The 57,671-nt window shown below is 47.1% G+C and carries 62 protein-coding genes (2 of these 62 cut by a window edge); all 62 read right to left on the reverse strand.

Annotation, left to right across the window (positions count from 1 at the left end):
• Positions 1-322: the 5' portion of a chemotaxis protein CheW gene (locus GCA01S_RS02765; RefSeq protein WP_017437065.1), read on the reverse strand. 116 nt of this gene lie to the left of the window's left edge; 322 of the gene's 438 nt are visible here — the first part of the coding sequence; the start codon lies at positions 320-322; its stop codon lies off the left edge, out of view.
• 28 nt (positions 323-350) lie between these two features.
• A complete protein-coding gene (locus tag GCA01S_RS02770) occupies positions 351-2,372 on the reverse strand; it encodes a chemotaxis protein CheA (RefSeq protein ID WP_017437066.1) in 2,022 nt (673 codons plus the stop codon).
• Positions 2,373-2,385: 13 nt separating this feature from the next.
• Positions 2,386-3,447 (reverse strand): protein-glutamate methylesterase/protein-glutamine glutaminase, encoded by a 1,062-nt coding sequence (locus tag GCA01S_RS02775; RefSeq protein WP_017437067.1) that lies wholly within the window; start codon positions 3,445-3,447, stop codon positions 2,386-2,388.
• A gap of 8 nt (positions 3,448-3,455) precedes the next feature.
• Positions 3,456-4,328 (reverse strand): MinD/ParA family protein, encoded by an 873-nt coding sequence (locus GCA01S_RS02780; RefSeq protein WP_017437068.1) that lies wholly within the window; start codon positions 4,326-4,328, stop codon positions 3,456-3,458.
• Entirely contained in the window at positions 4,325-5,455 is a 1,131-nt protein-coding gene (gene flhF, locus GCA01S_RS02785; protein WP_017437069.1) for a flagellar biosynthesis protein FlhF, read from the reverse strand. Before flhF ends, GCA01S_RS02780 begins: the two co-directional genes overlap by 4 nt.
• Entirely contained in the window at positions 5,452-7,491 is a 2,040-nt protein-coding gene (gene flhA, locus GCA01S_RS02790; protein WP_017437070.1) for a flagellar biosynthesis protein FlhA, read from the reverse strand. The genes flhF and flhA overlap by 4 nt, the downstream gene beginning before the upstream one ends.
• Positions 7,492-7,510: 19 nt before the next feature.
• Positions 7,511-8,593 carry a flagellar biosynthesis protein FlhB gene (gene flhB / locus GCA01S_RS20025; protein WP_017437071.1) on the reverse strand — a complete coding sequence of 361 codons (1,083 nt, stop codon included), beginning with the start codon at positions 8,591-8,593 and terminating at the stop codon, positions 7,511-7,513.
• On the reverse strand, positions 8,594-9,367 hold the full coding sequence (fliR, locus tag GCA01S_RS20030) for a flagellar biosynthetic protein FliR (protein ID WP_042407094.1): 774 nt from the start codon (positions 9,365-9,367) through the stop codon (positions 8,594-8,596). It lies immediately after the preceding gene.
• 6 nt (positions 9,368-9,373) lie between these two features.
• A complete protein-coding gene (gene fliQ, locus GCA01S_RS02805; protein ID WP_017437073.1) occupies positions 9,374-9,643 on the reverse strand; it encodes a flagellar biosynthesis protein FliQ in 270 nt (89 codons plus the stop codon).
• Between the two features lie 14 nt (positions 9,644-9,657).
• Positions 9,658-10,326 carry a flagellar type III secretion system pore protein FliP gene (gene fliP, locus GCA01S_RS02810; protein ID WP_017437074.1) on the reverse strand — a complete coding sequence of 223 codons (669 nt, stop codon included), beginning with the start codon at positions 10,324-10,326 and terminating at the stop codon, positions 9,658-9,660.
• Entirely contained in the window at positions 10,319-10,987 is a 669-nt protein-coding gene (gene fliZ / locus GCA01S_RS02815) for a flagella biosynthesis regulatory protein FliZ (protein WP_017437075.1), read from the reverse strand. Before fliZ ends, fliP begins: the two co-directional genes overlap by 8 nt.
• A 19-nt stretch (positions 10,988-11,006) precedes the next feature.
• Positions 11,007-11,366 (reverse strand): response regulator, encoded by a 360-nt coding sequence (locus GCA01S_RS02820; RefSeq protein WP_017437076.1) that lies wholly within the window; start codon positions 11,364-11,366, stop codon positions 11,007-11,009.
• Positions 11,367-11,388: 22 nt separating this feature from the next.
• Entirely contained in the window at positions 11,389-12,606 is a 1,218-nt protein-coding gene (gene fliY / locus GCA01S_RS02825) for a flagellar motor switch phosphatase FliY (RefSeq protein WP_026078622.1), read from the reverse strand.
• The gene (gene fliM, locus GCA01S_RS02830) at positions 12,596-13,600 is read right to left on the reverse strand and encodes a flagellar motor switch protein FliM (protein ID WP_017437078.1); all 1,005 of its coding nucleotides are present in this window, start codon (positions 13,598-13,600) and stop codon (positions 12,596-12,598) included. The genes fliY and fliM overlap by 11 nt, the downstream gene beginning before the upstream one ends.
• Before the next feature lie 28 nt (positions 13,601-13,628).
• Positions 13,629-14,057, reverse strand: a complete 429-nt coding sequence (fliL, locus tag GCA01S_RS02835) for a flagellar basal body-associated protein FliL (protein ID WP_017437079.1) — start codon at positions 14,055-14,057, stop codon at positions 13,629-13,631.
• Positions 14,044-14,271, reverse strand: a complete 228-nt coding sequence (locus GCA01S_RS02840) for a flagellar FlbD family protein (RefSeq protein WP_017437080.1) — start codon at positions 14,269-14,271, stop codon at positions 14,044-14,046. The genes fliL and GCA01S_RS02840 overlap by 14 nt, the downstream gene beginning before the upstream one ends.
• Positions 14,272-14,317: 46 nt before the next feature.
• A complete protein-coding gene (flgG, locus tag GCA01S_RS02845; protein WP_042407097.1) occupies positions 14,318-15,178 on the reverse strand; it encodes a flagellar basal body rod protein FlgG in 861 nt (286 codons plus the stop codon).
• 20 nt (positions 15,179-15,198) lie between these two features.
• Positions 15,199-15,624 carry a flagellar hook assembly protein FlgD gene (flgD, locus tag GCA01S_RS02850; protein WP_017437082.1) on the reverse strand — a complete coding sequence of 142 codons (426 nt, stop codon included), beginning with the start codon at positions 15,622-15,624 and terminating at the stop codon, positions 15,199-15,201.
• 12 nt (positions 15,625-15,636) lie between these two features.
• The gene (locus GCA01S_RS02855; RefSeq protein ID WP_052510011.1) at positions 15,637-16,830 is read right to left on the reverse strand and encodes a flagellar hook-length control protein FliK; all 1,194 of its coding nucleotides are present in this window, start codon (positions 16,828-16,830) and stop codon (positions 15,637-15,639) included.
• A complete protein-coding gene (locus tag GCA01S_RS02860) occupies positions 16,827-17,444 on the reverse strand; it encodes a MotE family protein (protein ID WP_042407100.1) in 618 nt (205 codons plus the stop codon). The genes GCA01S_RS02855 and GCA01S_RS02860 overlap by 4 nt, the downstream gene beginning before the upstream one ends.
• A gap of 4 nt (positions 17,445-17,448) precedes the next feature.
• Positions 17,449-17,892 carry a flagellar export protein FliJ gene (gene fliJ / locus GCA01S_RS02865; RefSeq protein WP_017437085.1) on the reverse strand — a complete coding sequence of 148 codons (444 nt, stop codon included), beginning with the start codon at positions 17,890-17,892 and terminating at the stop codon, positions 17,449-17,451.
• A gap of 5 nt (positions 17,893-17,897) precedes the next feature.
• Positions 17,898-19,214 carry a flagellar protein export ATPase FliI gene (gene fliI, locus GCA01S_RS02870; RefSeq protein ID WP_042407102.1) on the reverse strand — a complete coding sequence of 439 codons (1,317 nt, stop codon included), beginning with the start codon at positions 19,212-19,214 and terminating at the stop codon, positions 17,898-17,900.
• On the reverse strand, positions 19,192-19,974 hold the full coding sequence (gene fliH / locus GCA01S_RS02875; protein ID WP_026078624.1) for a flagellar assembly protein FliH: 783 nt from the start codon (positions 19,972-19,974) through the stop codon (positions 19,192-19,194). The genes fliI and fliH overlap by 23 nt, the downstream gene beginning before the upstream one ends.
• The gene (gene fliG / locus GCA01S_RS02880; RefSeq protein ID WP_042407105.1) at positions 19,958-20,977 is read right to left on the reverse strand and encodes a flagellar motor switch protein FliG; all 1,020 of its coding nucleotides are present in this window, start codon (positions 20,975-20,977) and stop codon (positions 19,958-19,960) included. Before fliG ends, fliH begins: the two co-directional genes overlap by 17 nt.
• A 12-nt stretch (positions 20,978-20,989) precedes the next feature.
• Positions 20,990-22,573, reverse strand: coding sequence for a flagellar basal-body MS-ring/collar protein FliF (gene fliF / locus GCA01S_RS02885; RefSeq protein ID WP_017437089.1), 1,584 nt, complete (start codon positions 22,571-22,573; stop codon positions 20,990-20,992).
• 32 nt (positions 22,574-22,605) lie between these two features.
• On the reverse strand, positions 22,606-22,902 hold the full coding sequence (gene fliE, locus GCA01S_RS02890; RefSeq protein ID WP_017437090.1) for a flagellar hook-basal body complex protein FliE: 297 nt from the start codon (positions 22,900-22,902) through the stop codon (positions 22,606-22,608).
• A gap of 14 nt (positions 22,903-22,916) precedes the next feature.
• The gene (gene flgC, locus GCA01S_RS02895) at positions 22,917-23,375 is read right to left on the reverse strand and encodes a flagellar basal body rod protein FlgC (protein WP_017437091.1); all 459 of its coding nucleotides are present in this window, start codon (positions 23,373-23,375) and stop codon (positions 22,917-22,919) included.
• 3 nt (positions 23,376-23,378) lie between these two features.
• Entirely contained in the window at positions 23,379-23,771 is a 393-nt protein-coding gene (gene flgB / locus GCA01S_RS02900) for a flagellar basal body rod protein FlgB (protein WP_042407108.1), read from the reverse strand.
• Positions 23,772-23,974: 203 nt separating this feature from the next.
• A complete protein-coding gene (codY, locus tag GCA01S_RS02905) occupies positions 23,975-24,754 on the reverse strand; it encodes a GTP-sensing pleiotropic transcriptional regulator CodY (RefSeq protein WP_017437093.1) in 780 nt (259 codons plus the stop codon).
• A gap of 36 nt (positions 24,755-24,790) precedes the next feature.
• The gene (gene hslU / locus GCA01S_RS02910) at positions 24,791-26,188 is read right to left on the reverse strand and encodes an HslU--HslV peptidase ATPase subunit (RefSeq protein ID WP_017437094.1); all 1,398 of its coding nucleotides are present in this window, start codon (positions 26,186-26,188) and stop codon (positions 24,791-24,793) included.
• A 19-nt stretch (positions 26,189-26,207) separates the two neighbouring features.
• On the reverse strand, positions 26,208-26,750 hold the full coding sequence (gene hslV, locus GCA01S_RS02915) for an ATP-dependent protease subunit HslV (protein ID WP_017437095.1): 543 nt from the start codon (positions 26,748-26,750) through the stop codon (positions 26,208-26,210).
• A 28-nt stretch (positions 26,751-26,778) separates the two neighbouring features.
• Positions 26,779-27,681 carry a tyrosine recombinase XerC gene (gene xerC / locus GCA01S_RS02920; RefSeq protein WP_017437096.1) on the reverse strand — a complete coding sequence of 301 codons (903 nt, stop codon included), beginning with the start codon at positions 27,679-27,681 and terminating at the stop codon, positions 26,779-26,781.
• 39 nt (positions 27,682-27,720) lie between these two features.
• The gene (gene trmFO, locus GCA01S_RS02925; protein WP_017437097.1) at positions 27,721-29,040 is read right to left on the reverse strand and encodes an FADH(2)-oxidizing methylenetetrahydrofolate--tRNA-(uracil(54)-C(5))-methyltransferase TrmFO; all 1,320 of its coding nucleotides are present in this window, start codon (positions 29,038-29,040) and stop codon (positions 27,721-27,723) included.
• 21 nt (positions 29,041-29,061) lie between these two features.
• The gene (topA, locus tag GCA01S_RS02930) at positions 29,062-31,137 is read right to left on the reverse strand and encodes a type I DNA topoisomerase (protein ID WP_042407113.1); all 2,076 of its coding nucleotides are present in this window, start codon (positions 31,135-31,137) and stop codon (positions 29,062-29,064) included.
• 102 nt (positions 31,138-31,239) lie between these two features.
• Positions 31,240-32,121 (reverse strand): DNA-processing protein DprA, encoded by an 882-nt coding sequence (dprA, locus tag GCA01S_RS02935; RefSeq protein ID WP_042407116.1) that lies wholly within the window; start codon positions 32,119-32,121, stop codon positions 31,240-31,242.
• 76 nt (positions 32,122-32,197) lie between these two features.
• The gene (gene sucD / locus GCA01S_RS02940; RefSeq protein WP_017437100.1) at positions 32,198-33,100 is read right to left on the reverse strand and encodes a succinate--CoA ligase subunit alpha; all 903 of its coding nucleotides are present in this window, start codon (positions 33,098-33,100) and stop codon (positions 32,198-32,200) included.
• 17 nt (positions 33,101-33,117) lie between these two features.
• Positions 33,118-34,278: an ADP-forming succinate--CoA ligase subunit beta gene (gene sucC, locus GCA01S_RS02945; RefSeq protein WP_017437101.1), complete on the reverse strand. Its 1,161-nt coding sequence runs from the start codon at positions 34,276-34,278 to the stop codon at positions 33,118-33,120.
• A gap of 141 nt (positions 34,279-34,419) precedes the next feature.
• Positions 34,420-34,692, reverse strand: a complete 273-nt coding sequence (locus GCA01S_RS02950; protein ID WP_017437102.1) for an EscU/YscU/HrcU family type III secretion system export apparatus switch protein — start codon at positions 34,690-34,692, stop codon at positions 34,420-34,422.
• The gene (locus GCA01S_RS02955) at positions 34,689-36,278 is read right to left on the reverse strand and encodes a hypothetical protein (protein ID WP_174407469.1); all 1,590 of its coding nucleotides are present in this window, start codon (positions 36,276-36,278) and stop codon (positions 34,689-34,691) included. Before GCA01S_RS02955 ends, GCA01S_RS02950 begins: the two co-directional genes overlap by 4 nt.
• A gap of 19 nt (positions 36,279-36,297) precedes the next feature.
• The gene (locus GCA01S_RS02960; protein ID WP_017437104.1) at positions 36,298-37,080 is read right to left on the reverse strand and encodes a ribonuclease HII; all 783 of its coding nucleotides are present in this window, start codon (positions 37,078-37,080) and stop codon (positions 36,298-36,300) included.
• 80 nt (positions 37,081-37,160) lie between these two features.
• Complete coding sequence (ylqF, locus tag GCA01S_RS02965; protein ID WP_017437105.1) at positions 37,161-38,012, reverse strand: ribosome biogenesis GTPase YlqF; 852 nt, start codon at positions 38,010-38,012, stop codon at positions 37,161-37,163.
• Between the two features lie 21 nt (positions 38,013-38,033).
• Complete coding sequence (lepB, locus tag GCA01S_RS02970) at positions 38,034-38,585, reverse strand: signal peptidase I (protein WP_017437106.1); 552 nt, start codon at positions 38,583-38,585, stop codon at positions 38,034-38,036.
• A gap of 124 nt (positions 38,586-38,709) precedes the next feature.
• Positions 38,710-39,057, reverse strand: a complete 348-nt coding sequence (gene rplS, locus GCA01S_RS02975; RefSeq protein ID WP_017437107.1) for a 50S ribosomal protein L19 — start codon at positions 39,055-39,057, stop codon at positions 38,710-38,712.
• Between the two features lie 137 nt (positions 39,058-39,194).
• Positions 39,195-39,929, reverse strand: a complete 735-nt coding sequence (gene trmD, locus GCA01S_RS02980; protein ID WP_026078627.1) for a tRNA (guanosine(37)-N1)-methyltransferase TrmD — start codon at positions 39,927-39,929, stop codon at positions 39,195-39,197.
• Positions 39,929-40,447 (reverse strand): ribosome maturation factor RimM, encoded by a 519-nt coding sequence (rimM, locus tag GCA01S_RS02985; RefSeq protein WP_017437109.1) that lies wholly within the window; start codon positions 40,445-40,447, stop codon positions 39,929-39,931. The genes trmD and rimM overlap by 1 nt, the downstream gene beginning before the upstream one ends.
• Before the next feature lie 15 nt (positions 40,448-40,462).
• On the reverse strand, positions 40,463-40,849 hold the full coding sequence (locus GCA01S_RS02990; protein ID WP_017437110.1) for a YlqD family protein: 387 nt from the start codon (positions 40,847-40,849) through the stop codon (positions 40,463-40,465).
• 49 nt (positions 40,850-40,898) lie between these two features.
• Positions 40,899-41,135 (reverse strand): KH domain-containing protein, encoded by a 237-nt coding sequence (locus GCA01S_RS02995; RefSeq protein WP_017437111.1) that lies wholly within the window; start codon positions 41,133-41,135, stop codon positions 40,899-40,901.
• 14 nt (positions 41,136-41,149) lie between these two features.
• Positions 41,150-41,422, reverse strand: coding sequence for a 30S ribosomal protein S16 (gene rpsP, locus GCA01S_RS03000; protein ID WP_017437112.1), 273 nt, complete (start codon positions 41,420-41,422; stop codon positions 41,150-41,152).
• Positions 41,423-41,517: 95 nt separating this feature from the next.
• The gene (gene ffh / locus GCA01S_RS03005; RefSeq protein WP_042407121.1) at positions 41,518-42,858 is read right to left on the reverse strand and encodes a signal recognition particle protein; all 1,341 of its coding nucleotides are present in this window, start codon (positions 42,856-42,858) and stop codon (positions 41,518-41,520) included.
• 14 nt (positions 42,859-42,872) lie between these two features.
• A complete protein-coding gene (locus tag GCA01S_RS03010; RefSeq protein ID WP_017437114.1) occupies positions 42,873-43,205 on the reverse strand; it encodes a putative DNA-binding protein in 333 nt (110 codons plus the stop codon).
• A 167-nt stretch (positions 43,206-43,372) separates the two neighbouring features.
• Positions 43,373-44,374, reverse strand: coding sequence for a signal recognition particle-docking protein FtsY (gene ftsY / locus GCA01S_RS03015; RefSeq protein ID WP_017437115.1), 1,002 nt, complete (start codon positions 44,372-44,374; stop codon positions 43,373-43,375).
• 20 nt (positions 44,375-44,394) lie between these two features.
• Positions 44,395-47,958 carry a chromosome segregation protein SMC gene (smc, locus tag GCA01S_RS03020; protein WP_017437116.1) on the reverse strand — a complete coding sequence of 1,188 codons (3,564 nt, stop codon included), beginning with the start codon at positions 47,956-47,958 and terminating at the stop codon, positions 44,395-44,397.
• 81 nt (positions 47,959-48,039) lie between these two features.
• Positions 48,040-48,780 (reverse strand): ribonuclease III, encoded by a 741-nt coding sequence (rnc, locus tag GCA01S_RS03025; protein WP_026078628.1) that lies wholly within the window; start codon positions 48,778-48,780, stop codon positions 48,040-48,042.
• A gap of 131 nt (positions 48,781-48,911) precedes the next feature.
• Entirely contained in the window at positions 48,912-49,145 is a 234-nt protein-coding gene (locus GCA01S_RS03030) for an acyl carrier protein (RefSeq protein WP_003251806.1), read from the reverse strand.
• Positions 49,146-49,209: 64 nt separating this feature from the next.
• Positions 49,210-49,950: a 3-oxoacyl-[acyl-carrier-protein] reductase gene (gene fabG, locus GCA01S_RS03035; protein ID WP_017437118.1), complete on the reverse strand. Its 741-nt coding sequence runs from the start codon at positions 49,948-49,950 to the stop codon at positions 49,210-49,212.
• 4 nt (positions 49,951-49,954) lie between these two features.
• Entirely contained in the window at positions 49,955-50,896 is a 942-nt protein-coding gene (gene fabD / locus GCA01S_RS03040) for an ACP S-malonyltransferase (protein WP_017437119.1), read from the reverse strand.
• A gap of 15 nt (positions 50,897-50,911) precedes the next feature.
• Positions 50,912-51,901 carry a phosphate acyltransferase PlsX gene (gene plsX / locus GCA01S_RS03045; RefSeq protein WP_042407123.1) on the reverse strand — a complete coding sequence of 330 codons (990 nt, stop codon included), beginning with the start codon at positions 51,899-51,901 and terminating at the stop codon, positions 50,912-50,914.
• A complete protein-coding gene (gene fapR / locus GCA01S_RS03050) occupies positions 51,885-52,481 on the reverse strand; it encodes a transcription factor FapR (protein ID WP_017437121.1) in 597 nt (198 codons plus the stop codon). The genes plsX and fapR overlap by 17 nt, the downstream gene beginning before the upstream one ends.
• Before the next feature lie 120 nt (positions 52,482-52,601).
• Complete coding sequence (gene recG, locus GCA01S_RS03055) at positions 52,602-54,650, reverse strand: ATP-dependent DNA helicase RecG (protein ID WP_042407125.1); 2,049 nt, start codon at positions 54,648-54,650, stop codon at positions 52,602-52,604.
• A 2-nt stretch (positions 54,651-54,652) separates the two neighbouring features.
• Complete coding sequence (gene sdaAA / locus GCA01S_RS03060; protein WP_042407127.1) at positions 54,653-55,531, reverse strand: L-serine ammonia-lyase, iron-sulfur-dependent, subunit alpha; 879 nt, start codon at positions 55,529-55,531, stop codon at positions 54,653-54,655.
• Between the two features lie 31 nt (positions 55,532-55,562).
• Complete coding sequence (sdaAB, locus tag GCA01S_RS03065; RefSeq protein WP_017437124.1) at positions 55,563-56,225, reverse strand: L-serine ammonia-lyase, iron-sulfur-dependent subunit beta; 663 nt, start codon at positions 56,223-56,225, stop codon at positions 55,563-55,565.
• A gap of 64 nt (positions 56,226-56,289) precedes the next feature.
• Positions 56,290-57,671: the 3' portion of a DAK2 domain-containing protein gene (locus GCA01S_RS03070; protein ID WP_042407183.1), read on the reverse strand. The gene runs 295 nt beyond the window's last position; the window shows 1,382 of its 1,677 coding nt (coding positions 296-1,677); its start codon lies beyond the right edge, outside the window — the gene reads right to left on this strand; the stop codon is at positions 56,290-56,292.

Genomic DNA, 57,671 nt, shown 5'->3' on the forward strand with positions numbered 1-57,671 from the left:
TGCTTGATGACGGGATGTCGAGCACATCATTGGCCGCATCGACGATCAATCCGACCTCGAAATCTTTGATGGAGACGATAATAATGCGCGTTTGTTCAGAGTACGGCACGGAAGGAAAGCCAAACCGCTCCCGCAAGTCAATAATCGGCGTAACGACACCGCGTAAATTGATTACTCCTTTGACATAATGCGCCGTGCGCGGCACGCGGGTAATATGCTGAATTTTTTCAATAGAGCGGACATATTGAACTGGGATGGCATATTCTTCATCTTTTAACTGGAAAGCAATTACTTTCCATTCGACTCCTTGAATCGCCGTCATTTTACGTTTCCCCTTCCAATCAAACAAATTATTTAATTAGCGCATTGCAGTCGATAATAAGCGCTACTTGGCCGTCACCTAATATCGTTGCACCGGAAATCGCAAAGACGGATGTTAAATAGTTTCCTAATGATTTTAATACGACTTCCTGCTGCCCGATAAACGAATCGACAACAAGTCCTGCCATTTTTCCCCCCTTGCGAACGATCACCACGGAAACCACTTCCTCTTCCGCCGCTGCCGCTGGCACTTCAAAAATGTCTTTCAAAAATACAAGCGGAACTACTTTTCCACGGAAATCAATCACCTGCTGATTATGCACATGTAAAATATCTTCTTTTTTAATAATGGCTGTTTCAATAATCGATGATAAGGGAATCGCGTATTTTTCCTGCTGAATCTCTACAAGCAATACAGAAATAATCGATAACGTCAATGGCAATTGAATGGAAAAAATCGACCCTTTCCCTTCTTCCGAATCTACCGTCACCGTTCCGCCAAGCGATTCAATCGTGCTTTTGACAACATCAAGCCCCACCCCGCGCCCAGAAATATCGGAAATATGATCGGCGGTGGAAAAGCCTGGCGCAAAAATTAGTTCATATACTTGCTTGTCCGTTAAATTAGCAATGTTTTGCTGGGAGACGATTCCACGATCGAGCGCTTTTTGCAGCACTTTTTCCCGCTTAATGCCGGCTCCGTCATCTTCAATTTCAATAAACACATGATTGCCGCTATGGTATGCTTTTAACTTCACGGTTCCTTCTTCCGGCTTGCCGCTTGCCCGGCGTACATCAGGCGTTTCAATGCCGTGGTCGATCGCATTGCGGAGAAGATGGACGAGCGGGTCGCCGATTTCATCAATGACAGTACGGTCGAGCTCAGTTTCCGCGCCGATGATTTCCAAGTTTACTTTTTTCCCTAATTCGCGCGCCAATTGCCGGACCATGCGTGGAAAACGGTTAAACACGGTTTCTACCGGAACCATGCGCATGTTTAAAATAATCGTTTGCAAATCACTAGAAATACGCGACATCCGTTCCACCGTTTCATTCAATTCCGGATGATTCAATTCACGGGCAATTTGTTCTAACCGCCCACGGTCAATGACGAGCTCCTCAAACAAATTCATTAAAATATCGAGTCGTTCAATATTGACGCGAATCGTTTTATTCGGCGGCGCCGATTGTCTTGCCGCCACATTTTTCTCCGTCGTTTTCCCCTTTTCCTCTTGAACGGCCGCCGCTTGCTGCCTAAGCGCGGTTTCATGTTCTTCTCCCGCACCGTCCGTTTCCTTCCGTCTATCGATATCGAGCGGTACAACTTCTACCTCTTCTACTTCAGAAACTTTCATCAGTCGCTCATATAATTGTTCCGCTGATTGCTTTGTCACTACCGTTAGCAAAAACTCTTGATCAAATTGCTCCTCTTCAAGCATCTCGACAGGGGGAGTTGATTTAATCACTTCGCCCGCCTCGTTTAATGCTTCAAAAATCATATAGACACGCGCCGATTTTAACAAGCAGTCTGCCCGCAATTTCACGCGGATTTCATAGGCGGAAAAGCCTTGCTCTTTGGACTGCTGCAGCACATTATACTCAAATTCCCCGTATGTTTGCCTAAGCGGTACCGAAAAAGTATTGGACGGTCGCTCCGCCGAGGAGGGGACTTCTCCTTGTTCAATCCGCTTTAACTGCTCCACCACTTCTTTTACGTCGCGTTTGCCGTCGCCGCCTGCAGCAATCGCCATAATCATCGCTTCTAAGTGATCGACTGCTTGAAATACAACATCCAATATTTCCGGGGTAACGGCAATTTTATGATTGCGAATGCCATCCAGCACATTTTCCATTTGATGGGTTAAATTGGCTAAATCATCAAACCCCATCGTCGCTGACATTCCTTTTAACGTATGGGCGGAACGAAAAATTTCATTGACGATTGCCATATCTTCCGGCGCTTTCTCTAATTCTAGCAGCTGTTCATTGATGGCCTGTAAATGCTCTTTGCTTTCGTCAATGAATATCTCTAAATATTGGCTCATATCCATTTTCTTTTCCCCCTTACCCTTCCACATATTTGATAATGGCTCCGGCAATTTCTTCTAAAGGTACAATGTCATCGACAACGTTCGCCTGAATCGCTGCTTTCGGCATTCCAAACACCACTGCCGTCTCCTGCGCTTCGGCGATCACTTTCGTGGCGGCGTTTTCTTTCAGCTTTTTTAATCCCGCTGTTCCGTCCGATCCCATCCCCGTCATAATGACAGCTATTTTTTCGTAATCCGTTACGGTACTGAGCGATTCAAACAGCACATCGACGGAAGGACGGTGACCGTTTCGCGGCGGCGACTGTTCGAGGCGGGCCGTCAGCATCCCTTTTGCTTCATGAACTAATAAATGATAGCCTCCAGGCGCAATATATGCCGTACCATTTTGCAACGTTTCCCCATCCTCTGCCTCTTTCACCGTTATAGACGAAAGCGCATCAAGCCGTTGCGCTAACGATTTGGTAAAGCCTTTCGGCATGTGCTGGACGATGACGATGGGCGCAGGGAAATTTTCCGGAAATTTAGTCAGTACAAGCTGCAATGCGCGCGGCCCCCCTGTGGATGTGCCGATGCCGATCACTTTTTTGCGCTGAGGCGCCTGATGCGAAAATGGCTTTATCCAATGATTGACGGCAATTTTGCCAGATTTGCTGTTTCTGGAAATGATCCGGACATTGGCACGGCTCGCCAGCAGCACTTTACTAGTCAGCTCTTCCTTTACTTTATATAAATCGAGCGAAATGGAGCCAGATGGTTTCGCGACAAAATCAACGGCACCATATTGCATAGCGGTGATCGTATTTTCCGCCCCTTCCGTCGTCGTGCTCGATACCATGACAACCGGAAGCGGATGTTCCTGCATGATCTGCTTGAGCGCCTCCAGTCCGTTCATGATCGGCATTTCCACATCCATCGTCACGACGTCGGGATGTGATTGTAAAATCTTTTCTAACGCTTCCTTCCCGTTTCTCGCCGTTCCTACCACTTCGATGTGCGGGTTTTCCGAAAGAAAGTCGACAATCATTTTCCGCATAAAAGCCGAATCATCGACGACAAGCACTTTCACTTGATCCATGGGTGGCCTCACCTTTCTAGTAAAAAGTGACGCAGTCTGGCAAAAAAATGAAATGGCTCCCTCTCTTTCTCTTGCGCCACTGCGCCGGCCGATAAATAACGGTCCGCTAGCGTATGCATAGCACGGCTTACTTTAGCAGTGGGATCAAACAGCAAAAACGGTGTTTGCCGTACTACCGCTTTCGCAACGGTGCGGTCTTCCGGCAGCATGCCCAGCGGAATCACCTCTTTGTCCAAAAATTGTTTCGCTACCCGTTTCAGACGCTCTAACGTCTCACGTCCTTCTTTGTCCGTCCGCACGCGGTTCGCAATGACGTACAGCGGAATCTCCTTTTCCTGCGTATACATATATTTCATCATCGCATACGCATCAGTGATGGCTGTCGGCTCCGGCGTGGTGACAATAAAAATGTCATGGACAGCCTTTAATAGATAGAGTCGATCTTCGGAAATGCCAGCTCCCATATCGAAAATAAGATAGTCATATTGCGCTGATACCGATTGCAGCTCTGTTAGAAAATAGTCGACTTTTTCCTCGTCCATCGTAAAAATGTTGGTCAATCCCGTTCCGCCGGCAATAAACGATATGTTGTCCGGACCTGTTTTAATCAGTTCTTGCAACGGAAGCTGCTTCGCAAACAAGTCAACAATCGTTAACGGTGACGATTGCCCAAGCAAAATATCAATATTTCCCATTCCAATATCCATATCCAGCAATAATACCCGAAAACCGCGCCGCGACAACATGATAGAAAAATTGAGAGAGACGTTGGATTTGCCAACCCCGCCTTTTCCGCTCGTAATAGCGATCGTTTTCGTGATTCGTTTTTGCCCGTTTTGCCTGCCTAAACGCAACCGCAAGTTTTCTGCCTGATCTTTCATCTTCCTTCGACCCCAAACAGCATGTTTATCAGTTGTTCCGGCGACGCCTCGCTAATGTCGTCCGGTACATTTTGTCCGTTAGTAAAGTAAGCCGCTCCTACGTTATATTCCATCATTAAATTAAACATCGCCCCATACGAAGTAGTTTCGTCTAATTTCGTAAAGATAAAGCGATCGATCGGAACAAGGGAAAACTGTTCATAGATTGTTTTCATATCTTCGTATTTTGCCGTGAGGGCAAATACGAGAAACGTCTCCATTTCTTCGTCAAAATCGATGATGTGTCGCAACTCTTTGACATATTGCGGATTGCGGAAATTCCGCCCTGTCGTATCAATAAAGACGATATCGCGGTCGGACAATTTTTTCTTCGCCTCTTGAAAATCTTGCAAATTATAACAGACTTCCAGCGGTACGTTTAAAATTTGCGCGTACGTTTTTAATTGTTCGATAGCCGCAATCCGATAAGTATCGGTCGTAATAAACGCGATGTTTTTCCTTTGCTCCAATACGCAGCGGGCTGCGATTTTCGCCAGCGTCGTCGTTTTGCCTACGCCGGTCGGTCCGACGACATTAATATATTTTTTTCGCAGCGAAATGCCCCCAAACGGAACGGATGCCAATTTTTCTTTCATTATTTCTTTAGCCCAGGCAATCACCTGTTTTTCCGGCGCTTTTCCGCCGTCTACGTACCATTTTTCCAATAAGGCAGCTACAATGTCCTGGACTAATGAAGCGGAAATGCCTTGGCTTTCAAGCCGGCATTGCACTTTGCTAAGCGGGGCTGGATAAGAAGGAATGCCGGTCATGGCATTGGCGGAAAGCTGCTTTATCAGCGCCTTCAGCTCTTGTAATTCATAAAGCAGCTTTCCATCTTCTCTCCCTTTTTTTTCATTCAGAAACGAGGAGGAAAATGAAACTTCTTCTTTTTTCCCCACCGCTTTCGAACGGATCGGCTGCGGGTCAACAGCGGCGATCACTTCGATATTTTTTTTCGTAAACAGCCCAAAAAGCCCGCCTTTATGAACGACTTTGGAATTTAAAATCACCGCATCGCTTCCAAGTTCGGCACGAATCATTTTCATTGCTTCCGACATCGACGGCGCAACAAATTTTTTTACTTTCATTCGATCTCCACCATCCCAACGCTTTGGACTTCCACATTTGTCTCCAGCTCATTGTAGGATAAAACAGGCAAGTTTGGAAAATAGCGTTCCGTCAATTGCCGCACATACATGCGAACGGCTGGAGAACATAACAAAATTGGTGTTTGGTTTGCAAATACATGCTTCTCAAGCTGTGCGGCAATTGCTTCGATAATCGATTGAGACAGCGTCGGATCCAGAGACAAGTAACTGCCATGTTCCGTCTGCTGCACCGCCTCCGCCACCGTTTTTTCCACTTTTCCGGATAAGGTAATGACTTTTAATGGCTCGCCTGGAATCGCATACTGGCTTGTAATTTGCCGTGCCAGCGCCTGCCGCACGTATTCCGCTAATATATCGGTATCCGTCGTCATGCGGGCAAAGTCGGCCAACGTCTCAAAAATGAGCGGCAAGTTGCGGATTGATACTTTTTCTTTCAGCAGTTTGGCCAGCACTTTTTGCACTTCCCCGACGGAAAGAGGATTCGGTGTCACTTCTTCCACCAATACCGGATACGATTCTTTTAAATGGTCGATAAGCTGTTTCGTTTCTTGGCGTCCTAGCAATTCATGCGCATGAGTTTTCAACACTTCCGTAATATGGGTAGATACAACCGACGGCGGATCGACGACCGTATAACCCAGCATTTCCGCTCTCTCTTTCATCTGCTCGGAAATCCATTTCGCAGGAAGGCCAAATGCCGGTTCCACCGTGTCGATCCCCTCTACCGAATCATCTTCGATTCCCGGACTCATCGCTAAATAATGATCCAAGAGCAATTCGCCGCGCGCTACTTCATCCCCTTTGATTTTCAGCCGGTACTCATTCGGCTGCAGCTGAATATTGTCGCGGATGCGGACAACCGGAATCACCAGCCCGAGCTCGAGCGCCAGCTGGCGGCGGATCATAACGATGCGGTCGAGCAAATCGCCGCCTTGGTTGGCGTCAGCAAGCGGAATGAGCGCATAGCCAAACTCAAACTCAATCGGATCGACATGAAGCAGGTTAATGACGCTTTCCGGGCTTTTTAATTCATCCATTTCCGCTTCTTCTGCTTCATCTTGCATAGCGGCTGTTTCCGGATGGGTCTCCCGCACGGAAAAACGGTATCCGCCAAGCGCAAGCAAGCCCGCGATCGGAATCGTCAGCACATCGCTAATCGGCGTAAACAGGCCGAGCAAGAAAATCGTTCCTGCTGTGACATATAACATTTTTGGAAAGGCAAACAGCTGTTTCATAATGTCGCCGCCAAGGTTGCTGTCAGATGCCGCTCTTGTCACAACAATACCGGTAGCGGTCGAAATTAACAGCGCCGGAATTTGGCTGACGATTCCATCGCCAACCGTTAATAATGTGTAGCGCTGTGCCGCTTCGGAAATGTCAAGCCCCTGCTGGACAACGCCGATGACCATACCAAAAAGCAAGTTAATCACAACAATAATCAATCCGGCGATCGCATCGCCTTTAACGAATTTGCTCGCTCCATCCATCGCCCCGTAGAAGTCCGCTTCCCGTGCCACTTTTTCCCGGCGTTGCCGCGCCTCTTGTTCGGAAATCATTCCGGCGTTTAAATCGGCATCAATGCTCATCTGTTTTCCCGGCATCGCATCAAGCGTAAAGCGGGCCGCCACTTCTGATACCCGTTCCGCTCCTTTCGTAATAACGACAAACTGGATGATAATTAAAATCAAAAATACGACAAAGCCGACGACAACATTCCCCCCGACAACAAATGTCCCAAATGTTTCCACAACACCGCCCGCTTCCCCTTTGCTTAAAATCGAACGGGTGGTGGAAACGTTCAGTCCTAAACGAAATAGCGTGAGCAGCAGCAAAAGCGAAGGAAAAATGGAAAATTGCAGCGGCTCTTTCATATTCATCGACGTAAGGAGAACTAACAGCGCAAGCGAAATATTGATGATGATCAATACGCTTAAAAGCCAGGACGGCAGCGGAATAATTAGCATTGCTACAATTAAGACGACCATCAATAATACGGATAAATCTTTTGCTTGCATACATGTTCTCTCCTTACTGCTAAACTTTTCGCTTCAAGCGGTACACGTATGCTAAAATTTCCGCTACCGCTTTGAAAAATTCTTCCGGAATCATGTCGCCAATTTCCGTTTGCCGATACAGCGCTTGGGCAAGCGGACGATTTTCTACGGTCACGACATCATGCTCTTTTGCTAGTTGTTTGATTTTTAGCGCCACATAATCCGCCCCTTTCGCTACGACCATCGGCGCATCCATTTTTCCGTCTTCATACTTCAGCGCGACGGCGTAATGGGTCGGGTTGGTGATGACTACATCGGCTTTCGGCACTTCCTGCATCATTCTTTTCATCGCCATTTCCCGCTGTTTTTGCTTCATTTTTGATTTAATTAGCGGGTCTCCTTCTGTCTTTTTGTATTCATCTTTAATATCCTGCTTGGACATGCGAATATTTTTCTCAAAGTCAAAACGTTGGTACAAGTAATCGAAAATAGCAAGAAACAACAGCGCCACAGAGGCATAAAGCCCCATTTTTACCGTTAAACTAGCTAACGAGCTTAATGTCGCGCTTAACGATTTCGTTGTCAACGACAAAATATGATCGAGCTGAAGCCATAACAAAGCAAATGTCACCATTCCAACAATGCCAATTTTTAGAAGCGATTTTAACAGTTCTACTACTGCACGCAATGAGATAATCCGCTTCAGCCCTTGGATCGGATTAAGCCTGTTCCAGTCCATTTTTAAAGGCTCCGTCGTAAATAAAAACCCTACTTGCAAAAAATTAGCTAAACAGGCGGCGGCAACCGCTGCACAAAAAACAGGTGCGATGATCAATGCCGTGTTTTTTAACCAGTTGATAAAAAGAAGATGAACCGAATCGATCGTTAAATCAGCACGGGCGTATTGCTCAAATGATTGGGACAACAAATGCAGCATTTTTTCTTTATAGTACGTTCCGGAAAAGAATAAAACGAGAAATACAACAAGCATGACCATCGCGGTATTGATGTCGGCGCTTTTCGCCACTTGCCCTTTTTCCCGCACTTCCTGCCGTTTCCGCGGTGTCGCTTTTTCCGTTTTTTCCTCGGCAAAAAACTGCAAATCAAGGCGCAATCCGTTCATTTATGTGCCTCCTAAAAGCCGCATCAGCTCGCGCATCGATACAAACATCACATCGAACAAATGGCGGACGGCGATAAACAACGCCGCCATTGTTGCGATGAATAAAATCAATGCCACAACGATTTTTACCGGAAACCCGACGACGAAAATATTCAGTTGCGGCACGGTGCGGGCAACGATGCCGAGCGCCACATCGACTAAAAATAAACAGCCGACGAGCGGAACAGACATTTGAAAAGCGATGGCAAACATCATGCCAAACGATTTAACGATGTATGGAACGACATGGCTGTCAGCAAACCGCGGCCACTGGTCAAGCGGAATAAATTGATAACTGTAAAAGATGCCATCGAGCAGAAGATGATGTCCGTTGACGGAAAGCAATAACAGTAAGGCAAACGTATACAAATATTGCCCCATTAGCGGACTTTGCGCTCCTGTCTGCGGGTCGATGACATTGGCAATCGCAAATCCCATTTGAAAATCAATCAATCCGCCGACAATCTGAACCACCGCCATAATCATATAAGCAAACAAGCCAATCCCGAGACCAACGAGCACTTCTTTTAGCACTAACAATACATACATTTCGTCTATAGCAACCGTTGGCTGCGAAATGGCAAAAAATATGATCCAGCTAAGGAAAAAAGATAATCCAATTTTATGTACGTTCGGAATCGTTCGATACGAAAACAGCGGCAAGGTAGCAAAAAAGGAAGCAACGCGCACAAACACCAGCAAAAACGCCGGAAAATGCAACAGTAATGGTTCCATCGCGCATCAGCCTATAAATTGTGTTAAATTGTTTAAAATATCATGGGCGTAAGACACCATTTTTGACAGCATCCACGGCCCGAAAAAAACAAGCCCAACAAGGACAGCGACAATTTTCGGAACAAACGCCAACGTCTGCTCCTGAATTTGCGTCGTTGCCTGAAAAATGCTGATGATCAGCCCAACCGCCAATGATAATAAAAGCAGCGGCCCGCAGACAATTAAAATCATGTACACTCCTTGTTCGGCAATCCGAATCACAAAATCGGCACTCATCATTGCCACCTACTTTACTGAAAGCTTTCTAGCAGTGATTTCACAACTAAATACCAGCCATCAACAAGCACAAACAATAAAATTTTAAACGGCAACGATATCATGACAGGAGGGAGCATCATCATTCCCATCGACATCAAGACGCTAGCGACTATCATATCGATGACAAGAAATGGTATAAAAATCATAAATCCCATTTGAAATCCCGTTTTCAATTCGCTGATCGCAAATGCTGGAACAAGCGTCGTCAGCGGAATATCTTGCACCGTTTTCGGCTTTTTGGCGCCGCTATACGATAAAAACAGCGCCAAATCCTTTTGCCGGGTATGCTTGCTCATAAACTCCTTAATCGGCACAGACGCTCGTTCGTACGCCTGTTCCAAATTAATCTTTTCAGAGAATAACGGCTGCAGTGCTTGATCATTGATTTCTTTAAACGTCGGCGCCATGATAAAAAACGTCAAAAACAGCGCTAAGCCAACGAGCACTTGATTAGGCGGCATTTGCTGCGTTCCGAGCGATGTGCGGACGAACGACAACACGATCACAATGCGTATAAAACATGTCATCATGATTAAAATGCCAGGAGCAATAGACAATACGGTTAACAGCAGCAGCAGCTTAACCGATATGGATACATGTTCAGGAGCAACCTCATTAAACATGCTCATTAATTCATTCATCCAATGTCGATCCCTTCTGTTTCATCTGCTCCAACAATTGTTTTCGTTTCACGGATAGCTCCTGCATTTCTTTTAGCAGCATGTTGCGAAACCGATCATTAGCCCCGTTTGACTGCTTCCGTTTATCCGCTAAATAATCGCGCAGCCGTGCTCCCCATTTGCCCGGTTCGAGCATGTGCTCGAGCCGCTCGTTATGCAGCGCTAAAATTTCTTTCATTTCGTCCTCTTCAGCAATCTCGCACAACAGCTGAATCGATTCGCCGACGCCAATGACAAGAATGCGGTTTCCGACCTTGATTAGCTGGACAGAGCGGTTCGCGCCGACGCTTGTCCCGCCAAGATGCTCAATCACTCCCTTTTTTCCAGGAAGCAGCTGGCCGCGGCGGTAAAGAAATTTTAGCAGCCCGTAAATTAAGGCAATCACCAGCAGCGTCGCTCCGATTAAGCGGACAATGTCCCAAACGGAAAAAGGCGATGGCTGTGCTTGTTCAGCCGGCGCCGCTTTGCTTTTCGGCGAATTTGCCGGTTGGTCGCATAAGCTAGGACGCTGCAGGCATTCTTTTACCGTCGGCGACTGCTGCGCGAAAGCAGGAAAACCTGTTTGCGCAGCGGCCGCGATGATAAGGCATAGACATAATAAAATGACCCGTGACGGAAACAAATGTATTCCACCTCTTACATCAGCCGAGTGTTTTGTTGATTGCTTCGATGACGCGGTCGGCTTGGAACGGCTTGACGACAAAATCTTTCGCCCCCGCTTGAATCGCGTCAATAACCATTGCCTGCTGCCCCATTGCCGAACACATAATCACTTTGGCGTTGCTGTCAATTTTTTTAATCTCTCGTAAGGCGGTAATGCCATCCATCTCTGGCATCGTAATATCCATCGTGACGATATCCGGACGGGTTTCCTTGTATTTTTCAATCGCCTGCCGTCCATCCGCCGCTTCCGCTACTACTTCGTGCCCATTTTTCGTTAAAATGTCTTTAATCATCATTCTCATAAATGCTGCGTCATCTACCACTAATATTCTGGCCATTTCCTATAAACCTCCTAAACGACTATTTTAATCTTTTTAAACGATCGCCTGGGCTAATGATATCGGTCACGCGAACACCAAAATTTTCGTCAATCACGACCACTTCTCCTTTAGCGATTAACTTATTATTGACCAATATATCGACAGGTTCCCCAGCCAGTTTATCCAATTCAATAATCGATCCGGCCGATAAATGCAAAATTTCCTGGACGGAGCGCTTCGTCCGCCCTAATTCGACCGTTACTTGCAACGGAACATCGAGAAGCAGCGATAAATTTTTCACCTCTGCTTCCGCTGGCGGGGAAGGTTCAAATTCGGCAAAATCGGCCGTTTGAATGTTCCGCACCGTTGTTTTCCCGCTTCCGGCAAAACGGCTGGAATGCGATGCAATGGACCGTTCCGCATCATGATGGGAATAAGAAGCCGCTGCGCCGTCAGCATAATGGACCGAAGGGACTGGCTGCGTGCGGCCTGTCTCTTCCGTTTCCCATTGCGGTGCTTTTTCTTCCCCCGCGTTATCCTTTTGTCCTGCATATAAGACGCCCTCGGAAGGCTCTTTTTCATGGCCGTCAGGCTGAAGGAGCTGTTGTACAATCTCTTTTGCGAAATCGACAGGCAATAGCTGCATAATGTTCGAATCTACTAAGCTGCCAATTTTCAAGCGAAACGAAACTTTAATCAATATCTCTTCATCCGGTAAATACTCAAGCCCTTCCCCTTCCTTTATGTCCAGCAAATGAATGGTCGGGGGAGAAATATCGACTCGTTTTCCAAAAACGGTCGACATCGATGTCGCTGCCGAACCCATCATTTGGTTCATCGCTTCCTGCACCGCGCTTAACTGGATTTCTCCTAAAGAGCCGCTTGTGCTTTTCCCGTCCCCGCCTAGCATCAAATCGGCAATGATCGCCGCATCATCCTGTTTGATAACCAGCAGGTTCGTCCCCAAAAACCCCTCCGTATAATTCACTTGAATCGCTACATACGGCATTGGAAATTCATCGGCTACATTTTTCCGTTCAATAATGGAGACGCTTGGCGTCGTAATTTCCACCTTTTGATTTAACAGCATCGACAGCGCTGTCGCCGAGCTTCCAAACGAAATGTTGCCAATTTCCCCGAGCGCATCTTGTTCTAATGGGGACAATATGTCCGCTAATGCTGGAAGGCTGTCGGTTTCGCCTACTCCGCGCAGCAGCGCATCGATTTCATCTTGCGATAGCATACCATCATTCATCATCGTCATTTTCGTCCCCCTTAACCGTACCTAAAATTTGAACCGCCAGCTTTTTATTTCTCTTCCCCGGCTGTCCAATAAATTTTGGAATATCACCGACTTTCACTAAAAGCGGCTGGTGAATCGACTGCGCAAGCTCAATGACATCGCCGACTTCGAGCTGCAAAAATTCTTCAATCGTAATCGCTGCCGTGCCAAGCTCGGCAATAATCGGCAGCTTCGCCAAACGAATCCGCTCCTCAAGCGCTTTTTCTTCCTCCGGAGAACTTTCTTTTTTTTGCGTTTGCATCCAATAATGAACCGATAATCTTGGCATAATCGGCTCGAGCACGACGTGCGGTATGCAAATATTCATCATCCCGCTCGCTTCGCCGATTTGTGTGTTTAACGAAATAACGACCACCGTATCATTCGGCGATATCATTTGCAAAAACTGCGGGTTTACTTCGAAATCGGCTAAAACGGGATTGATGTCGGCCACCGATTCCCAGGCATCGCGCAAATTGGCAAACGCTTTATCAAACAGATTGGACATGATCCGCGTTTCAATTTCCGTCAAGTTATCTACTTTATTCATGCTTGTTCCTCTGCCGCCCATCACGCGGTCAAGCATGGCATACGCGATATTTGGATTTACTTCCATCAAGATATGCCCGTTCAGCGGCGGAACTTCAAAAACGTTGATGATCGTCATTTTTGGAATGGAGCGGATAAACTCCTCATACGGAATTTGATCGGCAGATGCCACTGATATTTGCACATACGTGCGCAACTGGGCGGAGAAAAACGTTGTTAATAATCTAGCAAAATTTTCGTGAATGCGCGTCAAACTGCGAATTTGGTCTTTCGAAAAACGAAGCGCCCGCTTAAAATCATAGACTTTGACACGTCTGCCTTCTTCTTCTTTTTTTAATTCTTCCGCGCTCATTTCTCCAGTGGACAACGCCGCTAAAAGCGCGTCTATTTCGCTTTGCGACAATACTTCCCCATTCGTCATTATGATCGTTCCCCCCTTGCGGTACAGGCTATTGGAGGATAAAGGAGGTAATATATACTTGCTCTACTTTTCCTTCTTGCATGACTTGGTTAATTTGCTGTTTTAACCGCTCCTCTAACGCGATCATTCCTTTTTTTCCTTTAAAGTTTTCCGCCTTCATTTCGGCAAGTTCTTCGATAATGATGTTTTTAATTTGAAAATCGCGTTTTTCTGCTTCTTCCTTGCCATCTTTGCTGTCGGTTTGAATTTTAAAGGAAACTTTTACATAGCTTCCGTCTGCCAGATTGGTTGTAATGTCCGGAATATCGAATGAACTTTCGACAATTTCATCCACACTTGGCGCTCCTGTTTCTTTTTGACCGGTCAGTTTCATCACCGCGATTAGCGCTACTGTACCGATGAGAGCAATCACCACAAGGATAGTGACCATCGTTTTGACTAATTTATTGCTTTTCACTGTCGGATCCTCCTAAATCTCGCGGTAAACGAAACACCGCGGCTTGCCGATAAAAATCGCTGACTAAATCAACAACCTCCTGTACGGATTCGCGGACAACAAATCTTTTTCCATTCGTTAGTGTAACTGTCGTATCCGGAAATGCCTCGACTTGTTCAATATAAAGCGCATTTAGCACAAACTTTTTGCCATTGAGCCTAGTCAGTGTAATCATGTATGTATTAGGGTACTAGATGGCGGCTAGTACCCTCCCCCCTTCGCTATTTCTTCAAGTTGACAAGCTCCTGCAAAATTTCATCCGATGTCGTAATAATGCGGGCATTGGCCTGAAAGCCGCGCTGGGCGACAATCATTTCCGTGAATTCTTCAGAAAGGTCGACGTTGGACATCTCTAAAGCACCGGAAACAATCTCGCCGGTTCCGCCCGTTCCAGGTTCATGCAGTATAAATTTTCCTTGTGGATCCAAAATACTGCCGGAGTTGGATGTTTCTCTAAATAAGTTTCCCCCGACTTTTTCTAAACCGTCGTTATTGGCAAACTTCGCAAGGAGAATTTTTCCTGCTATTTGCAACTTTCCATCTTCGTCAATATAATTCACAGTCCCATCTGCACCAATGCTGACGCTTTGCGCATCTGTCGGAATCGTGATTGTACTTACTTTATCTTCGAATTGGTTTGTTTGCTGATTGTAATATTGGCCAATGAGATATAAGCCATCGCTATTGACAATTCTTCCTTCTTGATCTAGATAAAAATTCCCCGCCCTTGTAAACACAGGATTGGTAATCGTTTGCTGTGTTTCTTCCCCAAGAACAAAAAATCCGTCTCCGGAAATCGCTAAATCAAGAACGCGGCCCGTCGTTTGCAAGCTTCCTTGTGTATGGACCGTATCAATCGCCGCCAGCTGCGCGCCCAAGCCGACTTGACGCGGGTTCGCTCCGCCCCGTTCCTGGCTCGGTCCGCTTGCTCCGGCAATCGTTTGGCTGATTAAGTCTTTAAAAATCGTTCTTCCCTTTTTAAATCCATATGTATTGACATTTGCAATGTTGTTGCCAATGACATCTAATTTCGTTTGGAAATTTCTCATGGCACCAATTCCGGAATACATCGAACGAAGCATCGCAATCCTCTCCCTTTCATTTATTTAGATTCTACTTTCACGACAAGGCTTGCTTCGACTGTTGCGCCATTATCCAACTCTAGAAAAATTTGATTATCTTTTTGCGACACCGATTTCACGATCCCGCTTTTCGTGTTTCCATCTTCTTGCCAATATACGTTTTTGCCAATCCATTCACTGTAGCGAAGCAGCGCTTGATTATTTTGCGTCTGCATAAACCGTTCGAACATGCTTGAAATATTGATCATTTGTTCTAGCGACGAAAACGTCGCCATTTGCGCAATAAAGTCTTTATCTTCCATCGGGTTTAGCGGGTCTTGGTTTTGCAATTGGGCAAGCAATATTTTTAAAAAATCATCTTTTCCTAATATTTGATTTCCCGTCTTTCGTTCGGGAGGCTTATAGCTATCTAGCAGCAAGCTGGCATCAATGCCATTTGTCTCCATCTTTCTCCCCTCCTATGCTTCCGCATCCAACATTTCCACGGTGAAATGGGAAAGCGGCTGTCTTTTCAGTTTCTCTTCTTTTCGCTGCTGTTGTTGTTTTTGTCCTTGTTCCTGCCCTCCTTGATAAAATCTAGGGGTATAGTGGTGTTCCGTCCATACGTTCCATTTCTCGACCGTTATATGCTGGGTGTCCAATATTTGATAGAGCTGCGGCAAATTGGCGTCCAGCAGCGCTTTGGCGGAATCGGTCGATACGATAAGCTTGGCGGTCAATGCTCCTTGTTCCCGCACCATCTTTACCGTCAATGTTCCTAAATGCTCCGGATGAAGGCGAATGACTAGCTGCGCATTTCCATTTTGAAAGCGGGTAAAGCGGCCTGACTGAAGCACATTCGCCAGTCGCTGGAGAAACGGTTCGCTTGCCTTTTGTTCCGGCAGTGTTTGCTCCACTGTAATTACCGGAATATTGTCCTGCGACGTTCCCATCGTTCCATTCGGCGGAAACAGCGGAAACAGCGGTGTAAAGTCCTGCCTTTCTACATTGCGCACAGCCGTTATTGAAGAAGAAATATCTCTATTGAAATGAGACGAAAAGGAAAATGGATGCTGGAACAGCGATCTTTCTAGTTTTCTGCCGTTATAGGAGGCTCCTTCCCCTTTCTTTTCCTGCGCCAAAAATTTTTTCAGCCATTCTTGCCAAACTGCTTGTCCATCTTTCGCTCCTGTGCTTTCTGACGTGATGCCGTTTTGCAATAATGGCTGGACCAAATCTTTTATCCGTTCATCTGCTGTCATGCTGCGGATTTGTTCCATTAGCTCGCTTTGATCCTTGCCGTTATTGATTTGCCGAATGAGTGACGCAATCATTTCTTTATTTCTGATAAGATGATGGGCATCGCCAGGAAAAGACAGCGAAGGGGTCGCTTTCTCGTCTCCTGTCATGCCGTTAAGCAGAAAAAGAAGATATGCCGCCCATTCTTCCATCCCGCTTTGGCGGACTGCACCTTTTTCACCTTCAGCCGATGGAGAACGTTTTTCTGACAGAGCTGCATTTTCCACTTTATCTTTTGCATCCGCTTTGACTGTGGCAAGCAGCTGCTGAAACAGGCTCCATTCCCCTTTTTTTTCCGCCAGTTTTGCAGCGGATTTTTCCGCTGATCCTGTCATGGATTGTCCTAATGGTGGAAGGTTTGCTGCAATTTTCACCGGGCCGCCCCCTCTGCTAGTTGATTTTCTTCCGCGCGTCTTGCCAGCATAGACGTATATTTGGCTGCCTGATCAAGCGGCATTTTTTCTAAAATTGCCGCCGCTTTGTCGCTGTCTAATGCTGACAAAATCGTGAGCACGTCGCTTTCCGACATCGTAGCCAAAATTGATGCAGCGTTTTTCTCTGACATGGTGCTATATATATTTACAACGTCTTCCATTGTGACCGTTTCGCCCTCGGCCGCTGCCTCTTCCGCAAATGGCTTTGCCTGTTGTTGCTGTAAATATTCCAGCTCTTGTTTCAATTGATCCACTTCTTGCTGTTTCGCCGACAATTTATTTTCCAGGCTGCGGATTCGTTTCTTTTGTTGGGCAATCATTTCGTTTTGCTTCTCAATCGTCGCTCCTAATTTCTTTTGCGTCTTTTGCACATCAATATATTGCGAGATGATCGGGATGTTGTTGCTGTATGTCTTTACCGCGTCCATCACATTTACACCGGCAATCGCCATGATGACAACCGCTAATGTGATCGCAAACAATGCTGGGATGACAACGATGAATAAAAACCATTGCAGTCTGCTCTCTTTCTCTATTTCCTGGTTTCTTTCCATCTTCTTAATCTCCCCGATATGTAAAGCGTTGAACAGAAATTTCGTCCATCCATTTGATTTCCGCCATCTTTTCCGCATGCTGAACGGCCTGTATATATTTTTCTTTCATTTTTTCGTACTTTTTTACTTCCATATTAAGCTCGGTCAGTTTTATTTGTTTGCGCTGCATTTGTTCTCTAGCCTGCATCACTAAAATTTGATAATGATGAATCGTTCGCTCTAGACTGGCAATATACTGTTGAAAATGGCGGATGTCTTGAACGGACAGCCCTAATTGCAGTTTTTGCTTATGTATTTCTTCGTGTTCCTCTTTTTGTTTCAGCAGCTCATATAATTTTTCCGCCGCTTCCTCAAAGCGCCGTACTGCTTCGTCGTATTCCCTCATCGCCAAATTTTTTTCGTTTTCTTTCATCGCCAGCACTTTTTGCAGCTTAAACGCATATCCCATGTTCTTCACCCTGTTTGCACGAGATGAAGCAGCATTTGAATGCTTTCATCCCTCGTCATTTTTTCATGCACATCTTGTTTGCAAAACGACATGATTTTCGGATAAAACCGAATCGCCTCATCAATTTCTTTTGAAGATCCGCGCTTGTACGCCCCTATATTGATTAAGTCCTCCGAATCTATATAAGTGGACAGGAGCTGGCGCAGTTTATTTGCCGCTTGCCGGTGCTCCGGAGTAACAATATGGTTCATCACGCGGCTTACGCTTTTTAATACGTTAATCGCCGGGTACTGCCCTTTATTGGCTAAGTTGCGCTCAAGGACGAAATGACCGTCTAAAATGCCGCGGACCGTATCGGCTATCGGTTCATTCATATCATCACCGTCGACAAGCACCGTATAAAAGGCGGTGATCGTGCCGTACGCGTTTGTCCCTGTGCGCTCCAACAGTTTTGGCAAAACCGCAAATACGGACGGCGTATAGCCTTTTGTTGTCGGCGGTTCGCCGATCGCCAGCCCGATTTCCCTCTGTGCCATCGCCACGCGCGTCACCGAATCCATCATAAACATGACGTCCATTCCTTGGTCGCGGAAATATTCGGCGATCGCGGTGGCGGTATACGCTCCTTTTACGCGCATCAGCGCAGGCTGATCAGAGGTGGCGACAACGACAATCGAGCGCGCCAATCCTTCCGGGCCAAGATCGCGTTCAAGAAATTCACGCACTTCACGCCCGCGTTCGCCAATTAACGCGATCACATTGATATCGGCGTTCGTATGGCGGGCGATCATTCCCATCAGCGTGCTTTTGCCGACGCCAGAACCGGCAAAAATGCCAACGCGCTGCCCTTTGCCGACGGCAAGCAAGCTATCAATGAGACGCACTCCAACTTCAATCGGTTCCGTGATCGGCGGCCTTGTGAGCGGATTGGGCGGATTGCGCTCGATGGAAATCGGCTGCAATCCTTGCGGCAATGGGCTGCCGTCAAGAGGAAGCCCAAGCGGGTCAAGCACTTGGCCAATTAACGAAGGGCCCACATATACCTGCAGCGGCTTTCCTGTTGCTTCTACCATACATCCCGGTGAAATATGCTGAATGGTCGAAAACGGCATGAGCAATACATGCTGCTCTTTAAACCCGACCACTTCGGCCGCGATCTTTTGTTTTTGTCTGCCACCGCCGACATGAATATAGCAGAGGTCGCCAACCGAACTTTCCGGTCCTTTTGCTTCAATCATTAAGCCAATGACGCGCGACACTTTACCAAACCGTTTATACGAATCAAGCTTGTCAATTTCATCAAGGAGAGCTTGCCAGTTCAATGGACATCCCCTCCTTTATCCGCTCGAACAGCTTCTCTTTTATTTGCGCAAGCTGTGTATCGACACTCGCATCGATGCGCCCGAACGGCGTTTCGACAAGACAGCCATGCTCTTGAAGCTCATCGTCTGGATGGATAAATAAATCGACTTCATGTGGAAATAACGATTTTAACTCTTCCTTTTGCCTTGCCACTATTTCATAAGAAAACGGATGGACGTAAATCGTCACTTCCGTTTGCTCGCGGACTTCTTTGAGCACCCGTTTTACAAGCGATAAAAAATAATTAGGATCTTTTTCTAACACCTCACCGATAATGCGCTCCGCCACTTTCATGCCAATGCGGAGAATCGTTTCTGCCGATGCGTTGATTTGCTCATAAAATTGCACATTCGCCAATTCGGTAATATGACGGGCTTTTGCGATCAGCTCGTCATAGTTCTGCAGCGCTTCTTGACAGCCTTTTTCGAATCCGGCGTGATATCCTTCCTTCCGCGCTAATTGAACAAGCTGCTCCTTTTCAATGCGCCACTCCTCTTTTTCTTTCAGCACTTGCTGACGCATTGCTTCATAATATTGCTCTGCTTCCTGCCTGATTTGCACTGCTTCCCGTTTCGCTTGCTCCATGACCGCTTCGTGGTCTTCTGGCGGTTTTGCCGTTTCATACGGTGGTTCATGGAAAACGTGCTTAATTTCAATCGTTTTTTTGCCCATTCGGTTTTGCAGTGACAGCGCCTTAATGACGTTAGACAATGATATCATCCCCTCCTCCGCGGGCAATGACAATCTCTCCTGCTTCTTCGAGGCGGCGGATTACAGCGACAATCCGCGACTGAGCTTCTTCGACATCTCGCAGACGGACAGGACCCATATACTGCATTTCCTCCTTAAACGTTTCGGCCATGCGCGTCGACATATTGCGGAACACAACTTCTTTTACTTCGTCACTCGCTACTTTCAGCGCCAACATTAAATCATTGTTGTCCACTTCGCGAATGACGCGCTGGATCGCGCGATTATCAAGAGTGACAATATCTTCGAAGACAAACATCCGCTTTTTAATTTCTTCGGCCAGTTCCGGATCTTGAATTTCCAGAGCATCGAGAATCGTACGCTCCGTGCTGCGGTCGACTTGATTCAATACTTCAACGACTGCTTCGATGCCGCCTGCCTGCGTATAGTCCTGCACTACGGTTGTCGATAGCCTTCGCTCTAAAATTTGCTCCACTTCGTTAATAATGTCCGGCGAGGTGCTATCCATTAAGGCGATGCGCCGCGCCACGTCAGCCTGCATTTCTTGCGGCAAGGCGGACAAAATCTGCCCGGCCTGTGTAGGTTCCAGATACGAAAGAATAAGTGCAATGGTTTGCGGGTGTTCGTCTTGAATAAAATTTAAAATTTGCATCGGGTCGGCTTTGCGCGCAAAATCGAACGGTCGCACCATCAAAGCGGATGTGAGCCGGTTGATGATGTTCATCGCTTTCTCCGGACCGAGCGCCTTTTCTAACACTTCTTTCGCATAAGCGATTCCACCTTGGGCAATATAATCCTGTGCCAGTGCAATTTGATGAAACTCCTCTAGCACTTCTTCTTTCTCATCCGCTGTTACTTGACGAACATTAGAGATTTCTAACGTCAGCTTCTCAATTTCTTCTTCCGATAAATGTTTATAAACGGAGGCGGAAACATCGGGGCCAAGGGAAATGAGCAGAATCGCTGCCTTTTGTCTGCCCGTCAGCCCCCCCTTTTTGTCACGCTTTGCCATCTGCCGTTCCTCCTACTCTTCCGATAACCACGCTCTTAGCAGTTTTGCAAATTCATCCGGCTTTTCTTTAGCCAGCCGTTCTAACTGTTTGCGGCGCATCGTTGCTTCTGTCTCATGCTCTTCATGAATGTCCGGAATTTGCTGCACAACCGGCTGCTCGAACATTTCTTCTTCCTCTTCCTCTTCTTCCCGGCGCTGGCGCCACAATAAAACGGCCAGAACAATAAGCAGAACAAGCGCTGCGCCACCAGCAATATAGACCCACATCGGAATCGTCTGTTTTGGTTCGGTAAACGTCGGTTTTCCATTGAATTTTTGTACCGAAACAACAACACGGTTATTAATATCTTGATCGGTTAATGTTTGTCCGTACCCTTTATCAATAGAGGTTCTGACAACCGTTCCTAATATTTTTTGAATGTCATTGATCGTCTGCAGCGGCAGCGAATTTGGATTTTTCGGGTCAGGCGGCTCTACCATCACCTGAATGCCTAGATCGCGAATTTTATAGGGACTTTCGACAATATGTTTTTTAATTTTATTCACTTCGTTGTTGATCGTCTCTTCCGTCCGCTCATAATCGCCGTTTGTTTCGCCTGTACCGGCCTGATAGCTCGGCACCTCGTTTTGGCCTGTGCCGGCGGTGCCGCCAGGACGGGCGCCATTGCCGGAATACGTTTCTTTAATGCGCTGCACGCTTACGGCAATGCCTTCATTATTTTTTTCATCGACAGGGGCGACAAGGTCTTCTTCCCGCTTTTCCTGGGTAAAGTCGACATCCGCCGTTACCGATACGACGACCTTATCCTGTCCCATCATCGTTCCTAACATTTGCTGGACTTGCCGCTGGATATCGCGTTCAATTTGTTTTTTTATTTCTTGCTGGGCGGCAAATGTTGTACCTGTCGAAAATTTTTCATCATTTTTTAAGTCGAAGTACTCAAAAAACTGATTCATAATGACGATATTATCTGTAGGAAGATTAGGGACGCTTTTGGCAACAAGATGGTACAATGCTTTAATTTGCTGATCGCTAAACCGGTATCCCGGTTTTGTTTTCAATACAATCGAAGCAGACGCTTCCCCTTTATCATCGGAAACAAACACGCTCGGCTGCGGAAGATTAATCATTACTTTCGCATCTTCAACGCCGTCAATGCTTTTTATTAAATTGGCGAGCTCATTTTGCATCGCTTTCAGCTTGACCATGTTAAATTCGTTATCCGTCATGCCAAAGCTGGCATTCTTTCCGAAAAAAGAATAATCAATGACGCCGCTGTTTGGTATTCCTTCTGCCGCTAATTCTACTTTTAGCGAGTCGGCCTGCTCTTTTGGCACTTCGATCGTCGTACCGTTATTAGTCACTTGCGATTTAACGCCGCGCTGGTCCAGCGTCGCTTTAATTTGTCCCGCCTCCTGCGGGGTTAAATTGCTGTATAACGGCACAAACTCGGTTCTCGTCGTGAAAAAGACGACGGCGCCGACAGCCGCGATGAAAAGAATAAGGCCGGAAACAGCCATCCATTTTTGTTTTTTTGTTCTCTCTTTCCAAAATAAAGTAAAGCGATTGGTCCATTCCTTTAATTTATTGCTCATATTATTCCCCCGGTTATGTCACAATCGATTCGCTATATTTGCATCCGCATCATTTCTTGATATGCTTCAACCACTTTATTGCGGATTTCTAACGCAAGCTGCAAGGAAATACTTGCTTTTTGCGAAGCGATCATCACTTGGTGCAAATCGACATTTTCGCCTCTCACTAACTTTTCGGTCAGCCGGTCCGCCTGCACTTGCTCCTTATTGACTTCATGGAGCGCTTCTTTTAAAAAGGCGGAAAACTGTTTTTGCGCCTCTATCGGCTTTGTCTGCTTAGCAGCATTCGCTGCATGCGAAAACAACGCGCCTCCGATTCCTTGTATCATCTTGTCTATCCCCTTTACGATGATTTGCCAATCTCTAACGCCTTCATTAACATTCCCTTCGAGGCATTAAAAACGGTGACGTTTGCTTCGTAGGACCTTGTTGCACCGATCAAATCGACCATTTCTTTCAGCGGGTCGACATTAGGCAGACGGACATAGCCGTCGGGTCCTGCATCCGGATGGGAAGGGTCGTAAACAAGTTTAAAAGGAGTCGAATCCTCTATAATTTTTGTTACCTTTACCCCATTTCCTACCGATCCCGAGCGATTCATTGCTGCTTGCAAATATGTATTAAAATCTTCCTGACGCGGTTCCATCACCACTAGTTTGCGGCGATATGGCTCCCACTTCCCATTGATGAGACGCGCCCGCGTCGTATCTATGTTAGCCATATTGGAAGAAATCACATCCATGCGCAGCCGCTGGGCCGTTAGCGCCGAGGCGGTAATATTTAAACTTTGGAAAATAGACATGGATTATTTTCCTCCCCTAATGACGGTTTTTAACGTTGTCAAATTTCCGTTCAGCCGTTCGATTAGCGCATTGTAATAAATTTGATTTTCTGCTAAATTTGACATTTCACGATCAATGTCGACATTGTTTCCATTATGATTGTAAACTAAATTTCCTTTTGTCGCTACGACAAATTTCTCATTCATTGAATGGGAAAACGGCAAATGTTTTGGATTCGTCCGTTTTGCCTCCAGCGAATGCATCGCACGAACTAGTTCCGCCTTAAACTGAACGTCTTTCGCTTTATAATTCGGTGTGTCTGCATTGGCGATATTGTTCGCAATCACTTTTTCCCGCAATGCCGCATAATCGAGTCCTTGTTCTAGCATCCTGATTGTGTGCGAAAACAATGACAAAGGTACCCCCTCTTTTATCCTAGTTTTTCGACAAGATATGCTATTATTCATTTTACGAGAGTGAAAAAATATTGTATAGCCGGAATATTGTACTATTTTTCATCACAACAATAGGGGGGATTGTCGAAATTTGTTTTTTAATCATTATAATTGGAAATAAAAAGGACCTAAAGGCATATACCGCCTTTAGACCCTTTTTACTATCAGCTGGATTTTAGTTTTTCTAATTCCGTCAAAAATTTATCATTTAAGACTTTAATATAGGTTCCTTTCATGCCAAGCGAACGTGATTCAATAACGCCGGCGCTTTCTAGTTTGCGGAGGGCGTTGACGATGACCGAGCGGGTGATGCCGACGCGGTCGGCAATTTTACTTGCGACAAGCAGCCCTTCCGTACCTTCTAATTCTTCAAAAATATGCTCAATCGCTTCTAGCTCGCTATAGGACAAGGAGCTGATCGCCATTTGCACAACTGCTTTGCTGCGCGCTTCTTCTTCAATTTCTTCCGCTTTTTCCCTTAAAATTTCCATTCCAACAACCGTTGCACCGTACTCCGCCAAAATAAGGTCGTCATCGTTAAATTCGCGATCTAACCGCGATAAAATAAGCGTTCCAAGGCGTTCGCCGCCGCCGTTGATCGGCACGATCGTCGTCAATCCCGTTTTAAATAAGTCACGATTTTCCACTGGAAATGCGGTATATTCGCTATTAATATCGATATTAGGGGATGTTTCCGTAATGTTAAATAAGTTTTTCGTATATTCTTCCGGGAATTGACGCTCTTCGAGCATTCTTTTCATTCGTTCATTTTCAATCGATTGTTTGATGGCAAAGCCAAGCAGCTTGCCGCGGCGGCTGACGACGAATACGTTTGCTTCGATGACTTCGCAGAGCGTTTCCGCCATTTCTTTAAAGTTTACTGGTCTTCCGGCTGCTTTTTGCAGCATTGCGTTAATTTTTCTTGTCTTTTCTAATAAATTCATTGATTGATTCTCCTCCTTATTTTTTTGTTACATTTGTTACAAAATAAATTCGCTTAAATCTTTGTTTTTGACAATGTTTCCTAATTTTTGCTCGACATACTGCGGTGTAATCACCACTTTGTCTAGCGTAATATCCGGGGCTTCAAACAATAAATCTTCGAGCAGTTTTTCCATGATCGTGTGCAGGCGTCTCGCCCCGATATTATCGGTCGTCTGATTCACTTCAAAGGCAACTTCGGCTATCTTACGAATAGCATCGTCAGAAAATTCAAGATTTATACCTTCTGTTGCCAAAAGCGCCTTATATTGTTTAATCAGCGCGTTATGAGGCTCTACCAATATTCTTACGAAATCGTCCACCGAAAGTTTCGTTAACTCGACACGAATCGGGAAACGCCCCTGCAGCTCGGGGATTAAATCGGACGGTTTCGCCATATGAAACGCCCCGGCAGCGATAAACAAAATATGATCGGTCTTTACCGGGCCGTATTTGGTCATGACCGTTGAACCTTCGACGATCGGCAAAATATCGCGCTGAACCCCTTCCCTTGACACATCGGCGGAAGACGTCGATGGCCCGCTGCGGGCAATTTTATCGATTTCGTCGATGAAAATGATGCCGGATTGTTCGGCGAGGCGCACTGCCTCTTGCGTGACTTCGTCCATATCAATGAGCTTTTGCGCTTCCTCATTCGTCAGCACTTTGCGCGCCTCGCTCACTTTTAGTCTTCTTTTTTTGCGGCGCTTTGGAATAAGGCTGCTAAGCGCATCCTGCATGTTCATTCCCATTTGCTCGATTCCTGCTCCCTGCAGGAAATCAAACAGCATCGGCTGCTGCTCCTCCACTTCGATGGTCACCATTTCATCCTCTAACTGACCGTTGGCAAGCTGCCAGGCGACCTGTTTCCGCTTTTGTTCAATATGCTCGTCTTCGTGTCCGTGATTCGTCTCTTGCTGATACGATTGCCCGCCGCCAAATAATAATTCAAGAGGGTTTTTGATCGTTTGCTTTTGTCTCCCTGGCACTAACAGTTCGACAAGCCGCTTATTGGCCTGTTGTTCGGCTCGATCTTTCACTTCGTTCATTTTCCGCTCTTTCACAAGCCGCACGGAGGTTTCGACAAGATCGCGCACCATCGATTCGACGTCGCGGCCGACATATCCGACTTCGGTAAACTTCGTTGCTTCCACTTTCACAAACGGCGCCCCGACCAGCTTTGCCAGCCGTCTCGCAATTTCCGTTTTGCCGACCCCTGTCGGACCGATCATCAAAATGTTTTTCGGGACTACCTCATCGCGCAATTTTTCGTCAAGCAAACTGCGGCGGTATCGGTTTCTTAACGCAATCGCCACCGCTTTTTTCGCTTCTTTTTGCCCGACGATGAATTGATCGAGCTTCTCGACGATTTGCCGAGGTGTAAGTGTTTCCGACATCGCTGTCCCTCCTCCCGTTTTACAATTCCTCCACAATAATGTGCTCGTTCGTATACACACAAATATTGGCCGCTATTTCTAGGGCCGCTTTGGCAATCTCTTTTGCCGACAATTGTTCTCCCGCGTATTGCTTCAACGCGCGCCCTGCCGCCAGTGCATAGTTTCCGCCGGAGCCGATCGCTAGAATGTCATCATCCGGCTCGATGACTTCGCCCGTTCCCGATATGAGCAGCAAATGGCGCTCATCCATGACAATCAGCATCGCTTCCAGGCGGCGCAACACTTTATCGCTGCGCCATTCTTTCGCCAGCTCCACAGCAGCGCGCGGCAGGTTGCCATTAAACTCTTCCAGCTTTCCTTCGAACATTTCAAACAATGTAAAGGCGTCGGCTACAGAACCAGCAAATCCGGCCAACACTCTTCCTTGAAATAACCGGCGCACTTTTTTTGCCGTATGTTTCATGACCACCGCGTTTCCAAATGTAACCTGGCCGTCCCCTGCCATCGCCGCTTTTCCATTATGGCGGATCGCAAAAATCGTCGTCGCGTGAAACTGTTCCATTCCCTTTCCCTCCTTGCCGGCGGCAAAGTTATGCCCGCGGATGCGTATGTAAATAAATGTGTCGGAGTCTGTCTTTCGTGACATGGGTATACACTTGCGTCGATGAAAGGTGCGCATGTCCGAGCAATTCCTGGACGGTGCGCATATCCGCTCCTTCATTTAATAAATGAGTCGCAAACGTGTGCCTTAATACGTGCGGGCTGATATGCTGCGTAAGCGCCGCCTTTTTGACGATTTCATCCAAAATATAACGTGCCCCCCGAGGTGTTAACGGATTGCCGCGGGCGTTGACAAACAAATACGCATGCTCGGTTTTCGCGTTTTCAAGAAGCTCTCGCCGCCCCTGACGGATGTAGCGTTCTAACGCCTCTTTCGCAAAACGGCCGAACGGAACATAGCGTTGTTTACTGCCTTTACCATGAATTAAAATCGTTGAAACAGAAAAATCGATGTCGGAAAGCTGAATGTGACAACATTCACTAATACGGACGCCGGTTGCATAAAGAAGCTCGAGCAACGCTTGGTTGCGCTGTCCGATTGCCGTATTTACATCATTGACATGAAAAAGGCATTCTAATTCCTGCGGGTATAAAAAATTAGGAATTTTTTGTTCTTTTTTCGGCAGCGCTGCAAGTGCGAACGGATTTTCCTTCACTTTCCGTTCCCGCAGCAAAAACTTATAAAAACTGCGCAGACTGGACATTTTCCGTGAAATGGAGCGGCTTGACTGCTTTTGGCCGTAGAGTTTTGTTAAATAAAGACGAACATCGCTATATGTTACTTCATGTAAGTGCTGAATCCCCTGCTCATTCATAAATTCGAAAAACTGTTCGATATCTTGTCGGTAACACACAATAGTATATTGTGAATAATTTTTTTCGATTTGTAAATATTCTATGAACAATTGTAACGCAATTTTCGAATTTTCCATTTTCCACACCTCACAAGGGCTACTAAATAGTAACATATATTAGTAGCCCTTGCAATCATTTTTTATAAAATTCTGAATTGTGTCCAATGCGCGCTGTGCGTAACGTTCGTTGCGCCGCTGTTTATCTTTGATCTTTTCCCCAAGCGGGGCAAATAAGCCGAAATTGGCATTCATCGGCTGAAAATGCTTTGGATCTGCCGACGTAATATAATGGGCCATGCTACCGATGGCTGTTTCCGGTGGAAAGACGACAAGCTCTTGCCCCAATACAAGCCGCGCCGCATTGATGCCGGCGACAAGTCCGGATGCCGCCGATTCGACATATCCTTCCACACCGGTCATTTGCCCGGCGAAAAATAAATCATCGCGTCCCTTATACTGATACGTCGGCCGTAATAATTTTGGAGAGTTGATAAATGTATTGCGGTGCATCACGCCGTAGCGGACAATTTCCGCATTTTCCAGCCCCGGAATCAGGCGGATTACTTCTTTTTGCGGCCCCCATTTCAAGTGGGTTTGGAAACCGACGATATTATACAGTGTGCCCGCCGCATTATCCTGACGCAGCTGAACAACCGCGTATGGCCGTTTTCCAGTCCGCGGGTCTTCTAAGCCGACCGGTTTCATCGGTCCAAAGAGAAGCGTCTGTTTTCCGCGCCGCGCCATCACTTCAATCGGCATGCATCCTTCAAAATAAATTTCCTTTTCAAATTCTTTTAGCGGCACTGTTTCCGCCGAAATAAGCGCTTCGTAAAAGCGGTTGAACTCTTCCTCTGTCATCGGGCAGTTGATGTAGGCCGCTTCCCCTTTATCATAGCGTGATTTCACATACACTTTTTCCATATTAATGCTGTCTTTTTCAATAATTGGAGCAGCGGCATCGTAAAAGTACAAATACTCTTCGCCTGTCAGCTCTTTAAGCCGCTCCGATAATGCTTGCGATGTTAACGGTCCGGTGGCGATAATCGTCGGGCCGTTTGGAATGTCGGTCACTTCTTCGCGAATAACCGTTACGTTGGGATGGCCTTGCACAAGATTGGTGACGCGTTCGGCAAACTCGTGACGGTCGACGGCCAAAGCGCTTCCCGCCGGGACGGCGCAGGCATCCGCCGCCTGGATAATGACGGAGTTCAGGCGGCGCATTTCTTCCTTCAGTACGCCGACCGCATTCGTCAACGAATTCGCACGCAATGAGTTGCTGCAAACTAATTCGGCAAATTTATCGGTATGATGGGCAGGCGTTTGTTTCACCGGCCGCATTTCATAAAGACGAACATGGACGCCCCGGTTGGCAAGCTGCCATGCCGCTTCGCTGCCGGCCAGCCCTGCACCTACCACATTTACTGTTTTTTCGTTCACGTCATATTCCTCCTTATTCGCTTACGATTGCGGTTCTTCCTCGTAGTCACATGCCGTGCATTGCACTTGCACGCCTTTTTTCAGTTTCTTTTCCACCAATAGTCCGCCGCACTTCGGACAAGGACGGGCGAGCGGCTTATCCCATGAAACGAAGTCGCATTGCGGAAAGCGGTCGCAGCCGTAAAAAATCCGCTTTTTCTTGCTGCTGCGTTCGACAATATTGCCTTCATGGCATTTCGGACATTTGACGCCGATTTCCTTAACGATTGGCTTTGTATTGCGACATTCCGGAAAATTCGAACAGGCGACAAACTTGCCGAAACGTCCCATTTTATATACCATTGGGCTTCCGCACACTTCGCAGTCGATTCCCGCCGGCTCGTCTTTAATCTCGACTTCTTTCATTTCCTTTTCCGCGATTTGCAGCCGTTTTTCAAATTCGCGGTAAAATTTGTCGACCACTTTGACCCATTCTACTTTGCCTTCTTCAATTTCATCCAAATTTTTCTCCATTTTTGCCGTAAACTCGACATCAATAATTTCCGGGAAAAACTCTAAAATAAGCTCCAGCACGATTTCTCCGAGTTCGGTCGGAACAAAGCGCTTATTTTCTAGCACGACGTAGTTTCGCTTTTGAATCGTATCAAGCGTCGGCGCATACGTAGACGGCCGGCCGATGCCAAGTTCCTCTAGCGTCTTGACAAGCCGCGCTTCCGTATAACGAGGAGGCGGCTGGGTAAAATGCTGCTTCGGTTCAATCTTTTTGCCGACCACCTTCTCCCCTTCCTGTAAATCGGGAAGAAACCGGTCTTGTTCTTCCGTCTGATCGTCCGTTCCTTCTACGTACACTTTCATAAACCCCGGAAATTTGACTTTGGAGCCGCTGGCGCGAAAGACGACCCCCTCATTTTCGAGCTCGACGCTCATCGTATCCAATACGGCAGCGGCCATTTGGCTGGCGATAAAACGTTCCCAAATCAGCTTATACAGCCGAAACTGGTCACGCGTTAAATACGGTTTTACCTTTTCCGGATCGCGAAACGCAGATGTCGGACGGATCGCTTCATGAGCGTCCTGCGCATTCGCACTTTTCTTTTCTTTTCGTTTTTCTTGTGTGACAAATTCCTTGCCAAATACCGATTCAATATACGTTATTGCTTCTTGCTGGGCGCTTTCGGAAATTCTTGTTGAGTCCGTGCGCATGTACGTAATTAACCCGACCGTTCCCTCGCTGCCAAGGTCAATTCCCTCATACAGCTGCTGGGCGATCATCATCGTTTTCTTCGCCCGAAAATTCAATTTGCGCGCTGCTTCTTGCTGCAAGGAGGAGGTAGTAAACGGCGGCACAGGATTTCGCTTTCTCTCCTTTTTCGTTACCGTCTTGACGGTGAAATCATTGCCATTTATTCGCTCGAGCACAGAAGAAACGTCCGCTTCCTTTTTTAAGTCCATCTTTTCCCCGTCGACACCGTAAAAAGAAGCGGTAAATGTTTCGTTTCCTTTCACAAACTCCGCTTGAATCGTCCAATATTCTTCCGGCTGAAACTGTTTAATTTCTTTTTCGCGGTCGATAATGAGGCGCAAGGCAACAGACTGAACGCGTCCCGCGCTTAATCCTTTCTTGACTTTTTTCCAAAGCAGCGGGCTGATGTTGTACCCGACAAGGCGATCTAAAACGCGCCGCGCCTGCTGCGCGTCAACAAGATTCATATTGATCGCACGCGGATGCTGAAACGACTCTTTAATGGCATCCTTTGTAATTTCATGAAAGACAACGCGGCAATCGGAATGTATGTCAAGATCAAGCATGTTCGCTAAATGCCAGGCGATCGCTTCCCCTTCGCGATCCGGGTCGGCGGCGAGAAACACTTTTTTCGCTTTTTTTGCTGCTGTTTTTAATTCTTTAATAATCTGGCCTTTTCCGCGAATCGTAATGTATTTTGGCTCATAGCCGTTATTTATATCAACGCCCATTTGGCTTTTTGGCAAATCTCGAACATGTCCCATGGAAGCTTTTACTTTATATTTTTTGCCTAGATATCGCTCAATCGTCTTCGCTTTCGCTGGCGATTCCACGATGACAAGGTAATCTGACATCCAACTTCCTCCCCTAAGAGGTAAATTTAAATCTTCATTATTATTAATGATTCTTATGATATTTGTCAAACGTGATATGAAAAAAATTGTTGTTGATTTGTCTCAAAGGTAAGGGAATTCCGCCGCTATATCGGCCGCACACTGAACTAATTTTGCTCCTTGCTGGATGAGCATGTTCGGTCCTTTCGCTTGCTCTAAAAAAATCGGTCCGGGCACGGCAAAGACCTCTCTCCCTTGCTCCAAGGCAAAGAGAGCGGTGATTAACGAGCCGCTTCTCGCTTTCGCTTGGACAACAACCGTTCCAAGCGATAGTCCGCTAATAATCCGGTTGCGTGATGGAAAATGCCATTTTTGCGGCCGAATATGCGGAGGATGCTCCGCTAAAACGAGATGTTCCTCCATTAATTGTTTTGCTAGTTTTTCATTTTGCCGCGGATATATATGATCCAATCCTCCGCCAATTACAGCGATCGTCTTTCCGCCGCTTTCGACCGCCATTTCATGGGCCATCGTATCGATTCCTACGGCCAGGCCGCTGACAATGACCCAGCCATCAGCCGCCAGCGGCGGAACTAATTGGCGCAGCGATTCGGCCCCCTCTTTTGTCGGCCGCCTTGTGCCAACGATGCTAATCATTTTTAAATTAGACAAAAGCTTCGTATTTCCTTTTGCATACAGCACCCATGGCGGCTCGTATATATGTTTTAACAAAGGAGGATAGTCTAAGTCAAAAATAGTGATGATGTGAATATTTTTGTCCCTATATGTTTTTATCATACTTTCAATCTGAGGGGAATATAAATCTTGGAAAAAGACGGTGCTCTGCTGCGAGGATAAAGACAGGTATGTTTGTAAAACATCAGGGGATAAGGCGAAGAGGGAGGAAAAGGTTGGATCCATGTCAAATAAACGGCGTATCGTTTTCCATCCCGCTCCGCGGCAATGATGCAGGTGAATGAGCCGTTCGCGAACAGAATCGTACATCTTATTCTCCTTTCTATCAATATTTTATATAAAATATCGTCCCGCATGAAAAACGATGCGGGACGATGAATATTTATTAATGGGTTTTGCATTTTTCGTAAAGTCCGCGTTCTTTTAAGACGGAAATTAGCGTTTCACCGATGACGGCTGGCGTTTCTGCCACTTTAATGCCGCATTCGTTCATTTTCTTAATTTTTTCCGCCGCTGTTCCTTTACCGCCGGAAATGATCGCACCGGCATGGCCCATCCGTTTTCCTGGAGGCGCTGTTTGACCGCCGATAAAGCCAACGACCGGTTTAGTCATGTTCGCTTTTACCCATTCTGCCGCTTCTTCTTCTGCCGTACCGCCGATTTCGCCAATCATGATGACGGCATATGTTTCTTCATCTTCGTTAAACGCTTTTAACACGTCGATAAAGTTCGTGCCGTTGACCGGGTCGCCGCCGATGCCGACTGCTGTCGATTGGCCGATGCCGGCTTGTGTCAATTGATGAACTGCTTCGTACGTTAGCGTACCAGAGCGGGAAACGATGCCGACGTGGCCTTTTTTATGAATGTATCCAGGCATGATGCCGATTTTGCATTCTTCCGGCGTGATGACGCCCGGGCAGTTAGGACCGATGAGGCGCGTTTTTTTGCCTTCCATATACCGTTTTACTTTTACCATATCCAAGACCGGAATGCCTTCGGTAATACAAACGACAAGGTCTAATTCCGCATCGACCGCTTCCATAATCGCGTCAGCGGCAAATGGGGCTGGAACATAAATAATAGACGCGTTTGCTCCTGTCGCCTTTACCGCTTCTTCAACGGTGTTAAATACAGGAACGCCTTCAATTTCCGTTCCGCCTTTGCCAGGTGAAGTGCCGCCTACAATTTTTGTTCCGTACTCGAGCATTTGTTTCGTATGGAATAACCCTGACGAACCTGTAATCCCCTGAACGATGACTTTTGTGTCTTTGTTAACAAAAATGCTCACGTTTCTCCCTCACTTTCTTAACGTACTAGCTCGACAATTTTTTGCGCGCCGTCTGCCATCGATTCAGCAGCGGTAATGTTTAGACCCGATTCTCGCAAAATCTTTTTCCCCAGTTCGACGTTCGTTCCTTCGAGACGGACGACAAGCGGAAGATTGAGACCGACTTGTTTCGTTGCTTCAACAATGCCGCTGGCAATCACGTCGCATTTCATGATGCCGCCGAAAATATTGACGAAAATGCCTTTGACGTTTGGGTCAGAAAGAATAATTTTAAACGCTTCCGTTACTTTTTCCGCGGTCGCGCCGCCGCCGACATCCAAGAAGTTGGCTGGCTCGCCGCCGTAATATTTGATAATGTCCATCGTCGCCATCGCCAAGCCGGCGCCGTTGACCATGCAGCCGATATTGCCGTCAAGCGCGATATAGTTTAAATCATATTTCGACGCTTCGACTTCTTTCGGATCTTCTTCATCTAAGTCGCGGTATTCTAAAATGTCTTTATGGCGGTACAGTGCGTTCGAATCAAAGTTCAGTTTGGCATCCAACGCCATTACTTTGCCGTCGCCGGTGACAACAAGCGGGTTGATTTCGGCGATCGAGCAGTCTTTGTCAACAAACACTTGGTAAAGCCCCATCATAAATTTGACCGCCTGATTGACAAGCTCTTTTGGAATATTGATGTTGAACGCTAAACGGCGCGCTTGAAACGCTTGCAATCCTACGGCCGGGTCAATATATTCTTTAAAAATTTTCTCCGGCGTTTTCGCCGCTACTTCTTCGATTTCGGTTCCGCCTTCTTCCGAACCCATTAAAACAACGCGGGAAGTTGCGCGGTCGACGACTAAGCCGATGTAATATTCTTTTTTAATGTCGCATCCTTCTTCAATAAGCAAGCGCTTTACTTCTTTCCCTTCCGGACCTGTTTGATGGGTGACAAGCACTTTTCCCAACAGTTCGTTCGCATATGTACGAACTTCATCCAAGCTTTTCGCTACTTTTACCCCTCCGGCTTTTCCGCGTCCGCCGGCATGAATTTGCGCTTTAACGACGCAGACAGGAGTCCCTAATTCTTTTGCCGCTTCTACCGCTTCCTCAACAGTGAACGCTACGCGGCCGTTTGGCACGCTAACGCCGTAGCTTCTGAGGATTTCTTTTGCTTGATATTCATGAATATTCATGCGCCAACCTCCTATGTATAAACTAAAAAAATTCTAGCGCTTTCATTTTATAATGACACTTTCTATATTGTCCACCATTTCGACACAAAATTGAAAAATTTAAAAACAGTAAAATCTCCCAATCCCTTGCTGGAAGCAGGTTTATTCCATTTTTGCCTGCCGGTCTAGATGATAAATAAAGGCAAACAATTCGGCAACAAGGACATATAAATCTTCGGGAATCATTTCATTTACTTCCAATTCGCTTAATAATTGGACAAGGGACGGATCTTCCTGGATCGGAATGCCGTGCTGTCTGGCCGCGGCAATGATTGCTTCCGCGACGTATCCTTTTCCTTTCGCCACTACGATCGGCGCCTCCTGCACGTTCGCGTCATAGGAAAGAGCTACCGCCTGCTTTTTTTCGTTTTTCATATGCGGTAATCCACCTCGCTATAGCGCTTGTCAAACGCAGCATCGATAGGCAGCAGCGTTTTTTTTGCTGCCACCGCTTCCACTTTCAAAGCCGACAGCGTATAGCCATGCGCGGCAAGCCGCTCTTTCAGCATCGGTTGCAAGGCGTTTGCCAGCTCGGGCAAGCGCGGGGCAGGATTGAAAACAGAAATATGAACGATCCGCTGCTGAACGCGCACGTCGACAACGGTTTCTTTTAAGTGATCAAGAAATAAGCAAAACACAATATGGCAGTAATCAGGGTCGATTTTTCCATCTCTTTGTCTTTTTCCTTGCCAATAAATCGTTGCATCCGTGTGCTGCCGGCCGAGCTGAAACGGAATTTGCACAAATAGATGCTGGATGGGTCCTTCGATGTCCGATAGCAGCTGTTGGCCATTAATATGGTGCAGAAGTGTTTGCAGCCTTTCTTTTAATGCCGGATCATTCACATCTTCCAACGCTTGCAAAAGGAGCGTCTTTAACGATGAAAACGCCGCTTCATGGAAAGTGTTTGTTTTTAATGCGCGGCGGATCTTCGCTTCATCGCCAACCCCAAGCTTTGGCAACCATTGTTTTAGCAGATGAAACATTGATAACGCAATATCTGCGTCAGCCAACACCGCAGAAAAAAGCCGCTGTTCCTCATTCGGAAGCAAACCGGCCTGATAGGAAGCGAAAACGGTTTGAAAGTGTTCTAGAAACGTTTGTTCATCAAATGGAGAGAATAATAGCTGCAACTGCTGCTTGACTTGCGGGAAATCTCTTTTTTCCATTGCTGCTTGCAGTTTGGCCAGCTCATCTGCGGCAATTTCCGGCACGGACACCCCCAGCCTGTTCAACAGTTGCTGCGCCGCGTTTGGCTCCGGCTGTTGTAGGGATTGCAGCAATTTGACAAGGCTTTCATAGGCATGAACCGGCGTGTGGAACATTTGTTGAATGTAGCGGCGCAGCGCCTCGACCGGCTCCGGCTGGTGCGGCGGCAGCGAAGCGAGGCGGCTTTCAACGTGTTGCAGCTGATAAAAAAGCGGTGGATTCGTTTTCACCGCAAGCAGCGAAAAGAAAATATCTTTTGTCATCGGGAGGCGCTGGACCAACATATATTCCAAAACAGACAATCCCTCTTTTTTATGTTCGACCTTCTCTACTAACGAAGCGATATAAAACAGTTCTTCTTTCGTAATCGGTATTTTTTCCGCCAACGCAAAACGTAATAGCGGATATAAATCTTTTGGCAACTTCCATTTTTGCAGCAAATATTGCGCCGCTTCATCGTTTTGGATGGAAGACGTCAGATGGCGCTTCGGCTGTTTGGAGATCGGCTTCCAATAAATTTCGCCATTTTCATGTCTTACCTCAAACAAATAAGAATTCCCAGCTTGTAACGACGTTTGCAGGCGTGCGGTAACGAGCTGCTCGCCGACGCGTACAAGCGCTGTTTTTCCTTTCTGCGTTTCTTCTTGTATGCTTTCAATTTTTCCGACAATCACCTGTCCGTGGCGAAAACGGTGATAGGTGGCATCAGGGGCAGGAGAAACGGAAAAAGCTTTGTCGATGCGCTCCATCATTTTTCTTGCTCCCCCCGCTTTATTTGTTCGTCTCTTCAAGCATCTCTTTTACCGGCGAGAAAGAGCGGCGATGCTCCTCAATGGCGCCGTACGTACGAATGGCTTCCAAATGCTGCCGCGTGCCATACCCCATATTTTTATCAAATCCGTATTGCGGATAGCGCTTTGCCAGCTGCTTCATAAAGTGGTCGCGCGTCACTTTGGCAATAATGGAGGCAGCAGCGATCGAAACACTGTTGGCATCGCCTTTAATAATGCTTTGCTGCGGCGTCGGGATCGGAAGTGCCATCGCATCAATGAATAAATAGTGCGGTTGCGGAGAAAGCTGCTGCACCGCCTTGACCATTGCTTTTTTTGTCGCTTCATAAATGTTGATTTCATCGATTTCTGCCGCAGTGACCACGCCGATGCCGATCGAAACAGCGCATGATTGAATCGCATGAAACAGGGTTTCCCGCTTTGCTTCCGAAAGCTTTTTTGAATCATTTAAGCCGGGAATATAGGCGTCTTTTGGCAAAATGACCGCCGCCGCCACGACCGGTCCGGCAAGCGGGCCCCGCCCCGCTTCATCAATGCCGGCAATCCACTCGATTCCTTTCTCATACAATTGCCTTTCATAGCGGGTCATTTCTTCCCATTGCCTTTTTGCTTGTTCTTCCTGTTTTTTTTGTTTCCGCCAGCGCGCCACCAGCTGCTGCACGCTTTTCCGCTCATCTTGCATGATCGCTTCAAGCAGCGGGTCATGTTCGTCATCAATTTGCCGCAACAATGCCTGTATCTCTTTGACCGTATATTGTTCCATGCTGCTTGTCCTCTCTCCTTTTTTCTATCATTTATATCGGCATTACTGCATAAAAAATAAAGCCCGGGTCAAGCGGGCTTTTATGTAGCTGGAGATTCAAAGCTAATTCTTCCTAGTTTTTCGGTGCGAATGTCATGAAGCACAATTTCCGCTACCTTGTCGTAATCAACCGCCCCGCCGCTTACAAGACAACCGCGCCGCTTGCCGATCGCATCGAACAAGGCCACAATTTCTTCAGGAATGTCGTCGAGCGAATAACGTTCTTTCAACCGCTCCGGATAATGTTCCTTCAAAAAGTTTAGCGCGTATACCGCCACATCCTGCAAATTTAAAATTGTATCTTTAATCGCACCGGTCGTAGCCAGCTTCAATCCGACTTCCTCATCTTCAAATTTTGGCCATAAAATTCCCGGCGTATCTAAAAGCTCCATCTCCTTGCCGACTTTAATCCATTGCTGCGCTTTTGTCACTCCCGGCTTATCGCCTGTTTTCGCGATATTTTTGCCGGCAAGCCGATTGATAAGCGTTGATTTCCCCACATTGGGTATACCGACGATCAGCGCACGCATCGGCCGCGGGTTTTTGATTCCTTTTGCCGCCATTTTCGCAAACTTGTCTTTCAACATTTCCTTTGCTGACGATACAATTTGCCTAATTCCCGTTCCTGTTTGCGCATCGATCGCCAGCGCACGCAACTGCTGCCGTTCGAAATAGGCAATCCATTGCTCTGTCACCGTCTCATCGGCCATATCCGCTTTATTTAGTAAAACGATGCGCGGCTTGTTGCCAAGAATTTCATGAATCATCGGATTTCTCGATGACAGCGGAATGCGGGCATCGAGCAATTCGAACACGATATCGATTAATTTTAATTTTTCTTGCACTTCTCGTTTCGCTTTGGCCATATGGCCGGGAAACCATTGAATCGTCATGTGTATCACCCATTTATCGCGTTATTTCACAACCCGTGCGTCAGACAGGGGCCAATAGATGATGCTGGCCTTGCCGACAACTTTTTCCATTGGAATAAACCCGATATGACGGCTATCTTTGCTAAAACGGCGGTTATCCCCCATCACAAACAGATAGCCTTCCGGTACAGTTTTCCGGCCGGTAATTTCTTCTAAAGTAAACGGTTCGGTCAGCGGGCCATCCATCACTTGCTTTTTATATTCTTCCAGGTACGGTTCCTCGTACGGCTTGCCGTTTACATATAACGTATCATTTTTGTATTCAATATGGTCGCCCGGCAAGCCGATGACCCGCTTAATATAGTCTTTTCCCTCTTCGGCATGAAAAACAATAATGTCAAAACGGTGAGGTGTACCAATTTTATAAGAGAGCTTATTGACAATCATGCGGTCGTGATCGTGAAGGGTCGGCATCATCGACTGGCCGTCAACAATAATCGGAGCAAAAATAAAATAGCGAATGCCTCCCGCCAGCAACACGGCAACCACGATTGCCTTCATCCATTCCCGCAGTTCACTTTTTTTCTGTTCCATCTTTTTCTCCCACCTAAACGTTTTTTTTGTTTTTAATATGTATTATGACATATGATACATATGTGAAAAAAGGAGCTTGCCATCAAGCTCCTTTTCCGTAACGAAGACTAACCCACTGCATCCATTATTGAACCGTTTCTTTAATGCGTGCTGCTTTACCGCGAAGTTGCCGCAAGTAGTACAATTTCGCACGGCGTACTTTACCGCGGCGAACAACTTCTAACTTCGCGATTTTCGGCGTATGCACTGGGAACGTGCGTTCTACGCCAACCCCGTAAGACACTTTGCGGACCGTAAATGTTTCGCTGATGCCAGCACCGCGGCGTTTAATCACTACTCCTTCAAATACTTGGATACGTTCACGGTTTCCTTCAACAACTTTCACGTGAACGCGCACCGTATCGCCAGGACGGAAGTCTGGCAAATCTGTCCGCAATTGCTCTTTCGTGATTTCTTGGATTAAATGATGCATCATTTTCCACTCCTTCCAACAGATGTTCATGACAATGCTTATCCATCATTGCAGCGGAACATCGTTTTCCTGCCTTAAGCGAACTGCTTAAGTCACACAAAAAATATACTAACATAAACTTGCATCGTGCGCAATAGTTACCGTTTCTCTTTTTTCCACTGTTCAAGCCATCGCTTTTGTTTTTCCGTTAACGGGTAGTTTTCCAGTAAATCAGGGCGGCGCAAAAACGTGCGCTTTAACGACTGCTGCTCCCGCCATTCCTCGATCAAGCGATGATTGCCCGACAAAAGTACATCAGGAACTTTCATGCCGCGAAAATCGGCGGGACGTGTATACTGCGGATATTCCAAAAGTCCCGAGCTGAACGAATCATGTACTGGGGAAGACGCATTGCCAAGCACGCCTGGGAGAAGCCGGACCACGCTATCGACAATGACCATTGCTCCCAGTTCCCCGCCCGTTAGCACGTAGTCTCCAATGGAAATTTCATCTGTCACTAAATATTCGCGAATCCGTTCATCATAGCCTTCATAATGACCGCAAATGAGCACTAAATGCTCCTCTTTTGCAAGCTCTTCCGCTTTTTTTTGCGTGTAGCGCTCTCCTTGCGGGCAAAGCAAAATAATGCGTGGATGCGGGGAATCTTTTGTGACATGATGGACAGCGTCAAAAATCGGCTGCGGTTTCAACACCATTCCGGCCCCGCCGCCGTACGGGTAATCGTCGACTGTTTTATGTTTATTGTCAGCGAAGTCGCGAAAATTGACAACATGGATGGAAACAGCTTTCTTTTCTTGCGCCTTTTTCAAAATCGACTCATTCAACACGCCTGTAAACATATTTGGAAATAACGTTAATATATCGATTCTCATCATTCCAGCAATCCTTCCATCGGGCGGATCGTAATCGTTTTCTTGTCTACATCCACCGCTTTTACGACATCTTCAATATACGGAATCAGCACTTCTTTGCCGTCGTTTCGCTTTACGACCCATACATCGTTGGCGCCCGGAGTTAAAATTTCTTTCACCGTGCCAACTACTTCGCCTTCTTCTGTCACAACCGTACAGCCAATGATTTCGTGAAAATAATACTCTCCCTCATTCAACTCGCCAAGCTGGCTTTCCGGTACTTTCAACATTGCCCCTTTAAACTTCTCGACAAGATTGATGTTGTCATATCCTTCAAAAGAAAGTAAATCAAACGATTTATGAACGCGGTGGCTTTTGACCGTCACTGCGATCGGCTTTTCGGATTGTTCGGTAAAAATATAAAGCGTATTGCCTTTTTTATAGCGTTGTTCTGGAAAATCGGTCCGTGAAATGACGCGCACTTCGCCACGGATTCCATGCGTGTTGACAATTTTGCCGACGTTAAACCATCTTTCCATCTCATCCATCCCTTCTTAACGAATTTCTTTGACAATACCGTCTTCAATGATAATCGCACGTTTGGACATGACGCTTTCCCAATTGTCACCGACCTGTACGTCGATGAGCGCCTGCACTTCGCGCTCTTTTAATTCGCTTCCTAACGGTAGGATATGTAATTGTTCAAGCTGAAAATCAAGAAGTTTGATCTTCTCCAGCCTCGCATCCATTTCTTTCGCAAAGTATTGCTTTAGAAGGGAAGAAGAATATTTTCCGGTTTTTTCAAGCCGTTTCTGCTCAAACCGCAATTGGTCACATTCGCGCATAAGCTGCTGTTTTTGTGCCATAAACGCTTTCTCGAGCGCCTGTTTGCTTTTTTCGGTGACGATTTGCCGCACTTCAATCGTTTGAATAATTTTCATAGCGTCACTCCTAACAAAAAGGATATAGAAAAAGGGAGAGGAAATGACCTCACCCTTTTTCTTTCACTCGCACAATTACTCTTTTCGGCTGCTTCGCTGCAGCAGCGTAAACGACCGTGCGGATGGCATGAATCGTGCGACCTTGTTTGCCAATCACTTTTCCGATATCTTCTTTGTGCACCGATAATTCATACGTGATGGACTGTTCATCTTCGCTGTTTGTTACTGATACCTCTTCCGGATGATCGACAAGCGCTTGAACGATCGTTTCAATTAATTGTTTCATGCGCATCCCAAACTTTATTTACCGTATTTTAAGTTATGGAATTTCTCTAAAATCCCTTGTTTGGATAGAAGATTGCGTACCGTATCGGATGGTTTTGCGCCGTTTTGCAGCCATTTCAGCGCAAGTTCTTCGTCAATTTTAATTTCCGCTGGTTCTGCAAGCGGATTATACGTACCGATCGTTTCGATGAAACGGCCGTCGCGTGGAGAACGAGAGTCCGCAACCACGATACGGTAGAAAGGTTTTTTCTTTGCACCCATGCGTTTTAAACGAATTTTTACTGCCATGTTAATTTCGCACCTCCGTAAATAGTTCACACAAGATAGTATATTAACAATAATTGTGTAGTTTGTAAAGTGTTTTTTCTTAACACATCACTTCCCTACATAAATGGGAATTTAAACCCTCTTTTCTTTCCTTTTGGCATATTGGTCATCATTTTCATCATCTTTTTCATTTCGTCAAACTGCTTTAACAGCCGGTTGACTTCCTGTACGGACGTGCCGCTTCCTTTGGCAATCCGCTTTTTCCGGCTGCCGTTAATAATTTCCGGATGCATTTTTTCTTCTTTCGTCATCGAGCGAATAATCGCCTCGACGCGGCTAATTTGTTTCTCATCGATTTGGATGTTGTTCAATCCTTTGATTTTATTGACGCCCGGCAGCATTTTTAAAATTTCATCGAGCGGCCCAAGTTTGCGCACTTGCCCGAGCTGCTCTAAGAAATCATCGAGCGTAAATGTCGCCGTGCGCATTTTTTGCTCGAGTTCTTTCGCTTTTTCTTCGTCGACAGCGGCTTGCGCTTTTTCAATCAGCGTGAGCACATCGCCCATTCCTAAAATGCGCGAAGCCATGCGCTCCGGATGAAACGGCTCGAGGGCGTCTAACTTTTCGCCCATCCCGACGAATTTGATCGGCGTGTTTGTAACCGCCCGAATCGACAGCGCCGCCCCGCCGCGCGTATCGCCGTCCAGCTTCGTTAAAATGACGCCGGTAATGCCGAGCTGTTCATGAAAGCTTTGCGCGACGTTTACCGCGTCTTGCCCGGTCATTGCATCGACAACGAGGAAAATTTCATCCGGCTTTGCTACTTCTTTCATCTGTTTTAATTCATCCATTAACGCCTCATCAACATGAAGGCGGCCGGCGGTGTCAATGAGCACGTAATCGTAATGTTCTTCCTTGGCTTTTTCGAGCGCCTGTTTGGCGATTTCCACCGGACTGACTTGGTCGCCTAAAGAGAAAACCGGCATATTGAGCTGTTTTCCAAGCGTTTCAAGCTGTTTAATCGCCGCCGGACGGTAAATGTCGGCCGCAACTAAAAGCGGCTTGCGATTGTACCGTTTCCGCAGTAAATTCGCTAATTTCCCCGTTGTCGTCGTCTTCCCGGCGCCTTGTAACCCAACCATCATCACAACGGTCGGCGGCCGGCTGGCGACGGCAATTTTGCTTTGTTCGCCGCCCATCAGCTCGGTCAGCTCTTCCTTGACAACTTTAATGACTTGCTGCCCTGGCGTCAGGCTTTTTAACACTTCCTGCCCCACCGCGCGTTCGCTGACCCGCTTGACAAAGTCTTTGACGACTTTAAAGTTTACGTCCGCTTCGAGAAGGGCAAGGCGAACTTCGCGCATCATTTCCTTTACATCCGCTTCTGTTACTTTTCCTTTGCCGCGGATTTTGTTCATCACGTTTTGCAAACGTTCCGATAACCCTTCAAACGGCATCTGTTTTCACCTCCTTACTCTAATTCTTCTAATTGATTAATAAGAGCAAAAAGCTGCTGATCTTTCCCGTATTTTTGTAAAATATATTCTTTTAATTGATTGATAAGCTGTTTTCGTTTTTGAAACTTCTGAAAGAGCGCCAATTTTTTTTCGTATTCTTCCAGCATTGCTTCTGTTCTTTTGATATTATCGTAAACAGCCTGGCGGCTGACTTCATACTGCTCTGCAATTTCTCCGAGGGAGTAATCATCTAAGTAGTAAAGCGACATATAGCTGCGCTGTTTTGGCGTCAGCAGCGCCTGATAAAAATCATACAAATAATTCATTCGCGTCGTTTTTTCGAGCATGAAACTCCCTCCCCTTTTGTTAAGTGAAACACCTTTACAGTTGATTAGTGTAGCTTTTTTTCTTACTTCTGTCAAGATTTTATCTTTACAAAAACAAGGCCGGCTAAAAAGGCGCCATCTCGCCTTTCCGCCAGCCTATCGCATTTTTTCGCCAATCTAAACGCCCTTTATTGCTCGCTTTTCCCCTCAAATAAATCGGCAAACAGCCCGTATACATATTTTTCTGGATCAAACGGCTGCAGGTCATCCATTTTTTCGCCAAGGCCGACAAACTTCACCGGAATATGAAGCTCATTGCGGATCGCCAGCACGATGCCGCCTTTTGCCGTACCGTCGAGCTTCGTTAGCACAATGCCGGTGACGTTCGTCGCCTCTTTAAAAATTTTCGCTTGGCTCATTGCGTTCTGTCCGGTTGTCGCGTCAAGCACGAGCAATACTTCATGCGGCGCCCCCGGAACTTCCCGTTCAATGACGCGTTTTACTTTTTCAAGCTCTTTCATTAAATTGACCTTGTTTTGCAAGCGTCCGGCTGTATCGCATAAAAGCACGTCAACCCGGCGCGCTTTCGCCGCCTGGATGGCGTCATAAACGACCGCTGCCGGATCAGAGCCGGCCGATTGCTTGATCACTTCGGCGCCGACGCGCTCGCCCCAAACTTCGAGCTGTTCAATCGCACCGGCGCGGAACGTATCGCCGGCCGCGAGCATCACCGTTTTCCCTTCCGTTTTCAGCTTATGGGCAAGCTTGCCGATCGTCGTTGTTTTTCCGACGCCGTTCACTCCGACAAACAATATGACCGTCAAACCGTCTTTCTGGATATTTAACGCCGCTGACTTTTCATATTCTTCGTCATCGCCGCGGTAAATCTCGACAAGCTTTTCGGAAATCACTTCTTGCATTTCTTTCGGGTCTTGTATATTGCGGCGTTTCACTTCCATTTTCAACTCATCAATTAAATCCATGACCGTCGTCACACCGACATCGGCGCTAATTAAAATTTCTTCCAGTTCTTCAAAAAACTCTTCATCGACTTTGCGATAGCGGGCGATTAAGTCGTTGACGCGCCCTGCAAACGAATCACGCGTTTTCGTAAGACCTTGCTTAAACTTTTCGGTAACCGAATCGGCTTGCTGTGTAATTTTTTCTTTCAGTTTTTTGAAAAAACTCATATCGACGCCATCCTTTCTTGTCATGACTTAACAAGTTGTTTCGAATCTTCCAAACGGACAGAAACGAGCTTCGACACGCCCGATTCCTGCATCGTCACCCCATACAGCACATCCGCCTCTTCCATCGTGCCTTTTCGATGGGTGATGACGATAAATTGCGTCTGGCTGCTAAACTGTTTTAAATATTGCGCATAGCGATACACGTTCGCCTCATCGAGCGCCGCTTCGACCTCATCGAGCACGCAGAACGGCACCGGGCGCACTTTTAAAATGGAAAACAATAAGGCGATGGCTGTCAGCGCCCGTTCCCCGCCGGAAAGCAGACTTAAATGCTGCAGCTTTTTTCCCGGCGGCTGTGCGACAATATCAATGCCAGTCTCAAGCAAATTGTTTGGATCGGTCAGGCGCAAATCGGCATTGCCGCCGCCAAACAGCTGACAGAAGACGTCGCCAAAATGGGCGCGAATTTGTTCAAACGTCGATAAAAACCGTTTTTTCATCTCTTGGTCCATCTCGTCGATCACTTGATGAAGCGTTTCTTTTGCCTGCTGCAAATCGGCTTTTTGTTCGGTTAAAAACTGATAGCGCTCCGATACCCGTTCATATTCATCAATCGCACCTAAATTTACCGTGCCGAGCTCTTCGATCGCCCGCTTGATTAATTTTACTCGTTTGCGCGCCTCTTGGACATCGACCGTCAATGGATAGGCTGCTTTCGCCGCTTCGAACGAAAGAGTATATTCTTCGCGAAGGCGGGATAATAAATTTTCCAGTTCGACATCGAGGCGGTTTAGCTTTACTTCCTCATCTTTCACGATATCGGCGAGCTGTTTATGCTGCCGCTTCTTTTCCTTCCATTCCCGCTCTAGATGTTCCAGCTGTGCTTGGTACTGAAGCCGCTGTTCGCGGCGGCTTGCGATGAGGTCGACCGTTTTTTGCTTATCCTCTAGCTTTTTGTTCCGCAATTCTTCTAACTCTTCTTCGCTAGAATGGCTGGAATTCATCTCCTCTATTAAAACGGCAAGTTCTTGCTTGGCCGTCTGCAGCTGCTTTTTCGTATCGGCAAGCTCACTGGCAAGCTGCTCTACTTTTTCTTGCGCGTTTTTCAACCGTTGCTGCGTTTCGGCAAGGGCGATCTTTTGCTCGGTCATCGCCGTCTGCAACGCTTCTTTTGATGTTTGTTCCGTTTGCTTTTTCGTTTGCAGCTTATTGATTTCTTCATCCATTTCCCGCAGTTTCTTTTCCAGATGGTCGAGCTGCTGTGCGATGACGGCGAGCCGCTCTGTCATTTGTCTTGCTTCCTGCTCGTCATTCGCTTTTTCATGGTCATAAAGGGCGAGGCGTTCGTTCATATTTTTTTCCTGCAATTGCAGTTCGCGCAATTCGCCTTTTACTTCCTGAAGCGAAAAACGCTGCTCCTCTATTTGTTCACGTAGCGCAGCCAAATTCGTTTCTTCCTGTTGAATTTGTTTCTTTTTCGCTTGCACAAGCTGCTCGAGCTTCCCCGTTTTTTCTTCCATTTCCCGCAGTTTCGCTGCAATCGTCTCCAGCTCGCGATTTCGGCTTAACAGCGAATTCGCTTTTTTCGCAATGCCGCCGCCAGTCATCGCGCCGCCGGGACTGACGACATCGCCATCAAGCGTGACAAGACGATAGCGATAGTGAAGCAGGCGAGCCAATTCATTCGCTCCTTTTAAATCGGTTGTGATGATGACGTTCCCAAGCAAATTAGCGATGACAGAATGGTAGATGTTTTCATAATGAATCAGCTCGCTGGCGATTCCGACAAATGCCGGATGGCCTTTTATCAAGGCAAGCTGTTCGGCGGGAATCGTTTTCGCCTGTATGACATTCATCGGCAAAAAAGTCGCACGGCCGTACGCATTGGTTTTTAAATAGTGAATGGCCTTGCGCGCCACTTCTTCATTTTCGACGACAATATGCTGCATCGCGCCGCCGAGCGCAATTTCGATCGCTGTTTCATAGCGGTCGGGAACTTGAATCAGCTCCACAACTGCACCATGAACGCCCGGAAACTGCGCGCGCGCTTTTAACACTTCTTTTACCCCTTGGAAAAATCCCGCATAGTCTTGCTGCATTTCCTCAAGCAGTTCTTTGCGCGATTTCGTCTGCTGCAAATATTGGTATGCTTGGTAAAGCATCGCTTCTTTCTTTTCCAAATCTGTTTTCAGCACAGAAACTTCCTCTGTTTTTTGCCGCAACAGCGCTTCCGCCTGCTCGAGCGTTTTCTCAAGCTGTACCCGTTTTTCGTCTAACGCTGCATATTGTTGCCGCAGCTTTTGGCGTTCCTCCAAATATTTGTGGTTTGCTTCCGCAAGCGCCGCTTGTTTGGCCTGCAGCTTTTCTAGCAATGTTTGCAGATGGGCGCGCTCGTTTTTTAAGGTAGCTTGTTCATGGACTAATTCAATATAATCGCTTTTTAATTGTTCAATTTTTTCTTCAATATTCACATCATAGGCCGAAAGGGAGGCTTGCTTTTCCTTTAATTCGGCTTGCAGCGTGGCCACCGCTGTTTGCAGCTCGGCAAGCTGCGTTTGTTCACGGCTTAATACTTGTTCGATGCGCTCTTTTTTCTCGGCAAGGGAGGCAATCGCCTCTTCGAGCTGTCTCTGATATTGGACCGCATTTTTCTTGCGTTCTTTTAATACTTCTTTCTTTCCTTCGAGTTTTTCTAATTCTTCGCTCGCGACAAGCAGCACTTGCTGCAGCCCGTCAATCGATTCATCGAGCGCGGTAATGTGGTCGCGGAGCTGTTCGATGTCCGCTTCCGCTTTTTGCAGCGTGCTAGAGAGCTCGATTTCTTCGTTTTGATGCTGCTCAAGCTGCTGTTTTAGCGATGTCCACTGCTCATAAAGCTGTTCAATGTCATGCACCATCAGTGCGACTTCAAACCGCTCCAGCTCATCGCGCTTTTCTAAATAGTCTTTCGCGATCGATGCCTGCATTTTCAGCGGCTCTAGCTGTTGCTCAAGCTCGTGTAAAATGTCGCTGACGCGATGCAAGTTTTCCTGTGTTTCAGCAAGCTTTGCTTCTGCCTTTTTCTTGCGGATTTTATACTTTAGCACGCCGGCTGCCTCTTCGAAAATCGTGCGCCGTTCTTCCGGCTTGCTGCTTAAAATTTCCTCGACGCGGCCTTGGCCGATAATCGAAAACGCTTCTTTTCCAAGTCCGGAATCCATCAATAAATCGACAATATCTTTTAAACGGCAAGGCTGCTTATTAATAAAAAATTCGCTTTCCCCTGAGCGATACACCCGGCGCGTAATGCTTACTTCTTGATAATCAAGCGGCAGAAACTGGTCTTCATTATCAAGGGTAATCGTTACTTCCGCGACATTAAGCGGTTTGCGGGAATCGCTGCCGGCAAAAATAATATCTTCCATCTTCGCCCCGCGCAATGATTTTGCGGACTGCTCGCCGAGCACCCAGCGGATCGCATCGGTAATGTTGCTTTTTCCGCTCCCGTTTGGACCGACAACCGCCGTCACTCCGGGAACAAATTCGATCGATACGCGGTCGGCAAACGATTTAAATCCAATAATATCTAAACGTTTGAGGAACATTCATACCACGCCTCACAATCTTTCCTATGTTGTGCGATAAATAGCCGCAAAAAGGGCTGACTATTTTTAAGAGCCAACCCTTTATTGTTTCTCCAGTGTTCTTAATGTTTCGAGCGCCATCTGCGCCGCATGCTGCTCCGCTTCTTTTTTCGACTTGCCAACGCCGATGCCAAGCTCCTTTCCGTTTAGCGAAACGCGCGAAACAAATTCTTTATTATGCGCTGGACCTTTTTCCTCTAAAATCGTATATTCCAGCACGCCGATGCCATCACGCTGCACAAGCTCCTGCAATTGGCTTTTAAAATCCATCACATGAGAAAAAGCACCTTCATCAACTTTTGGGAAAATCGTTTGTCCCAAAAATTGGACGACCGCATCCATTCCTTGATCTAAATAGAGCGCGCCGATAAACGCCTCGAATACATCTGCTAACAGCGCCGGTCTCGTCCGTCCGCCTGTCAGTTCTTCTCCTTTTCCTAGCAGGACGAGCTCGCCGAACGACAAAGCGTTGGCAAACTTGACAAGCGAAGGCTCGCAAACAATCGCGGCCCGCAACTTCGTTAATTCCCCTTCGCTCATATGCGGAAACTTTTTAAACAAATATTGCGAAACGGTAAGCTCTAGCACCGCATCGCCCAAAAATTCGAGCCGTTCGTTGTCTTCCTGCAGCCGTCTCCGATGCTCATTCACATACGATGAATGAGTAAAAGCCTGAATGAGAAGCTTTTCGTTCGTAAAAAAAATGCCGATTTTTTCCTGCAGTTCTTTAAATTTCGCTCTTCTTTTTTCATGAATGCGCTCTTTATCTTTTTGTTTTGACATATAGAATTGCCCTCCGACTTCATTCGACGCAAAAATCAATCGTATACTTCTTTATTATATCCGTTCATCCGTGCGTTACACAGATAAAAAGCAGAGAAAGCCCCGTTTGGGCAACGGGACTTTTCTAGATATTACATGTGGCTTTTTATGTAGTTCACAGCGTCTCCTACTGTGACAATTTTTTCCGCCTCTTCATCGGAAATTTCCATATTAAATTCATCTTCTAATTCCATTACGAGTTCAACGATATCTAGGGAGTCAGCGCCAAGATCATCTTTGAAAGAAGCATCCAGCGTTACTTGCGATTCTTCGACACCTAGACGGTCTACGATGATTTTCGTTACGCGTTCTAATACGTCTGCCATTCGATTCACCTCCCTTCATGATTATAGTAGATTCGGCTAGAAAATACTAGCGGCTATTTGAAATTTACATCACCATTCCGCCGTCGACATGAAGCGTTTGTCCAGTCATGTAGCTGGCTGCGTCCGATACAAGAAAGGCTACGACTTTGGCGACGTCTTCCGGCTCGCCGAAGCGGGCGAGCGGAATTTGTTTTAACATGTCCGCTTTTAATTCGTCGCTAAGACTGTCGGTCATATCTGTCGTGATGAACCCTGGGGCGACGGCATTAACCGTAATGTTGCGGCTGGCGAGTTCCCGAGCCGCCGTTTTCGTCAATCCGATGACCCCTGCTTTAGCGGCGACATAGTTTGCTTGTCCCGGATTGCCGCTAATGCCGACGATGGAGGCGATGTTGACGATGCGGCCATAGCGTTGTTTCATCATCGGCCGCGTCACCGCCTTTATGCAATGAAATACCCCTTTTAAGTTCGTATTAATCACCTGATCCCATTCTTCCTCTTTCATGCGCATCAATAAATTATCGCGGGTAATGCCGGCATTGTTCACTAAAATATCGATGCGGCCAAACTGCTCTAGCACCGTTTTTACCATGCGCTCGACGGCTTCGGCGCTGGAAACATCCGCTTGGATCGCCACCGCTTCTTGGCCCATCTTTTTGATTTCTTCGACCACTTCATTCGCTTTTGCTTCGCTGCCGGCGTAATTGACGGCTACTGTTGCCCCTTGGCGGGCAAGTTCGAGCGCAATCGCCCGACCGATGCCGCGCGACGCTCCCGTGACAAGCGCTACTTTCCTTTGCAACATTCTTTTATTCTCCTTTCACTGCCGCAACGGTTAATTCCAGTGTTTCTAGATCATTGACGGCGTGCACGCGCACGTTGCGGTCAATTTTTTTCACCAGCCCGGATAGCACCTTCCCTGGGCCGATTTCAATAAACGTATCCACTCCTAAAGCGATCATCGTTTGCACTGATTCTTCCCAGCGCACTGGGGAATATAACTGCTCAATTAATAGGCGCGAAATCTCTTCTTTTTTCACAACCGGCTTCGCAGTCACGTTGGCGATGACCGGAATTTTCGCATCGTGGGTAGCAATGTCGTTTAGCACTTCTTGCAATTTGCCGGCCGCCGGTTTCATTAAGGACGAATGAAACGGTCCGCTTACCTCGAGCGGAATCACCCGTTTGGCGCCGCGCTCTTTCGCCAGCTGACCAGCTTTTTCCACGCCTGCTTTCGAACCGGAGATAACGATCTGACCCGGGCAGTTTAAATTGGCCAACTGTACTGGGTCGCCTTGCGCTGATACTTCATTTGTCACCGCTTCAAGTGCCGCGGCGTCCATTCCTAATACGGCCGCCATCGTTCCTTCGCCGGCTGGCACCGCTTCTTCCATAAACTCGCCGCGTTTTCGCACCGCATATACCGCATCAGCAAACGAAAGCGCACCTGCCGCCACCAGTGCTGTATATTCTCCTAAACTATGACCGGCAACATAATCGGCTGTAATCCCTGCCTCTTTTACTTTTTCAAGCAGGGCGATGCTTGTCGTCAATAAAGCCGGCTGGGCGTTGTACGTTAACGTCAGCGTCTCCTGCGGGCCTTCGAAAATAAGCGAGGAAAGCGAAAAGCCTAAACGTTCATCAGCGGCTTGAAACAGAGCCCGCGCATTGGCATCACTTTCGGCAATATCTTTTCCCATGCCTACCGTCTGCGATCCTTGTCCCGGAAAAATAAAAGCGATTTTCCCCATACGTTTTCCCTTCCTTTACGAACGATTTTGTTCGAGCGACTCTTTGATGGTAGCGATGATGTCGTTGGCCACCATTTCCCGCGCCTGGCGTACCGCGTGAAAGATCGCGTTGGCATCAGACGAACCGTGCGCTTTAATCACCGGAGCGTTTAAGCCAAACAGCGCCGCTCCGCCATATTCGGAATAATCCATCATCTTTTTTAATTCAACGAGCTTCGGCTTTAACACGGCTGCCGCTAATTTGCTTGATAAACTGCTTGTCAGCGCCTGCTTTAACATCGAAAATACAGACATCGCCGTACCTTCGATCGTTTTGAGCGCGACGTTGCCGGTAAACCCGTCGGTGACGACGACATCAGCAACACCTTGCAATAAATCGCGCGCTTCGACGTTGCCGATAAAATGAAGGTTCGTTTCTTTTAGGAGCTGAAACGTGCGTTTGGCGACATCGTTTCCTTTTTGATCTTCTGTTCCCACGTTTAACAAGCCAATGCGCGGACGGGAGATGCCTCTTATTTTTTGGGCGTACACATGTCCCATTAACGCATACTGCAATATATGTTCCGGACGGGCATCGACGTTGGCGCCGACATCTAAAAATAAAAATCCTTCGCCGCCGACGGTCGGAAGCGTCGGCGCCAGCGCCGGCCGGTCAATTCCGGCGATCCGTCCGACGACAAACAGTCCGGCCGCCATTAATGCCCCCGTATTGCCAGCCGAGATGCACGCGTCGGCTCGTCCTTCTTTCACTTCTTGCGCCATCAGCACCATCGACGCGTTCTTCTTTCTTCTCACCGCCCGCACCGGTTCATCGGTCGCCTCAATCACTTCATCGGTGTGAATGATCGTAATTCGTTCTTCCTTCGTAAGGTGCGAGCGAATTTGTGCTTCATCGCCAAACAGCGTAATATGTACATCGGTAAAATGCTGCACCGCTTTCATTGCCCCGAGCACAATTTCTTTCGGAGCGTGGTCTCCTCCCATTGCATCAATCGCGATCTTCATAGCTGTCTCCATCCTTTTTCTCATTGTTGGACCGATACATTTCAAATGTTCCGGAAAAAACAAGCTCCTGTCCGACATAGCTGTTGACTTCAACAATCGTCCGGCCGTTAGCCTTTTTCCCAACCACTTTTGCTTTTGCAACCACCCGTTCGTTTTCTTTTACTTGTCTTGTAAAGCGGATGTTTGCTTTGGCCGTCAAGGCAAGCTCATCGTTGATGACGGCAACGGCAAGGGAATTCGCCTGGGCAAACAAATGGTGGCCGCGCGCAATGCGGTTGCGCCTAAACACATGTTCCGCTTTCACATCGAAAATGGAAATCGCGCTATGATCCGGCTCGATATCGATAATTTCGCCGATCACTTCTTCAATCGGCAACGCCCTTACTTTATCGGCCAGCGACTGCTCGGCAACATGCTTGATCCGCTCACGCAGCTCCGGTATCGACAGCTCCAGCCGGTCTAGGCGGATCGTCTGGACGCTGACTGAAAATTTTTCCGCTAATTCTTCATCGGTAATAAACGGATTTTCACGAATCGTCTCTTGCAAAAGCCGTTGTCGCTCTCGTTTGCTTTTTCTCATCTATATTTACACCGTCCAGTTTTATGACTAGGTACTAAAAGTAATATATAATATCAAAAAAAAGAATGCAAGCAAAAAAGCGGTCTGCCGCATAAAAGACAGACCGCGTATCTTTTTCTATCAATCTAATTTTTCGCCGTCCAATACGCCTGACTCTTGCAAATAAAGGCGCAGGCATTGATACGGCTCATCGTGCCAAAACGCTTTCGATTCAATCAGTTTCGCCGCATCGCTGCGGGCGACTTCTAAAATGCGATAATCATGCACGATATCCCCAAATTGAAATTCCGGCATGCCGCTTTGTTTGGTGCCGAAAAAATCGCCTGGACCGCGCAGCTCTAAATCTTTCTCCGATAGCACAAATCCGTCCGTCGTTTCCGTCATGATGCGCATACGTTCTTTTCCGACTTCCGATTTCGGATCGGCGATTAAAATGCAATACGACTGCTCGTCGCCGCGGCCGACCCGGCCCCGCAATTGGTGGAGCTGCGCCAGGCCAAACCGTTCGGCATCATAAATGACCATCACGGTGGCGTTCGGCACGTTGACCCCTACTTCGACGACCGTAGTGGAAACTAGCACTTGCACGCGGTTTTCGCTAAACGCCTTCATCACTGCTTCTTTTTCTTCCGCAGAAAGCCGCCCGTGCATCAACCCGATGTTGTATTTTCCTCTGTAATAATGCGTAAGCATGCTATGGACATCAATCGCATTTTGCACATCCAACTTTTCCGATTCTTCAATCAGCGGGCAAATGACATAAGCCTGCCGCCCCTTTTGAATTTCCTTTTCGATAAAATCAAGCACCCGCTCGAACATATGATGTTTGACCCAATACGTCTGCACCTTTTTTCTTCCTGCCGGCATTTCATCAATCACCGACACATCCATTTCTCCAAACGCGGTGATGGCGAGGGTGCGCGGAATCGGAGTAGCCGTCATCATCAATACATCTGGCGACTGCCCTTTTTCGCGCAAAATGCGGCGCTGTTCCACACCGAAGCGATGCTGTTCATCCGTAATGACTAAACCAAGTCTCTTAAAATTCACTTCTTCTTGAATGAGTGCATGGGTGCCGATCATAATATCAATGTCGCCGGCGGCAAGCTGCTCTAAAATTTCTCTTCGTTTCTTTCCTTTCACCGAACTCGTTAAGAGCGCAACCGTGACGTCGGTGGCAGCAAACAACTGCTGCAGCGAGCGGGCGTGCTGTTCCGCCAAAATTTCCGTAGGCACCATCAGCGCTCCTTGGTAGCCGGAAAGAACAGTGGCGTATAAGGCGACGGCCGCTACGACCGTTTTCCCTGAACCGACATCCCCTTGAAGCAGACGATTCATGCGGTATGGCGAGCGCATATCGGCGAGTATTTCTGCGATGACGCGCCGCTGTGCATTCGTTAGCGAAAATGGCAGCTGCCCTATAAAAGCGTCCAGCTTCTCTTTGGAAAACGAATGGGCGATTCCTTGCGAATATTCGCGTGCTACTTTGCGCAGCGCATGAATTTTTAATTGAAACAGCAAAAATTCTTCATATACCAACCGCCGCCTTGCCTGTCTCAACTCTTCATGAGAACGCGGGAAGTGGATGGCGCGAATCGCTTCTTGCTTCGAAATGAGCCGGTAGGCGCGCCTTATAGAGAGCGGAAGCGGGTCAACGATCGCCGCGCCGTATTGCGTAAGCGCCAGCTTGATGAAACGCCGCATTCCTTTCACCGTAAGCGAGCCGCGCACAGAGTAAACGGGCTCTATTTCTTTTGCTTGCGGGAGCGGACCGAGCTTTATTTCATAAGCGGTAATCGTTTGGCGGTGCTGATCCCACTTGCCGATGACCGTTATCGTATCGCCCATCGCGATTTTTTCTTTTAAATAAGGACGGTTGAAACAAACGACCGTGATTAAATACCTTCCGGCAAGAAGGCGAAAAGCCAGGCGCGATTTTTTTTTCGTATAATACGTAAGAGAAGGCTCGCTATGAACCTTCCCTTCGACTGTTACTTTTTCATCATGTTTGACCTCTGCCAAATCTTTTCGCTCATAATCTTCATAACGATATGGAGCATACATGAGCAGTTGCTCGATCGTCGTAATTCCCATTTCCTCGAGCGCCGCGCCTGTCTCTTCGCCAATTCCTTTAATCGCTGTTACAGGCTGTTGCAACTCACGATTCACTGTTATTTCGCGGAAACGCCGAAAATTTTCGCCGCTAAAGCGCGTCCTGTCGGCGTTGCTGCTAACCCCCCTTGTGCAGTTTCCTTTAATGCGGTCGGCATCGTTTCGCCGATTCGGTACATCGCTTCAATCACTTCGTCGCACGGAATGCGGCTTTTAATGCCGGCAAGGGCCATATCGGCCGCCACCATCGCATTTGCCGCTCCCATGGCGTTTCGCTTCACACATGGCACTTCCACCAAGCCAGCGACAGGGTCACATACTAATCCTAACATATTCTTTAAGGCAATCGCCATCGCTTCCGCCGCCTGGCTCGGCGTTCCGCCGGCCAGTTCAACGAGCGCGGCCGCCGCCATTCCCGCAGCGGAACCGACTTCCGCCTGACAGCCTCCGGCAGCGCCGGAAATCGAAGCGTTATTAGCCACTACATAGCCGAACGCGCCAGCGGTAAACAAAAATTCGATCATTTCCTCACGCGTCGGTTTTAATTTCTCTTTTACGGCAAAAAGCGTGCCAGGAACAACTCCGGCCGACCCCGCCGTCGGTGTCGCGCAAATGACCCCCATCGCCGCGTTCACTTCGTTCGTAGCCATCGCTTTGCTGACGGCATCTAAAATCGTTTCTCCCGATAAAAAGTTTCCTTGGCTAATATATTGTTGCAATAATACCGAATTTCCGCCGGTCAGCCCCGACCGCGAAACGACGCCGGCTAATCCTTTTTTCACCGCCTGCTCCATTACTTGTAAGTTTTTATCCATTTGTGCAAAAATGTCCTCGCGGCTTCTTCCCGTCACCTCGATTTCTTGGCGAATCATCACCTCGGCAATTTTAATGTTTTGGCTTTCCGCCAATTCTACCAGTTCTGCCACATTGCGAAACATCCGATGTCCTCCTTTTTTGCAAACGCTTTCGTTAGTCGACAAGCTTTGTTACTTGAATAATATGCGGCAATGTTTCCAGCTCGCTGATTACATGCTCGTCAAGCGGTTGGTCAACCTCGATCGTCATCAGCGCCTCTTTTCCTTTTTCTTTCCGCGACACTTCCATATGTCCGATATTAATCGCATATTTTGCCAGCACGTTGGCTACCGCGGCGATCGTTCCGTACCGGTCATTATGCATAATCAAAAGTGCCGGGTGATGGCCCGATAATTTCAGTTCAAATCCATTGAGTTCGGTAATTTCAATTTTTCCGCCGCCGATCGAAATGCCGACAAGCTCTAGTTCTCCCTGTTCATCCCCAATCTGCACCCGTGCGGTGTTTGGGTGATTCGGAATTGCATCTTCTTCGTGAAAAACGACTTCCATTCCTTCTTCTTTAGCAATTTCAAGCGAACGCGGAATTCGTTCATCAAATGTATCGAAATCAAGGAGGCCGCCGACAATGGCGACATCCGTCCCATGTCCTTTATACGTTTGCGCAAACGAGCCATAAAACGAAATATGCGCCCACTTTGGTTTTCTGCCAAATAAACTGCGCGCCACCCGCCCGATGCGCGCTGCTCCCGCTGTATGGGAGCTCGACGGCCCGATCATAACCGGTCCAATAATATCGAAAACGCTTTTATATTTCATGTTTCTCTACTCCTTCGCTTCACAATAAAATAGAAGGGAGAACCCCTTCTATTATTCTAACATATTATTCAACGGAAAAGATAAACGGATATAGCGGCTGTTTTCCGGCGTGCACTTCCACTTCTACATTCGGATACGCTCCCTCAATATAGGAAACGATCGCTTCCACTTCCTCTTCCGCCGCATCTTCCCCATAGATTATCGTAACGATTTCGCTTTCTTCATCGATTAACGCATCAAGCAATTGCTTCGTTACGGAAAGCTTGTCTTTTTCTGCGACAATAATTTTATTGTCCGCCAACCCCATGTAATCGTCTTTTTCAATTTCTACTCCGTCGATGGTGGTATCGCGTATGGCAAACGTTACTTGCCCTGTTTTTACGTGCGCTAAAGCAGCGGTCATCGCTTTTTGATTTTGCTCTTCGGAAAGTGATGGATTAAACGCCAGCAGTGCCGCCATGCCTTGCGGAACGGTTTTCGACGGAATGACGATCACTTTTTGGCTGACGACCGTCGCTGCTTGCTCTGCTGTCATAATAATGTTTTTATTATTTGGCAGCACAAATACGATTTCCGCGTTGATGCTTTCAATGGCTTTTACGATCTCCTCCGTGCTTGGGTTCATCGTTTGCCCGCCTTCAATGACGGCGTGAGCGCCGATGCTTTTAAACAACTCGGCAACGCCGGATCCCATTGCGATGGTCACAATTCCGTATTTTTCCGTCTGTTTCATCTTTTCTATACTGGAAGCGGTCTGGCGGTCTTGGTTTATAATATTGGCGTGCTGCTGACGCATATTTTCAATTTTGATGTTAATTAAACTGCCGTATTGCTGTCCGTATGTCAATACTTCCCCAGGCTGCTCGGAATGGATGTGGACTTTAACAAGCTCGTCATCTGCTATGACGAGCAATGAATCGCCGAATCGGCTTAAATCTTGGCGAAAGGCGTCTTCCGAGAACGGATGTTTCTGCAGTTTATCCGGCTCAAGCCGCACCATAAATTCCGTGCAGTAGCCAAACTCAATTTCATCGGTATGAATATGGCTTTGCGCGCTTTTATGATGTTCTGCTTTCACTAATTCTTCCATGGAAACTTCCGCCGGTTTCTGTTTAGCAACGTTTTCTCCTTTTAGTCCGCTCAAAAACCCTTCATAGACGTAAACGAGGCCTTGGCCGCCACTGTCAACAACGCCTACTTCTTTTAATACCGGCAGCAACTCCGGCGTGCGCCGCAAAGACGCTTTCGCTTCCTTCACGACTTCCTCCATGACAACAGCGATATCTCGTTCTTTTTTTGCCACTTCGACCGCCCGTCTTGCTGCATCTTTCGCCACAGTCAAAATCGTTCCTTCAACCGGCTTCATCACCGCCTTATAAGCCGTATTGACACCTGCTTCAAGTGCCGCAGCGAATTCGACGCTGTTAATTTCCTTTTTTGTTTCCA

The sequence above is a fragment of the Parageobacillus caldoxylosilyticus NBRC 107762 genome (assembly GCF_000632715.1).
Taxonomy (GTDB): domain Bacteria; phylum Bacillota; class Bacilli; order Bacillales; family Anoxybacillaceae; genus Saccharococcus; species Saccharococcus caldoxylosilyticus.

Coding starts and splice junctions, on each gene's coding strand:
- rpsP (WP_017437112.1), bottom strand. CDS start 41,422: ATGGCAGTAAAAATTCGTTTAAAACGCATGGGTGCAAAGAAAAAACCT.
- flgD (WP_017437082.1), bottom strand. CDS start 15,624: ATGGAGACAAATGGCATTGATGCCAGCTTGCTGCTAGATAGCTATAAG.
- GCA01S_RS02990 (WP_017437110.1), bottom strand. CDS start 40,849: ATGAAAATTATTCAAACGATTGAAGTGCGGCAAATCGTCACCGAAAAA.
- GCA01S_RS02860 (WP_042407100.1), bottom strand. CDS start 17,444: ATGGAAAGAAACCAGGAAATAGAGAAAGAGAGCAGACTGCAATGGTTT.
- ylqF (WP_017437105.1), bottom strand. CDS start 38,012: ATGACGATTCAATGGTTTCCCGGCCATATGGCCAAAGCGAAACGAGAA.
- fliQ (WP_017437073.1), bottom strand. CDS start 9,643: ATGAGTGCCGATTTTGTGATTCGGATTGCCGAACAAGGAGTGTACATG.
- rplS (WP_017437107.1), bottom strand. CDS start 39,057: ATGCATCATTTAATCCAAGAAATCACGAAAGAGCAATTGCGGACAGAT.
- GCA01S_RS02820 (WP_017437076.1), bottom strand. CDS start 11,366: ATGGCCAGAATATTAGTGGTAGATGACGCAGCATTTATGAGAATGATG.
- fliH (WP_026078624.1), bottom strand. CDS start 19,974: ATGATATCATTGTCTAACGTCATTAAGGCGCTGTCACTGCAAAACCGA.
- hslU (WP_017437094.1), bottom strand. CDS start 26,188: ATGTCGGAAACACTTACACCTCGGCAAATCGTCGAGAAGCTCGATCAA.
- fliP (WP_017437074.1), bottom strand. CDS start 10,326: ATGAATGAATTAATGAGCATGTTTAATGAGGTTGCTCCTGAACATGTA.
- fliG (WP_042407105.1), bottom strand. CDS start 20,977: ATGGCAAAGCGTGACAAAAAGGGGGGGCTGACGGGCAGACAAAAGGCA.
- sdaAB (WP_017437124.1), bottom strand. CDS start 56,225: ATGAAATATAAAAGCGTTTTCGATATTATTGGACCGGTTATGATCGGG.
- topA (WP_042407113.1), bottom strand. CDS start 31,137: ATGTCAGATTACCTTGTCATCGTGGAATCGCCAGCGAAAGCGAAGACG.
- GCA01S_RS02775 (WP_017437067.1), bottom strand. CDS start 3,447: ATGGATCAAGTGAAAGTGCTTGTCGTCGATGATTCGGCTTTTATGCGG.
- fliM (WP_017437078.1), bottom strand. CDS start 13,600: ATGACGAATGGGGAAGTATTGTCGCAAAGCGAAATAGACGCGCTTTTA.
- GCA01S_RS02840 (WP_017437080.1), bottom strand. CDS start 14,271: ATGATTACACTGACTAGGCTCAATGGCAAAAAGTTTGTGCTAAATGCG.
- xerC (WP_017437096.1), bottom strand. CDS start 27,681: ATGGAAAATTCGAAAATTGCGTTACAATTGTTCATAGAATATTTACAA.
- GCA01S_RS02780 (WP_017437068.1), bottom strand. CDS start 4,328: ATGAAAGATCAGGCAGAAAACTTGCGGTTGCGTTTAGGCAGGCAAAAC.
- flgC (WP_017437091.1), bottom strand. CDS start 23,375: ATGTCTATTTTCCAAAGTTTAAATATTACCGCCTCGGCGCTAACGGCC.
- GCA01S_RS02955 (WP_174407469.1), bottom strand. CDS start 36,278: ATGATGGAGCGCATCGACAAAGCTTTTTCCGTTTCTCCTGCCCCTGAT.
- GCA01S_RS02960 (WP_017437104.1), bottom strand. CDS start 37,080: ATGGAACAATATACGGTCAAAGAGATACAGGCATTGTTGCGGCAAATT.
- sdaAA (WP_042407127.1), bottom strand. CDS start 55,531: ATGTTTCGCAATGTGGCAGAACTGGTAGAATTGGCGGAAAGCCAAAAC.
- plsX (WP_042407123.1), bottom strand. CDS start 51,901: ATGAAGATCGCGATTGATGCAATGGGAGGAGACCACGCTCCGAAAGAA.
- rnc (WP_026078628.1), bottom strand. CDS start 48,780: ATGTCAAAACAAAAAGATAAAGAGCGCATTCATGAAAAAAGAAGAGCG.
- smc (WP_017437116.1), bottom strand. CDS start 47,958: ATGTTCCTCAAACGTTTAGATATTATTGGATTTAAATCGTTTGCCGAC.
- trmD (WP_026078627.1), bottom strand. CDS start 39,929: ATGAGAATCGATATATTAACGTTATTTCCAAATATGTTTACAGGCGTG.
- rimM (WP_017437109.1), bottom strand. CDS start 40,447: ATGGAAAGATGGTTTAACGTCGGCAAAATTGTCAACACGCATGGAATC.
- fapR (WP_017437121.1), bottom strand. CDS start 52,481: ATGAGAAAAAGCAAACGAGAGCGACAACGGCTTTTGCAAGAGACGATT.
- sucC (WP_017437101.1), bottom strand. CDS start 34,278: ATGAATATTCATGAATATCAAGCAAAAGAAATCCTCAGAAGCTACGGC.
- GCA01S_RS03010 (WP_017437114.1), bottom strand. CDS start 43,205: ATGCTCGAAAAAACGACGCGAATGAATTATTTGTATGATTTTTATCAG.
- fliR (WP_042407094.1), bottom strand. CDS start 9,367: ATGGAACCATTACTGTTGCATTTTCCGGCGTTTTTGCTGGTGTTTGTG.
- fliF (WP_017437089.1), bottom strand. CDS start 22,573: ATGAGCAATAAATTAAAGGAATGGACCAATCGCTTTACTTTATTTTGG.
- ftsY (WP_017437115.1), bottom strand. CDS start 44,374: ATGAGTTTTTTCAAAAAACTGAAAGAAAAAATTACACAGCAAGCCGAT.
- flhB (WP_017437071.1), bottom strand. CDS start 8,593: ATGAACGGATTGCGCCTTGATTTGCAGTTTTTTGCCGAGGAAAAAACG.
- dprA (WP_042407116.1), bottom strand. CDS start 32,121: ATGTACGATTCTGTTCGCGAACGGCTCATTCACCTGCATCATTGCCGC.
- codY (WP_017437093.1), bottom strand. CDS start 24,754: ATGAATTTATTAGAAAAGACAAGAAAAATTAACGCAATGCTGCAAAAA.
- ffh (WP_042407121.1), bottom strand. CDS start 42,858: ATGCCGTTTGAAGGGTTATCGGAACGTTTGCAAAACGTGATGAACAAA.
- hslV (WP_017437095.1), bottom strand. CDS start 26,750: ATGGAACAGTTTCACGCGACGACGATTTTTGCGATCCGCCATAATGGA.
- flhF (WP_017437069.1), bottom strand. CDS start 5,455: ATGAAAGTAAAAAAATTTGTTGCGCCGTCGATGTCGGAAGCAATGAAA.
- fliJ (WP_017437085.1), bottom strand. CDS start 17,892: ATGGGATATGCGTTTAAGCTGCAAAAAGTGCTGGCGATGAAAGAAAAC.
- fabG (WP_017437118.1), bottom strand. CDS start 49,950: ATGTTGCAAAGGAAAGTAGCGCTTGTCACGGGAGCGTCGCGCGGCATC.
- GCA01S_RS02770 (WP_017437066.1), bottom strand. CDS start 2,372: ATGGATATGAGCCAATATTTAGAGATATTCATTGACGAAAGCAAAGAG.
- fliE (WP_017437090.1), bottom strand. CDS start 22,902: ATGATACAAGGAATCGGAGGCGCGTTGTTTTCGCATGCAGCGAATGCT.
- flhA (WP_017437070.1), bottom strand. CDS start 7,491: ATGCAAGCAAAAGATTTATCCGTATTATTGATGGTCGTCTTAATTGTA.
- GCA01S_RS02950 (WP_017437102.1), bottom strand. CDS start 34,692: ATGAAAAACGAAAAAAAGCAGGCGGTAGCTCTTTCCTATGACGCGAAC.
- GCA01S_RS02995 (WP_017437111.1), bottom strand. CDS start 41,135: ATGAAACAATTAATTGAAACGATCGTTCAAGCGCTTGTCGATCATCCG.
- lepB (WP_017437106.1), bottom strand. CDS start 38,585: ATGGAACAGAAAAAAAGTGAACTGCGGGAATGGATGAAGGCAATCGTG.
- fabD (WP_017437119.1), bottom strand. CDS start 50,896: ATGGGGAAAATCGCTTTTATTTTTCCGGGACAAGGATCGCAGACGGTA.
- GCA01S_RS03030 (WP_003251806.1), bottom strand. CDS start 49,145: ATGGCAGACGTATTAGAACGCGTAACGAAAATCATCGTAGACCGTCTA.
- flgG (WP_042407097.1), bottom strand. CDS start 15,178: ATGCTTCGTTCGATGTATTCCGGAATTGGTGCCATGAGAAATTTCCAA.
- fliY (WP_026078622.1), bottom strand. CDS start 12,606: ATGATGAATGATGGTATGCTATCGCAAGATGAAATCGATGCGCTGCTG.